General features: G+C 69.5%; 45 protein-coding genes and 1 pseudogene. 20 read left to right on the top strand and 26 right to left on the bottom strand.

All coding sequences use genetic code 11. The features are described 5' to 3' along the window. Positions 1-468 precede the first annotated feature (468 nt). Entirely contained in the window at positions 469-1,086 is a 618-nt protein-coding gene (locus tag ACFWV3_RS31155; protein WP_382416418.1) for a DUF2537 domain-containing protein, read from the top strand. Between the two features lie 16 nt (positions 1,087-1,102). Here ACFWV3_RS31155 and ACFWV3_RS31150 read toward each other — a convergent pair whose 3' ends face one another. Further along, positions 1,103-1,894: a TrmH family RNA methyltransferase gene (locus ACFWV3_RS31150; RefSeq protein WP_382416416.1), complete on the bottom strand. Its 792-nt coding sequence runs from the start codon at positions 1,892-1,894 to the stop codon at positions 1,103-1,105. A 208-nt stretch (positions 1,895-2,102) separates the two neighbouring features. Between ACFWV3_RS31150 and ACFWV3_RS31145 the strand changes: the two genes are divergently transcribed. After that, entirely contained in the window at positions 2,103-3,599 is a 1,497-nt protein-coding gene (locus ACFWV3_RS31145) for a glutamate--cysteine ligase (RefSeq protein WP_382416414.1), read from the top strand. A 4-nt stretch (positions 3,600-3,603) separates the two neighbouring features. Here ACFWV3_RS31145 and ACFWV3_RS31140 read toward each other — a convergent pair whose 3' ends face one another. From ACFWV3_RS31140 to ACFWV3_RS31130, 3 genes are read right to left on the bottom strand one after another with little or no spacing between them, the layout of a single operon-like run. Continuing rightward, positions 3,604-4,458, bottom strand: coding sequence for a hypothetical protein (locus ACFWV3_RS31140; protein WP_382416412.1), 855 nt, complete (start codon positions 4,456-4,458; stop codon positions 3,604-3,606). A 39-nt stretch (positions 4,459-4,497) separates the two neighbouring features. After that, positions 4,498-4,908, bottom strand: a complete 411-nt coding sequence (locus ACFWV3_RS31135; RefSeq protein WP_325521628.1) for a hypothetical protein — start codon at positions 4,906-4,908, stop codon at positions 4,498-4,500. After that, positions 4,905-6,533 (bottom strand): ABC-F family ATP-binding cassette domain-containing protein, encoded by a 1,629-nt coding sequence (locus ACFWV3_RS31130; RefSeq protein ID WP_382416435.1) that lies wholly within the window; start codon positions 6,531-6,533, stop codon positions 4,905-4,907. Before ACFWV3_RS31130 ends, ACFWV3_RS31135 begins: the two co-directional genes overlap by 4 nt. A gap of 110 nt (positions 6,534-6,643) precedes the next feature. Between ACFWV3_RS31130 and ACFWV3_RS31125 the strand changes: the two genes are divergently transcribed. Next, positions 6,644-7,264, top strand: a complete 621-nt coding sequence (locus ACFWV3_RS31125) for a superoxide dismutase (protein ID WP_382416410.1) — start codon at positions 6,644-6,646, stop codon at positions 7,262-7,264. Positions 7,265-7,387: 123 nt separating this feature from the next. Here ACFWV3_RS31125 and ACFWV3_RS31120 read toward each other — a convergent pair whose 3' ends face one another. After that, the gene (locus tag ACFWV3_RS31120; protein ID WP_382416433.1) at positions 7,388-8,149 is read right to left on the bottom strand and encodes an ABC transporter permease; all 762 of its coding nucleotides are present in this window, start codon (positions 8,147-8,149) and stop codon (positions 7,388-7,390) included. Between the two features lie 61 nt (positions 8,150-8,210). Between ACFWV3_RS31120 and ACFWV3_RS31115 the strand changes: the two genes are divergently transcribed. After that, on the top strand, positions 8,211-8,678 hold the full coding sequence (locus tag ACFWV3_RS31115; protein WP_382416408.1) for a hypothetical protein: 468 nt from the start codon (positions 8,211-8,213) through the stop codon (positions 8,676-8,678). A gap of 353 nt (positions 8,679-9,031) precedes the next feature. On the opposite strand, the gene ACFWV3_RS31110 is transcribed toward ACFWV3_RS31115, so the two are convergent. Continuing rightward, a complete protein-coding gene (locus ACFWV3_RS31110) occupies positions 9,032-9,298 on the bottom strand; it encodes a DUF2530 domain-containing protein (RefSeq protein WP_382416406.1) in 267 nt (88 codons plus the stop codon). A gap of 16 nt (positions 9,299-9,314) precedes the next feature. Between ACFWV3_RS31110 and ACFWV3_RS31105 the strand changes: the two genes are divergently transcribed. From ACFWV3_RS31105 to ACFWV3_RS31095, 3 genes are read left to right on the top strand one after another with little or no spacing between them, the layout of a single operon-like run. Then, on the top strand, positions 9,315-10,748 hold the full coding sequence (locus tag ACFWV3_RS31105; RefSeq protein WP_382416404.1) for an NCS2 family permease: 1,434 nt from the start codon (positions 9,315-9,317) through the stop codon (positions 10,746-10,748). Positions 10,749-10,788: 40 nt separating this feature from the next. Continuing rightward, complete coding sequence (locus tag ACFWV3_RS31100) at positions 10,789-11,214, top strand: MarR family winged helix-turn-helix transcriptional regulator (RefSeq protein WP_382416402.1); 426 nt, start codon at positions 10,789-10,791, stop codon at positions 11,212-11,214. Between the two features lie 58 nt (positions 11,215-11,272). Then, positions 11,273-12,535: an MFS transporter gene (locus ACFWV3_RS31095; RefSeq protein WP_382416400.1), complete on the top strand. Its 1,263-nt coding sequence runs from the start codon at positions 11,273-11,275 to the stop codon at positions 12,533-12,535. Positions 12,536-12,937: 402 nt separating this feature from the next. On the opposite strand, the gene ACFWV3_RS31090 is transcribed toward ACFWV3_RS31095, so the two are convergent. Next, positions 12,938-15,721 carry a sacsin N-terminal ATP-binding-like domain-containing protein gene (locus ACFWV3_RS31090; RefSeq protein WP_382416398.1) on the bottom strand — a complete coding sequence of 928 codons (2,784 nt, stop codon included), beginning with the start codon at positions 15,719-15,721 and terminating at the stop codon, positions 12,938-12,940. Beyond that, positions 15,718-16,446 carry a DUF3027 domain-containing protein gene (locus ACFWV3_RS31085; protein WP_382416396.1) on the bottom strand — a complete coding sequence of 243 codons (729 nt, stop codon included), beginning with the start codon at positions 16,444-16,446 and terminating at the stop codon, positions 15,718-15,720. The genes ACFWV3_RS31090 and ACFWV3_RS31085 overlap by 4 nt, the downstream gene beginning before the upstream one ends. 58 nt (positions 16,447-16,504) lie before the next feature. On the opposite strand from ACFWV3_RS31085, the gene ACFWV3_RS31080 reads away from it, so the two are divergent. The 3 genes from ACFWV3_RS31080 to ACFWV3_RS31070 are packed head-to-tail and all read left to right on the top strand — an operon-like array spanning position 16,505 to position 19,241. Continuing rightward, positions 16,505-17,257, top strand: coding sequence for a glutaminyl-peptide cyclotransferase (locus tag ACFWV3_RS31080; RefSeq protein WP_382416394.1), 753 nt, complete (start codon positions 16,505-16,507; stop codon positions 17,255-17,257). A 3-nt stretch (positions 17,258-17,260) separates the two neighbouring features. Next, on the top strand, positions 17,261-18,775 hold the full coding sequence (locus ACFWV3_RS31075; RefSeq protein ID WP_382416392.1) for an MFS transporter: 1,515 nt from the start codon (positions 17,261-17,263) through the stop codon (positions 18,773-18,775). A gap of 10 nt (positions 18,776-18,785) precedes the next feature. Beyond that, the gene (locus ACFWV3_RS31070; RefSeq protein WP_382416390.1) at positions 18,786-19,241 is read left to right on the top strand and encodes a DUF2771 family protein; all 456 of its coding nucleotides are present in this window, start codon (positions 18,786-18,788) and stop codon (positions 19,239-19,241) included. Between the two features lie 159 nt (positions 19,242-19,400). On the opposite strand, the gene ACFWV3_RS31065 is transcribed toward ACFWV3_RS31070, so the two are convergent. Both ACFWV3_RS31065 and ACFWV3_RS31060 read right to left on the bottom strand, forming a co-directional pair. Then, positions 19,401-19,985 (bottom strand): HD family hydrolase, encoded by a 585-nt coding sequence (locus tag ACFWV3_RS31065; RefSeq protein ID WP_382416388.1) that lies wholly within the window; start codon positions 19,983-19,985, stop codon positions 19,401-19,403. Positions 19,986-20,562: 577 nt separating this feature from the next. Continuing rightward, positions 20,563-20,952 (bottom strand): cold-shock protein, encoded by a 390-nt coding sequence (locus tag ACFWV3_RS31060; RefSeq protein WP_090055465.1) that lies wholly within the window; start codon positions 20,950-20,952, stop codon positions 20,563-20,565. Positions 20,953-21,086: 134 nt separating this feature from the next. On the opposite strand from ACFWV3_RS31060, the gene ACFWV3_RS31055 reads away from it, so the two are divergent. Continuing rightward, positions 21,087-21,290, top strand: a complete 204-nt coding sequence (locus tag ACFWV3_RS31055; RefSeq protein WP_382416385.1) for a hypothetical protein — start codon at positions 21,087-21,089, stop codon at positions 21,288-21,290. Here ACFWV3_RS31055 and ACFWV3_RS31050 read toward each other — a convergent pair. Further along, positions 21,262-21,879, bottom strand: coding sequence for an HAD family hydrolase (locus ACFWV3_RS31050; protein ID WP_382416383.1), 618 nt, complete (start codon positions 21,877-21,879; stop codon positions 21,262-21,264). The two genes, ACFWV3_RS31055 and ACFWV3_RS31050, sit on opposite strands and share 29 nt — an antisense overlap. Before the next feature lie 52 nt (positions 21,880-21,931). On the opposite strand from ACFWV3_RS31050, the gene ACFWV3_RS31045 reads away from it, so the two are divergent. Both ACFWV3_RS31045 and ACFWV3_RS31040 read left to right on the top strand, forming a co-directional pair. After that, entirely contained in the window at positions 21,932-22,474 is a 543-nt protein-coding gene (locus ACFWV3_RS31045; protein WP_382416381.1) for a TetR/AcrR family transcriptional regulator, read from the top strand. A 49-nt stretch (positions 22,475-22,523) separates the two neighbouring features. Further along, entirely contained in the window at positions 22,524-23,726 is a 1,203-nt protein-coding gene (locus ACFWV3_RS31040) for an Nramp family divalent metal transporter (protein WP_382416379.1), read from the top strand. Here ACFWV3_RS31040 and ACFWV3_RS31035 read toward each other — a convergent pair. Further along, on the bottom strand, positions 23,708-24,661 hold the full coding sequence (locus ACFWV3_RS31035; RefSeq protein WP_382416377.1) for a Gfo/Idh/MocA family protein: 954 nt from the start codon (positions 24,659-24,661) through the stop codon (positions 23,708-23,710). The genes ACFWV3_RS31040 and ACFWV3_RS31035 overlap by 19 nt on opposite strands. A gap of 22 nt (positions 24,662-24,683) precedes the next feature. Between ACFWV3_RS31035 and ACFWV3_RS31030 the strand changes: the two genes are divergently transcribed. Beyond that, a complete protein-coding gene (locus ACFWV3_RS31030; protein WP_382416375.1) occupies positions 24,684-25,058 on the top strand; it encodes a YccF domain-containing protein in 375 nt (124 codons plus the stop codon). A gap of 7 nt (positions 25,059-25,065) precedes the next feature. On the opposite strand, the gene ACFWV3_RS31025 is transcribed toward ACFWV3_RS31030, so the two are convergent. The 5 genes from ACFWV3_RS31025 to ACFWV3_RS31005 all read right to left on the bottom strand — a co-directional run bounded on the left by ACFWV3_RS31025 (position 25,066) and on the right by ACFWV3_RS31005 (position 29,242). Next, a complete protein-coding gene (locus tag ACFWV3_RS31025) occupies positions 25,066-25,452 on the bottom strand; it encodes a VOC family protein (RefSeq protein ID WP_382416373.1) in 387 nt (128 codons plus the stop codon). Positions 25,453-25,550: 98 nt separating this feature from the next. Next, entirely contained in the window at positions 25,551-27,146 is a 1,596-nt protein-coding gene (locus ACFWV3_RS31020) for an AMP-binding protein (protein WP_382416371.1), read from the bottom strand. Between the two features lie 14 nt (positions 27,147-27,160). After that, positions 27,161-27,946 (bottom strand): metallophosphoesterase family protein, encoded by a 786-nt coding sequence (locus ACFWV3_RS31015; RefSeq protein ID WP_382416431.1) that lies wholly within the window; start codon positions 27,944-27,946, stop codon positions 27,161-27,163. Between the two features lie 53 nt (positions 27,947-27,999). Further along, positions 28,000-28,791 carry an HAD-IIA family hydrolase gene (locus tag ACFWV3_RS31010; protein ID WP_382416369.1) on the bottom strand — a complete coding sequence of 264 codons (792 nt, stop codon included), beginning with the start codon at positions 28,789-28,791 and terminating at the stop codon, positions 28,000-28,002. A gap of 4 nt (positions 28,792-28,795) precedes the next feature. Further along, positions 28,796-29,242 (bottom strand): MarR family winged helix-turn-helix transcriptional regulator, encoded by a 447-nt coding sequence (locus ACFWV3_RS31005; protein WP_382416367.1) that lies wholly within the window; start codon positions 29,240-29,242, stop codon positions 28,796-28,798. A gap of 115 nt (positions 29,243-29,357) precedes the next feature. Between ACFWV3_RS31005 and moaA the strand changes: the two genes are divergently transcribed. Together moaA and ACFWV3_RS30995 are read left to right on the top strand one after the other, a co-directional pair. Next, on the top strand, positions 29,358-30,416 hold the full coding sequence (moaA, locus tag ACFWV3_RS31000; RefSeq protein WP_382416365.1) for a GTP 3',8-cyclase MoaA: 1,059 nt from the start codon (positions 29,358-29,360) through the stop codon (positions 30,414-30,416). Continuing rightward, positions 30,413-30,679, top strand: a complete 267-nt coding sequence (locus tag ACFWV3_RS30995; RefSeq protein WP_382416363.1) for a MoaD/ThiS family protein — start codon at positions 30,413-30,415, stop codon at positions 30,677-30,679. Before moaA ends, ACFWV3_RS30995 begins: the two co-directional genes overlap by 4 nt. Here ACFWV3_RS30995 and ACFWV3_RS30990 read toward each other — a convergent pair. After that, the gene (locus ACFWV3_RS30990; RefSeq protein ID WP_382416361.1) at positions 30,643-33,090 is read right to left on the bottom strand and encodes an ATP-binding protein; all 2,448 of its coding nucleotides are present in this window, start codon (positions 33,088-33,090) and stop codon (positions 30,643-30,645) included. The two genes, ACFWV3_RS30995 and ACFWV3_RS30990, sit on opposite strands and share 37 nt — an antisense overlap. 445 nt (positions 33,091-33,535) lie before the next feature. Here ACFWV3_RS30990 and ACFWV3_RS30985 point away from each other — a divergent pair, with 445 nt between their 5' ends. Then, positions 33,536-34,174, top strand: coding sequence for a transglycosylase family protein (locus tag ACFWV3_RS30985; protein ID WP_382416359.1), 639 nt, complete (start codon positions 33,536-33,538; stop codon positions 34,172-34,174). A 643-nt stretch (positions 34,175-34,817) separates the two neighbouring features. Here ACFWV3_RS30985 and ACFWV3_RS30980 read toward each other — a convergent pair. The 4 genes and pseudogenes from ACFWV3_RS30980 to ACFWV3_RS30965 all read right to left on the bottom strand — a co-directional run bounded on the left by ACFWV3_RS30980 (position 34,818) and on the right by ACFWV3_RS30965 (position 38,085). Then, positions 34,818-35,710, bottom strand: a pseudogene (locus ACFWV3_RS30980) (molybdenum cofactor biosynthesis protein MoaE). Then, positions 35,707-36,180: a cyclic pyranopterin monophosphate synthase MoaC gene (gene moaC / locus ACFWV3_RS30975; RefSeq protein WP_382416357.1), complete on the bottom strand. Its 474-nt coding sequence runs from the start codon at positions 36,178-36,180 to the stop codon at positions 35,707-35,709. Before moaC ends, ACFWV3_RS30980 begins: the two are co-directional and overlap by 4 nt. A gap of 211 nt (positions 36,181-36,391) precedes the next feature. Beyond that, a complete protein-coding gene (locus ACFWV3_RS30970; protein WP_382416355.1) occupies positions 36,392-37,774 on the bottom strand; it encodes an NAD-dependent malic enzyme in 1,383 nt (460 codons plus the stop codon). A gap of 125 nt (positions 37,775-37,899) precedes the next feature. Beyond that, positions 37,900-38,085: a hypothetical protein gene (locus ACFWV3_RS30965; RefSeq protein ID WP_382416353.1), complete on the bottom strand. Its 186-nt coding sequence runs from the start codon at positions 38,083-38,085 to the stop codon at positions 37,900-37,902. Positions 38,086-38,187: 102 nt separating this feature from the next. Between ACFWV3_RS30965 and ACFWV3_RS30960 the strand changes: the two genes are divergently transcribed. Further along, positions 38,188-40,437, top strand: coding sequence for a helicase-associated domain-containing protein (locus ACFWV3_RS30960; RefSeq protein WP_382416351.1), 2,250 nt, complete (start codon positions 38,188-38,190; stop codon positions 40,435-40,437). A gap of 121 nt (positions 40,438-40,558) precedes the next feature. After that, positions 40,559-41,479: a hypothetical protein gene (locus ACFWV3_RS30955; protein WP_382416349.1), complete on the top strand. Its 921-nt coding sequence runs from the start codon at positions 40,559-40,561 to the stop codon at positions 41,477-41,479. A 141-nt stretch (positions 41,480-41,620) separates the two neighbouring features. On the opposite strand, the gene ACFWV3_RS30950 is transcribed toward ACFWV3_RS30955, so the two are convergent. The 4 genes from ACFWV3_RS30950 to ACFWV3_RS30935 form a co-directional block, all read right to left on the bottom strand. Next, a complete protein-coding gene (locus tag ACFWV3_RS30950) occupies positions 41,621-42,226 on the bottom strand; it encodes an ATP/GTP-binding protein (protein ID WP_030470877.1) in 606 nt (201 codons plus the stop codon). Then, positions 42,207-42,791, bottom strand: coding sequence for a DUF742 domain-containing protein (locus ACFWV3_RS30945; RefSeq protein WP_382416347.1), 585 nt, complete (start codon positions 42,789-42,791; stop codon positions 42,207-42,209). The genes ACFWV3_RS30950 and ACFWV3_RS30945 overlap by 20 nt, the downstream gene beginning before the upstream one ends. Positions 42,792-43,006: 215 nt before the next feature. Beyond that, complete coding sequence (locus tag ACFWV3_RS30940; RefSeq protein WP_030470879.1) at positions 43,007-43,426, bottom strand: roadblock/LC7 domain-containing protein; 420 nt, start codon at positions 43,424-43,426, stop codon at positions 43,007-43,009. Beyond that, positions 43,423-46,761, bottom strand: a complete 3,339-nt coding sequence (locus ACFWV3_RS30935) for a nitrate- and nitrite sensing domain-containing protein (protein ID WP_382416346.1) — start codon at positions 46,759-46,761, stop codon at positions 43,423-43,425. Before ACFWV3_RS30935 ends, ACFWV3_RS30940 begins: the two co-directional genes overlap by 4 nt. Positions 46,762-47,243: 482 nt before the next feature. Here ACFWV3_RS30935 and ACFWV3_RS30930 point away from each other — a divergent pair, with 482 nt between their 5' ends. Further along, positions 47,244-48,221: an ABC transporter substrate-binding protein gene (locus tag ACFWV3_RS30930; protein WP_382416344.1), complete on the top strand. Its 978-nt coding sequence runs from the start codon at positions 47,244-47,246 to the stop codon at positions 48,219-48,221. Positions 48,222-48,299: the final 78 nt, after the last annotated feature.

Here is a 48,299-nt window from a genome sequence, read left to right as displayed (position 1 = left end):
TCCCCCCCCCTGGATTGGCTGGGGAAAAGGGTTGTTTTCACGCCTCTACACAGGGCTGGGAACAACTCGCTGATGGGAGGCTGGGGGTCGTTTTGGCGCCAATGGGGATCTGGCGCGAACGCGACCTCACGGGGGGTCCTTGGTAGTTCCAGCGTGGTCGCCATTGGTGGTTCCGTGACTGTTCCAGCGTGGTCGCCATTGCGGTCAGTTTCCTGTTCCAGCGTGGTCATGCACCTCGGACGAAGCGTTGGGGTTCATCGCCGCTGCGCGACGATCGCGATTGGGTTCACCGCTACCCATCGGCGCAAGGTCTGACTGCTCGCCTTCGGCATCGCTTGGGGCCTCGGCTTCGCCGTTGGCAGTGTGTCGCCTCGGCTTCGCCATTGGCGTGCCGCCTCCGAGCCGTTCTCGCGACCGTGCTCGGTCCGCTAGGTTCTTCGCGAGGCTCCGGAAGACCTAGGAGGGTTCGTGGAGTTGCGAGTTCGGGACGGCCGCGCCGTGCTCGCCGGGGAGGACGAGTCCGGTGAGCGCGAGGTCGACCCGCACAGCCTGCCGTTGGGTGCTGATCTTGCCGAGGCGTTGCACGAGTGGGCGAAGGTCGCGGATGCCGTCGTGCGCACCGAGACGCCTGCTGACGGGGTGGCCAACGCGTTGGTTGCCCGGCGGGGCAAGCAGCTTGCCGGGCGGATCGCTGCTGTCATGAACTCGCCGGTGCTCTACACCGATCCGGTGAGTGGGGAGCTGGTGAGTGTCGAGGCGCCTGACTCGCCTGCTGTGGCTGGGCCGGAGCCCGCCGAGTTGGTCGGTGAGGAGGAGGTTGCCGAGCCCACGCCTTGGGGGACTGGGCTCACGGTCAGCTTCATCACGGCTTCGATCGTCACGGTGACCGTGGTGTCGTTGTCGCTTGGGCTCGGGGAGACCAGTCGGTGGCTGGCTCTGGTCGCGAACGTGCTCGTGGTGGGTGGGCTGGCGCCGTCGGTGTGGCTCGGGCGCAAGGTGCCGGTGTGGCGGTGGGTCGCCTATGGCGTGGTGGCCGGGGTGTTGGTGGCCTGGCTCGCGTTGATCCTCACGTTGCTCCAGGCCTGACCCTGATCCGAAGGTTTCAGAGCAGGGCGTAGAAGGCCACGGCGCCTGCTGTTGCCACGTTGAGGGAGTCCACGCCGGACGACATGGGGATGCGCACGGCCAGGTCGGCGGCGTTGATGGCCTCGTCGGTGAGGCCGGGGCCTTCCGAGCCCAGCAGGACGGCTACTCGGTTGCCGCGCAAATTGGCATCTGCAAGATGCAGGGCGGTGGGGCGCGGGGTCAGTGCGGCAACTGTGAAACCCTTGTTGCGCAACAAGTTCAGCGCCGAAGGCCACGCATCCGTGGTAGCGAACGGCACGCGCAGGACGTGGCCCATCGAGACCCGCACGCTGCGCCGGTAGAGCGGGTCGCTGCAGCCAGGGCCCAGGATGACGCCGTCCACGCCCAGGGCAGCGGCGTTGCGGAAGATCGAGCCCAGGTTCTCGTGGTCGCCCACGCCCTCCAGGACGGCCAGGCGGGTGGAGCGGTCTGCCAGGTCGTCGAACGACACGGCCGGAGCTCGGTCGGCGGCGGCCAGTACACCCCGGTTCAAGTGGAACCCCACGACCGACGCCATAACCTCTGCTGACGTCACGTAAGCGGGAACGTCCAGGTCAGAAAGGTCCAGCGCCTCGATCCTCCGCCTCACCCCGAGCAGCCCGCGCACCGGGTACGGCGACGCCAGCAGACGTTCCACGACCACCACGCCCTCGGCGATCACGAGGCCGCGGCCGCCGGGGCGGTCGGGCCTGCGGTCGGCCGTCGAGAGGTCGCGGAAGTCGTCCAGCCGCGCGTCCGACGGGTCGTCGATCTCGATCACTTTCGCCACGCCGGAAGTTTCGCATCCGGGCCGGGGTGGAACAGGCGAGGTAGTCCGGAGGGCGGAACCTCACGCGCCCGACCAGCGGATGATCGCTGGTTGTTACCTCTGCGTGACAGAGAGCACCGTTTTGGGCGATGTAAACGAGGTTTCGCCTGTGTCACTTTTGGCGTTCCGCCTGCCCGCGCCCACCGGCGCCGAGCGAAGGGGTAGCGGCATGGGAAGTGAAGTGTCCAGCCGCACGTTCACCAGAGACGATCGCCAGCGTTATCGCGAGAAGATGCAGCGGAGTCTCGACGCATTGGCCACGATGTTGGCCGAAGACACGTTTTCCTTTCCCCGTCGGCAGATGGGACTCGAGATCGAGCTCAACCTCGTCGACGACGCGATGCGTCCGGCGATGACGAACTCGGAGGTGCTCGAGAAGATCGACGATCCCTCCTACACGCTGGAGCTGGGACAGCAGAACCTGGAGATCAACGTCCCGCCGCGCGAGCTGGCGGGAGGTGAGATGCTTGGCCTGGAAGAGGAACTGCGCCAGTCGCTCGACAACGCGGACTCGAAGGCCAACGACGTCGGCGCCAACCTCGCCATGATCGGCGTGCTGCCCACGTTGCGGGAGCGGCACTTCGACCGCAAATGGCTCTCCGAGAGCCCGCGGTACGCGCTCCTCAACGACACCATCTTCAAGGCCAGGGGCGAGGAGATGGTGCTGCGCATGGAGGGTCCGGCGATGCCGGGCAGAGGTCCGGAGAAGCTGCTGAGCTACGCGGAGTCGATTCTCCCTGAGGCGGCTTGCACCTCGGTGCAGCTGCACCTGCAGGTCGAGCCCACGAACTTCGCCTCGCACTGGAACGCCGCGCAGTGCCTGGCGGGCGTCCAGGTCGCGATCGCCGCGAACTCCGCTTTCCTGCTGGGGAAGGCGCTCTGGCACGAGACGCGCATCCCGTTGTTCGAGCAGGCCACCGACACCCGTCCGGACGAGCTGAAGAACCAGGGCGTCCGGCCGCGCGTGTGGTTCGGTGAACGCTGGATCACGTCGATCTTCGACCTGTTCGAGGAGAACGTGCGCTACTTCCCCAGCCTGCTGCCCGAAACCGACGACGAGGACCCGTTGGAGGTGCTCGAAGCCGGTGGCGCGCCTCGTCTTTCGGAGCTGCGGCTGCACAACGGCACGATCTGGCGCTGGAACCGGCCCGTCTACGACGTCGTCGACGGGGTGCCGCACCTGCGCGTCGAGAACCGCGTCCTGCCCGCCGGACCGACGGTGCTGGACACGATGGCCAACGCCGCGTTCTTCTACGGCGCCCAGCGCGCCCTCACCTCCCAGGAACGTCCACTGTGGACCCAGATGTCGTTCCAGGCGGCGGAGGAGAACCTCTACACCGGTGCGCGGCACGGGATGAACGCCCAGCTGTACTGGCCGGGCATCGGCTGGATCCCGCCGGACGAGCTGGTGCTGCGCCGGCTGCTGCCGATGGCGCACGACGGCCTGCGCGACTGCGGTGTCTCCGACGAGGCCCGCGAGCGCTACCTCGGCGTGATCGAGCAGCGGTGCCTCGCGCGGCGCACGGGATCGTCGTGGCAACGGGAAACCGTTGCACTGCTGGAGGAACGGGGTCTGTCGCGGGACGCGGCGCTCTCCGGGATGCTCAAGCGGTACATGGAGCTCATGCACGCGGGCGAACCCGTGCACACCTGGCACATCGGCTGACGTCTCAGCCACCGGCTCCCGCGAGGAACTCCTGCCAGACGGCCCTGGACAGGCCGGCGTCAACGGCGCCGCCGGCCTGGTCCACGAACACCGCGACCGAGAGCGCGGGGGTGTAGCTCACCGCCCACGGAGCCGCGTCCGGCACGCACGCGGTGCCGTTGCACCCGTTCTGCTCCTTGAGCCGCGCGGTGATCCGTTCCGCGACCGCCTTGTCCGTCGTGACCGCGACGACCTCGACCGCCTTGTACAGCACCGCCCCGTCGCGGGCGGTCACCGAGGTGACGAAGTGCGTCCTGCGCTCTTCTCCTCCGGAGGCCAGGCCCGCGAAGAGGCTGCTCAGCTCGAGCGGCTGCATCTTCGCCTGCACCGGGTTCGGCGAGGCCGCCTCCGCGAGTGGCCGCGCGACCACCGGTCCCAGGTCCTGGACCTCACCGCCCGCCAGGTCGTGGGTGCGGCTGAGGCTCAGGTACACGCGCACGCCGCCCGACGCCGGGTCGACCGCCGTCACGGCAGCTCCCCGTTGCAGCGGTGCGACCAGCCTGCCGACCACCGCGGCGGCCGCGGCCTGCGCCTTCACGTCGAGCGTCGTGCGCACCACGGCGCCGGTCCGCTCCAGCTGTTCGAGGGGCATCCCCGACTCACCGAGTTCCTTGACGACCCGGCGCACCTCGCTCGACGGCGGCCGGCCGTCCCAGCTGCCCCACATCCGCGAGCCGTCCGCGTACTCCAGGACGGCTTCCCTCGGCTGCTCCGGCGGCTGCGGCGCGGGCGGTGGAGGGCCGGGCCTCAGCCACACCACCGCGCCCACGAGCAGTGCGACCAGCACGAGCGCGCCGAAGTTCGGCAGAAATCGCCTCACAGCTCCCCCCAGAGCTACAAACTGTCCGAGGGAACCAATCTAGCGGCGGCGTCCAGACTTCAGCGGCGCCACGTCCGCGCCGTCGTGGGAGATACGGCACTCGTCCGGCGTCACGGCCTCGACGGCCAGCGTCAGCTCGCCCTTCACGCCCGTGTAGATCGACTCGCCGCGCGAGGCCAGTGACGCGTGCACGCGGTTCGAGTCGGTGAAGTCGCGTTCGTCCTTCACCCGCTTCTTGCCGGTCTCCTCCGGACGGGTGGCGCTGCGGAGGTTGACCTCCAGCCACGCCGCGACCTCGGCCGGCGAGGTCAGCACTTCCTCAGGGGTGCGTTCGAGGCGGACCTGCCGAGGAGAGGCGTGGTCGAGCGACGTGTGCTCCACATAGGCGTGCCAGTGGGTGTTGCGCAGTGACCAGGTCTGTTCGACCGGCCAGTCCTCCTCGGTGGTCATGACTCATATCTTCCACCCTTTACGCGAGGAAACGTGAGGAGGTCACCGACGTTGATCTCGTGATCCACCCGCACGGCCGATGCGAGCCTCCGATCGTGTGTGACCAGCAACAACGTGCCTTCGTAATTCTCCAACGCTTGTTCCAGTTGTTCGATCGCCGGCAGATCGAGATGATTCGTGGGTTCGTCCAGAACCAAACAAGTCGTGCCGCGCGCCTGGAGCAACGCCAATCCCGCGCGCGTCCGTTCGCCGGGGGACAGCTCGCGGGCCGGCCGCAGCACGGTGTCGGCGCCGAGCCGGAACTTCGCCAGCAACGTGCGCACCTCCACGTCCGGCAGCCCGGTCGCGCCGGCCACGATCCGCAACGCCGAGTCGTCGCTCGCGAACTCCGCCCGCAGCTGGTCGACCTCGCCGGCCACGACGCCCGGCCCGGTCGAGCGGTCGCCGGAGACGAGCGGGATCCGGCCCAGCAGCGCGCCGAGCAACGTCGACTTGCCGGAGCCGTTCGGGCCGCTGATCCGCCACCGCTCGCCCGCGCCGATCGTGAGGTCGACCGGCCCGAGGGTCACGTCACCGCGGCTGACCACGGCCTGGCGCAACGTGAACGCCACCGCGCTGCCACGCCCCGCCGACGGCAGGGTGAGCCGCAGCTGCCACGCCTCGCGCGGTTCCTCGACCTCCTCCAGCCGGGCGAGCTGACGGTCCACAACGGACGCCTTGGCGCTGAGGTTCTCGGCCGACTGGGCGCGGCCGGCTCGGACGTTCTTGTCCGGCTCCTCCCTGCGCGCCTTGGTGCTGTTCGCCCGGTGCACGCCCTGCCGCGACCACTCCTTGACCTGCCGGCTGCGCTGCGTCAACGAGTCGCGCTTGGCCGCGTACGCGTCGTACTCCTCCTGCGCGCGACGGCCGGCGTTCGCCCTCTCCTCGACGTAGGCGTCCCAGCCGCCGCCGAACACCGTGAGGTGGTGCGAGAACTCGTCGAGCTCGGCGATCGCGGTCGTGGTGCGCGCCAGGAACTCCCGGTCGTGGCTCACCAGCACGATCGCGCCAGGCCAGGCGGTGACGTGGGACTCCAGCAGGTCGAGGCCCGCGGTGTCGAGGTCGTTGGTCGGCTCGTCGAGCAGCAGCACGTCCGCGCGCGTCAGCAACACCGCCGCGAGCCGCAGCCGCGCCTGCTGCCCACCGGACAGCTCGTCGGACGCACGCCCGTCGAGCAGGTCCGCGGGCAGGCCGAGCCGGTCGCAGACGGCGTCCGCGCGGTCGTCGAAGTCACCGGCACCGATCGCGGTCCAGTGGTCGAACGCCTCCGGGTAGTCCTGCCCGCCGCCCTCGCCCAGCGCCTCCGCGGCCTCCTGCAGCCACCGCTCGGCCTCGGCCACGCCGGTGCGCCGCGCGAGGTGGTCCCGCAACGACTCCCCTGCGCGGTGGACGGTCTCCTGGGTCAGGTGCGCGACGGTTCCGGTGCGTGAGACAGCACCCGTCTCAGGTTGCAGCTCACCGGCGAGCAGCCGCAGCAGCGTGGACTTGCCGACGCCGTTGGGCGCGATCAGACCGACGCGGTCACCAGGCGAAACATCGAGATCAACCTCCGAGATCACGGTCCTCGGACCGAACGACAGCGACATGTTCCTGGCTGTCAGCACGGACACGTCTTCGAACTTACGTCCGTCCGCAACTGGTTTACTCGACCTTGTTGCTAGTAAGTTGCAAGAACCAAGAGAGTGCAGGAGACGTCATGGGCCAGTACGTGCTGCCGGATCTCGACTACGACTACGGCGACCTGGAGCCGGCGATCATCGGCGAGATCAACGAGCTGCACCACGGCAAGCACCACGCGGCCTACGTGAAGGGCGCGAACGACACGCTGGAGCAGATCGAGGAGGCGCGCGACAAGGAGTCGTTCGGCTCGATCGTCGGCCTGGAGACCACGCTGGCGTTCCACCTGGCCGGCCACGCGCTGCATCAGGTGTGGTGGAAGAACCTCTCCCCCAACGGCGGCGACAAGCCGGTCGGCGAGCTCGCGGCGGCCCTGGACGAGCACTTCGGCTCGTTCGACAAGTTCCGCGGCCAGCTCAACGCGGCCGCGTCGTCGATCCAGGGCTCCGGCTGGGGCATCCTCGCGTGGGAGCCGATCGGCGAGAAGCTGGTCACGCTGCAGCTCAAGGACCACCACTCGAACCTGTCGATCGCGGTCACGCCGCTGCTCGCGTTCGACATCTGGGAGCACGCGTACTACCTGCAGTACCGCAACCTGAAGGCCGACTACATCAGCGCGCTGTGGAACGTCGTCAACTGGGAGGACGTGTCCGCTCGCTTCGAGTCGGCCCGCGCCGGCCGCAACGGCCTGCAGCTCTGACTTCGGCCGTGGATGCTCCGACAAGCCTCCACCGCTGAACACGACGAGGCCCCCGCTCTGCCCAGAGCGGGGGCCTCGTCCGTTCCCGAACTGACTGCCGCTCCCACCACGAAGCGACGAGACTTAGGTTAGCCTAACTTCGCTATCTTGGGAAGTCCTCCTGATCAAACCCCTCGCGATCAGCTCCACGACGACCGCGACAGCCGCCGCTTCGACGGCCAGCAAGGCCAGGAGCACGACGATCTGGAGCGCACCCGCCTGCCAGACCGGCGCACCGCCGAGCAACATGCCGACGAAAGCACCCGGCAGGGTGACGAGCCCGACGGTCCGCGTCTGGTCGAGCGCCGGCACCAGTGCCTCCGCGGCCGGCTGCCGGATGACCAGGCAGACGGCATCGCGCTCGTGGAAGCCCAGCGCCCGCGCCGCCTCGTACTCACCGTGCCGCTCTTGGAAGGCGTCCAAGGCCCGGCGCGCGGACAGCGTCGTGGCGGTCATCGCGCCGCCGATCAGGATGCCGCCGACCGGGATCAGCGAGATGCCCTTGAGCGGGAGCAGGCCGATCGCGACGAGCAGCACGAGGGCGGGGACCGTGCCGATGAGGATCGGGGCCGCCACCCAGGCACCGCGTCGCGCTCCCGTGCGCTTGGCCGACGTCGCCGTGGCCACCGCGGCCATCAGGACCAGGAAGAGGCCGGTCAGGCCGAGGTGGCCCAGCACGAAGGTGATCACCGCGGAGACGGCCGCGAGCTGCAGCACGGCGCGGGTGGCGGCCGTGAAGAACGGCATGACCGCGGTGAGTCCGGTCAGGCGGACGATGGCGGCGGCCGCGGCCGTGAAGGTGAGGCAGACGATCAGCAGCCGGACCCAGTCGGTGGCGAGGACCATGGCCGTGATCACACCCGATAGTGCAATTGCCAACAATCCTGAATAAGTTCAGAATTGACGCGTGAGCATCACAAGTGAAGTGCAGTGGAGCGAGCTCGCTCGCGACCCGAAGAGCGTCGCCGCCATCGCTGATCAGCACGAAGTGCGCGTCAAGCGCCGCGACGGGGCCGACCTGATGCTCGTCAGGGCCGACCACCACGCCTACCGGCACAGTGGAGCGGTCACCGCCGCCCGCGCCATGAGGTCACTGTTCCGGCACGCGGGTCCCGACGCCGTGGCGGACGCGTTGCTCGACGAGTTCCCGTGGATCTCGGTGCTGCCGAAGTCCGACCGCACGCTGTTCGTCCAGGAGTTCGTCCAAGCCATCCAGGTGTCGGCGGAGCTCGGCCAGTGGTCGGTGCTCGCGCAGACGATGCACGAGTGGGCCAACACGGCGATCGTCCACGCGGACCCTGAACTTGCACGCGCGCTCAGCACTCCGATCACCGTCACGGATGGCCGGATCGTTCCCAACCCCATGGATGAGTGAACATTGCCAGCCAAACGCGGCGATCGCGCCGCTCCGCCGCATCGTCCTGATGGCTACGTGGTGCGCTTCGCCACGTCTGAAGGAGCCAAGGGCTGAGAAGAACTCTGCCGCAACGCCAAGTCGAACATGTGGGAAGCCTGGGTCGTGCTGACGGAACGCCCTACGTCTTCAGAAAACTTGAGCCGACAGCACCGACTCAAAGGCGAGTACGCGCGCAACGTTTTCGAGGGTGTCGAGTACGACCAATGGCAGTACGAGGTCACAGCAGGGGGACGCATCTGGTACATCGTCGAAGAAGAACGCAAGACCGTTTGGATCGCTCGAGCCGGCACAGGGCACCCGAAGCTGACCGACTAGGCGTCTTCGAGGCCCTGCTGGGCCGTCCGTGACCCTCGCCTCGCAGCTCGCCGTTGCCAGTAGAACACTCCGTACCCGATGATCCCGAGCAGGCCTCCGGACAGGGTCGTCCAGAGCAGCGTGCTGTTCGACCTGTCGAAGATCAGCACGGCCAGGAACCCGAGAAACCACAGCGCGGTGCCACCCAGCACGACCGGCACGGGGTCTGCCAGCCTGTGCGGCAGCGCCGGCGGGTGCGGTGGGGCGGAGTCGCGTTCGGACACATCGATAGGAGACCAGATGCTGGACGGGTTCTTCAAGATTTCCGAGCGCGGGTCGTCCGTGGCGCGGGAAGTGCGGGGCGGCGTCGTCACGTTCTTCACGATGGCCTACATCGTCGTGCTGAACCCGCTGATCATCGGCAGCTTCGCGCCGACGGGGCCGGGGGCGCATCCCGACGTGCTGGGCAACATCCTGCCCGTCGGCCAGGTCGCGGCGGTGACGGCGCTGGTTGCCGGTGTGATGACCATCCTCTTCGGACTGATCGCCAACTACCCGTTCGCGCTGGCCACGGGCCTCGGCATCAACTCGTTCGTCGCGGTGAGCGTGGCCGCGAAGGTGAGTTGGCCGGAGGCGATGGGTCTCATCCTGGTCAACGGCGTGGTCGTGCTGCTGCTCGTCCTCACGGGTGTGCGGACCGCCGTCTTCAACGCCGTGCCGAACGAGCTCAAAGCGGCCATCGCGGTCGGCATCGGTCTCTTCATCACGTTCATCGGCCTGGTCGACGCGGGCTTCGTGCGCCGCCTGCCGGACGCCGCCAACACCACGGTGCCGGTCGGCCTGGGCATCAACGGGTCGATCGCGAGCTGGCCGACCCTGGTCTTCGTCGTCGGGCTCGTGGTCACGGGCGTGCTGTTCGCGCGCAAGGTCAAGGGCGCGATCCTCATCGGCATCGTCTCCACGGCGATCTTCGCGATCGTCCTGGAAGCGATCGTCAAGGCCGGTCCGTCCGCGGGTGTCAACGCCAAGGGCTGGAACCTCGGCTACCCCGCGCTGCCCGACCAGGTCTTCGGCGTGCCGGACCTCAGCCTCCTCGGCGACGTCTCGTTCGGCGCCTGGACCCGGCTTCCCGCCCTGACCGCGGCCCTCATCGTCTTCACGCTGGTCTTGACCGACTTCTTCGACACCGTCGGCACGATGACCGGGCTCGGCAAGGAGGCCGGCCTGATCGACGAGGACGGCCAGCTGCCCAACGTCAGCAAGGCCCTGTTCGTCGACGGCCTGGGCGCCGTGGCCGGCGGTGCCGCCTCCAGCTCGTCGAACACCGTCTACATCGAGTCGGCGTCCGGCATCGCGGAGGGCGCGCGCACGGGCCTCGCCAACGTCGTGACGGGCGTCCTCTTCCTGCTGGCGATGTTCTTCACGCCGCTCTACGAGGTCGTGCCGATCGAGGCGGCCGCACCGGCGCTGGTGATCGTCGGCGCGTTGATGATGATGCAGATCCGCGAGATCGACTTCACCGACTTCACCATCGCGCTGCCCGCGTTCCTCACGATCGTCGTCATGCCGTTCACCTACTCGATCGCCAACGGCATCGGCGCCGGCTTCGTCAGCTACGTGTTGCTGCGGGCGCTGACCGGACGGGCCCGCGGAGTTCACCCGCTGATGTGGATCGTGGCGGGAGCTTTCGTCGTCTACTTCGCGTTGGGTCCGATCCAGAGCCTGCTGACCTGACCTTTCGGCAGGAAACTATTTCGTGAGGTATGCTAACTAGGTGGCGACCGATCAGCACGGACTGGCGAGCAGGCTGAGACTTGCCGTCGTCCGTCTCAACCGTCGCCTGCGGGCACAGCGCACCAACTCGTCGGTGTCGCTCACGCAGGTGTCCGCGCTGTCCACACTGCACAAGTGCGGACCGCTGACCCCGGGCGAGCTCGCGTCGAAGGAAGGCGTGCAACCGCCGTCCATGACGCGAGTCATCGCCGCCCTGGAGGAGTTCGGCTTCGCGACGCGCAGCCCGCACCCCACCGACGGTCGTCAAGCCATCGTCGAGCTGACCGACGAAGGCTTGTCGTACCTCGAAGACGAGATCACGGCCCGCGAAGCGTGGCTGGACAAGAGGCTGGCCGAGCTGGACCCGGAGGAACGGGAACTGCTCACGCGGGCCGCCGAAATCATCGACAGGATGGCGGGGCAGTAAGGACGTGTCGGGTTACGCGGGTGGTGGAGCAGACAGTCCGCCACCTCGTCGTACCGGAATGTTCGGATCGCTTCGCATCTACAACTACCGCCTTTACGCGTCCGGCCAGATCATCTCGCTGGTCGGCGTGTGGATGCAGCGCGTGGCCCAGGACTGGCTGGTCCTGGAGCTCTCGAACGGCTCCCCCGTAGCCCTCGGCTTCGCCGCCTCCCTCCAGTTCCTCCCCGTGCTGCTGCTCTCCATGTGGGGCGGCGTCCTCGCCGACCGCATGGACAAGCGCAAGCTCCTGCTCTGGCTGGAGTCCGCACTGGGAGTCTGCGCCCTGGCCCTGGGCATCCTCGACGTGACCGGCGTCGTCGAGCTCTGGCACGTCTACCTGCTTTGCCTGCTGCTGGGCGCTTTCTCAGCGGTGGAAACCCCGGTGCGCCAGTCGTTCGTCGTGGAGATGGTCGGCCGCGACCAGCTCACCAACGCCGTCGCCATCAACTCGATGATGTTCAACAGCGCCCGCATCGTCGGCCCGGCCATCGCCGGCGTGACGATCGTGGCCATCGGCACCGGCTGGGTCTTCCTGGCCAACGCCATCAGCTTCGTCGGCGTGGTGGGCGGCATCTGGCTGATGCGCACCTCTCAGCTACTGCGCTCGGACCCGGTCCCCCGCCAGAAGGGCCAGCTGCTGTCGGGCCTGAAGTACGTCCGCAGCCGCCCGGACCTGGTGACCGTCATGCTGCTGGTGTTCTTCATCGCCACGTTCGGCATGAACTTCTACATGACGCTGGCCATCATGGCCCGCAACGTCTTCGGCGGCGACGCGGACGCCTACGGCCTGCTCTCCACGCTCATAGCCGTCGGCACCCTGGCCGGCGCAACATGGGCAGCCAAACGCAAGACGCCGAAGCTCAGCGTGTTCATCGGCTCGGGCATCATCTTCGGCGCGCTGGAGATCGTCTCCGGCATGATGCCGACGATGCTCCTCACCGGCCTGATGATGATCCCGGTCGGCGTCGCCATGATGACCTTCAACACCACCGCCAACGCCACCGTCCAACTGGCCGTGGAACCGGAGATGCGCGGCAGGGTGATGGGCATCTACATGCTGGTGTTCCTGGGCGGCAACCCGGTGGGCGGCCCGCTGATGGGCTGGCTGGGCGAGATCAACGGCCGCGCCCCGATCATCATCGGCGGAGCGGTGTCGATGGTGGTGACGCTGACGGCGTGGGTCGTGCTGACGAGACGCGGCGTGATCGCGAAGCCGACCCTGCGCAGGGTCAGGCGGGAAACGCTGGCGGAAGCCGAGGAGACGGTGGACGCAGCAGCCTGACCAGCCACACCGCGAAGCCGAAGGCGAGCCGAGGCGAAGGCGAAGCCGAGCCGTTCAAAGCTTGAAACAGAAGGTTCCGGTGGGGTGGTCCCGTCACGAGCCGTGGCACAGCACTCGCTGCACCAGGTCAGGGGTGTCAACCCGGCACGCTTTTCGCCGGGTTGACACCCCTGACCTGGTGTGGCTCGCTCTTGCCTCGGCTTGGGACGGGACCATCCCACCCGAACCGCACCACGCACGCAGCAGCAAGCCGCCGAACGCAACAGGCGTGCCATCAACCCGCTAACGGCGCTGGCCGGTCTTTGATCAGTTGGCGGGGTCCGGGGCAGAGCCCCGCGCACGAAACAGGCACCCAAAAGCCCAACCGCAACCACCCACGAAGTCGCGACAGGGAAACCCAACTCACCCCAACAAAGTCGCAGCAGACGGATCGGTGATCAAAGCAGCAAACGCATGCCGATCCCCCCACCGCCCGACAACCCAAGCCAAAGCCCGGGCCAACCCCTCAGGGGTGTCCGCAGCATGCGGCACCCCATCAGCCATCCACCACTCAACCCGCTGCCCATCAACGAACAACGACTCGTGCACCACGACAACGCCGTCAGGCAACGAAACCTCGAGCAACTCACAAGCCATCCGAACAGCCGCAAGATCGCCCCAAGACACGACCTCACCAACATGATCCGGAGACCCGGAGAACTCCTCGGAAGCCAGCGCCAGATCCAACAGGTCAGCCAGCTCCTCAGACCCGTCAGCCAGCAGGACCCGAGAAGCAGGCACCACCCCGATCAACCAGGGGTGATCCAGCACCACGACGTCATCGGCAACGGAAACCGACCCGGACAGCACCCGAACCCGCTCCGGCGGCGCGAAGTCCCCCTCAGGCAGAGCCGCGTGAGCCCGCAACACCACGGCGTCCGCGATCACCCGGTCAGCGTCCCCGAGCCGGTCCAACACGAACTCGGCATCGTCGTCGTCCAGGATCTCCAACGACGACCGGACGCCAGCAGCCCGCAGCACGTGCTCAGGCAGCTCCAGGTCCGGCACCACGTCGAACAGCCCGTCCAGCAACGAGGCCTCGGCCAGCCGGTACTCGCGCGGCGCCTTGCCGGCCAGCAGCGCGTGCCGGGCGATCCACCACCCGGTGTACCCGTCGGGCTCGGAAACGGCCCGCCAGGTCACCGGATCAGCGGCCAGCAACCGCAACGCCGCAGGCCAGTCGACGACCAGATCCAGATCCCGGACGGCGACCACCCGACGGGGCTCGTCCGGTACGGACGACCACCACGCCGACTCGTCCGCCAGGTCGTGATCAGGTCCGGACGGCTCGTCGTCGACCACCAGCGAGAACCCGTCGACCACCCCGACGGCCACCAGCGCGGCGCGCGGGTAGGTCTCGGCGATCTCCTTGGACAGCAACGGGAACGCGTCGGCCTCGACCACGCCGACCAACGGCGAGTCTGGCAGCAGCAGTTCATCGGCCCGGTGCCATTCACCGGAGGCGTCCGGCAGGGCGAGAGCGCCCAGCCAGGGCTCCTCACCGACCCGGACAGCGGCCCGGTCCACCAGTCGCAGCACCGTCTCGACGAGGTCGAGCCCGTCGAGTCCCGCCTCGGCGTCCTCCACCGACCTGGCCACGTTCTCGCGCAGCGAGGGATCGGCCAGCAGCTCGGCGGCCCCGGCTTCGACGGCCCCGAGCCGCACCAGCAACGGGTGCACGGCGTCCGGGTGCACGACCCGCAGGCCCGGCAGCGGCTCGTCGGCGATCAGCGTCGTGCGCGGGCCGGTGACGGTCCGGCCGTCGGCGAGGGGCACCGGCAGCGACTGCAGGGCCTCACGGACGTCCGGGTCCACCTCGGCCAGCGGCGCGAAGGCGGCGTAGACGTCGTGCCACCACCCGGGATCGCCGGAGACCTCGGCGAGCGCGGCGACGACCTCGGCGGTCGACACCCGCGGGACTTCCAGCGCTGCCAACGCCTTGGCGTGCACCGGCGCGGACAGCTCGGCGTCCAGCAGGCCGGGCAGCGCGTCCTCGACGAGCTCGACGAGCTCCTCGGACCCGACGTCGAGCACCCGAGCACGGGCAGGAGCGATCCACTCGCCGGAAGCCAGCGGCAGCCACTCGGCGGACCGCAGCGACCGCAGCACCGCGGTGCGCAGTCGATCGTCCACTTCGGACAGCGGGAAGCCGGGCAGCGGCACCAGGGCGGTCCGCTCGACGGCGGGAACCCGCGCCACCAGGGCCGGATAGGCGGCCGCGGCGGCGTCCAGCACGGACCAGGCGGCCGGGCCGGGGAGGATGCGTCGGCGGGAGGGCTCGACCGGCACGGTGGCGATCAGCCGGGCCGGCAGCGACAGGCGCTCGTCGGTCGGGGTCGGCGCGTGCAGCACGTCCTCGCCCAGCTCCTCGTCGAGCGGGTAGGCCCACGAGACGGTCCACTGAGGACGGTGCTCGACGCCCTGGACCAGCTCGGCGGGCAGCTCGCCCACCGTGCGCTCGACCAGCCAGCGCGACGATCCGACGGTGACGACGCCGTCGGCGGTGACGAAGCGCTCGAACGACTGCGAGCCGACCTCGACGCGGCGCAGGCCGGGCAGCGCCAGCAGCAGGTCGGGGACCTCGTCGGCCAGGTCGGACAGCGACAGGTCGACCTTCAGCGGCAGCCGGACCTCGGTCGCGAACCCGGAGGGCACCTCCTCGTCGCAGGGCCAGACGAGCCGCAGCACCGGCACGTCGCCGCCGCGTTCGGACGCCAGCTCCGGCACCTCGGCGCGCGTGCGGGCGGCGGAGAACTCCACCCCGCCCGACTCCGAGATCACCCGTGGCGCGTCCGACACGGCCAGCACGGCCGCGAACCCGACGCCGAACTGCCCGACACCGGACTCCTTCGAGGACGCCCGCAGCGAGGCGAGCGCCGCGACGCCGGCGGAGGTCAGCGGGGCGCCCGTGTTGGCCGCGCGCAGCTCGCCGTCGACCAGGGTGATCCGCAGCACGCCGGGCTCGGCACCGGCCGCCTCGGCGGCGTCGGAGGCGTTCTGCGCGAGCTCGACCAGCAGCCGGTCCCGGTAGCCGCCGAGCCGCAGGTCCTCCTCGGCGTTCGCGTCCTCGCGGAAGCGAGTGGGCGAACCGCGCCAGGCGTCGAGGACCGAGGTGCGCAGGGCCTCGGTGCCGAACGGGTCGGTCACTCCGAGACGTCCAGCTGCGCGTCGTCGTAGACCAGGTCGGCGACGGGCACCATCGGGCTGATGTCCACCTCGACCTGCGAGTGCGCGCCGCAGCCGTACTCGACGTGCACGACGTGGCCGTCGGCGGGCGCGATCTCGTTCGCGCACACGCCGAACGCCGCGCCGAACGCGCCGGCGACGCGGGTGTAGAAGCCGCACGTGCCGCAGTGCGCGGGGGCGCTGCGGGCCATGTCGGAGCGGGGGCCGAAGTCGGAGGTCGCCCAGCGGTCCGCGGCGTCGAGGCGGCCCTCGCGGGACAGGACGCGGGTGCGGCCGAGGCCGATCTCCAACGCCACCTCCTCGACCGCCGGGTCGTCGGACTGCACGTAGGCCTCGACCAGGCGCGGGTCGTCCTCGCGGGGCGGCATCAGGTCGCCGACGCCGAGGTCGCCGGCGCGGACGCGTTCGCTCCACGGCACCCACTCGGGCGCGACGAGCGCGTCCTGACCGGGCAGCAGCACGACCTCGCTGACCGACACCGGGGTGCCCTCGCCCGCGTGGGCGACGGTCACGGCCCAGTTCCAGCCGCGGTAGCCCGCGTGCTCGGCCTCGAACAGGTGGGTGACGGAGTACTCGTCCTCGCCGTGCACCCCGACGTGAGCGCCGACGCGTTCCACGCCCGCCTCCTCCTGCGCTGCTGCGCGGGCGAGGTCAACGGCGTCGAGGAGCATCTCTGTCGCGGTCACGCGATGAATTGTGCCGCAGGACTTCGCCGGGACGAAAACTCGTGCCACCCTCGGTCGGGTGCGCTCACCCGTCTGGCTGGTCCTCGTCGCGGTCCTGGCCGCGTGTTCGACCCAGCAGGAAACAAAACCGCAGGTAGAAGTCCTGCAAAAGATCCCGCACGATGCAACCGCGTTCACTCAGGGGTTGGAACTCGTCGACGGCGTCCTCTACGAGGGCACCGGCCTCGAGGGCCAGTCGACGATGCGCGCGGTCGACCCGTCGAACGGAACCGTGCAGAAGAAGGTCGACCTGCCCCCCGACTTCTTCGGCGAGGGCATCACCGTCGTGGGCGACACCATCTGGCAGATCACCTGGCGCAACGGCGTGGCGATCGAACGGGACCGCAAGACCCTGAACGAGCTCCGCCGGGTCAGCTACCAGGGCGAGGGCTGGGGCATCTGCGACGACGGCAAGCGGCTGATCATGAGCGACGGCACCGCGAAGCTCACCTTCCGCGACCCCAAGACGTTCCAGGAGACCGGAAGCGTGCAGGTCACGCGCGGTGGGCAGCCCCTGACCGAGCTCAACGAGCTGGAGTGCGTCGGCGGCAAGGTCTGGTCGAACGTGTGGAAGACGGACGAGATCGTCCGCATCGACCCGGCCAGCGGTCAGGTGACGAGCACCTACGACCTCTCGTCGCTCAAGCCGTCGGGCGACGTGGACGTGCTCAACGGCATCGCCCACGTCCCCGGGACCGACGAGTTCCTGGTCACAGGCAAGAACTGGCCGACCGTCTTCCGAGTGAGGTTCAACGGGATGGGGCAGGATTGACGTGTGACGGGCGACCGCGGGTGGAGTGACGAACCGACTCCGAAGCGCTACCCGTGGCAGGACGACGAGTACCGGCCGCGGGAGCGTCGCGGAACGCCGTCCGAGCACGGTTTCCAAGCTCCTCCCCAACGCCCGCAGAACACGCGTCCGCTGCCGAACTCCGACCAGCAGACGACACCGACGCCGAAGCCGCCGCGCAAGCTCACGGTGACGCGCGTGGCGTGGTTCCGCAGCAAGCAGATCTCGCAGCAGGCGGTCGCGGCGTTCCGGCGCGCGGCCCGCGCCGACGGTGCCGGGAAGTCCGGCATGACGTCGGTCACCTACGCGGTGATGATGAACTACGCCGCCGACGCCGCGATGGCCGTGGCGCTGGCGAACACGCTGTTCTTCTCGGCCGCGTCCGCCGAGTCCAAGACCAAGGTCGCGCTCTACCTGCTCATCACGGTGGCGCCGTTCGCGTTGATCGCGCCGGTGATCGGCCCGCTGCTGGACAAGATCCAGCGCGGCCGGCGGCTCGCCCTCGCCGCGTCGTGCGTGCTGCGGGTCGTGCTGTCGGTCGTGATGGCGCTGAACTTCGACAACTGGCTGCTGTACCCGGCGGCGCTGGGCAGCATGGTGCTGTCCAAGTCGTTCACCGTGCTCAAGTCCGCGATCACCCCGCGCGTGCTGCCGCCGGAGATCACGCTGTCCAAGACCAACGCCCGCATGACCGTCTTCGGACTGGCGGCGGGCGGCGTGTTCGGTGCGCTGGCCGCGGGGTTCGCGAACATCTTCGGCTCGCCGGGCGCGTTGTGGTTCACCGCGGTGCTGTGCCTGGTGAACGCGTGGTTCTGCATGAAGATCCCGTCCTGGGTCGAGGTGACCGAGGGCGAGGTCCCGGCGACGCTGACGACCAAGCCCGCCAAGCAACGCGTCTCCCGGCACGTCACCGTCTCGTTGTGGGGCAACGGTTCCATCCGGATGCTGACGGGCTTCCTCACGCTGTTCGCCGCGTTCGTGGTCCGCGAGCAGACCGAGGGCGACGCGGTGCGGCAGCTGCTGCTGCTCGGCGTGATCGCGGGCGCGGCGGGCGTCGGCAGCTTCCTGGGCAACGCGATCGGGGCGCGCCAGCAGTTCGGCAAGCCCGACGAGGTGGTGCTGGCCTGCGTCGGCACGGCGCTGGCCGCGACGATCGTGGCCGCCGCACTGCCGGGCCTGGTCACCGCCGCGGTCGTCGGCCTGCTGGGCGCCACGGCGTCGTCGCTGGCGAAGATCAGCCTGGACGCGGTGATCCAGGACGACCTGCCGGAGGAGTCGCGCGCGTCGGCGTTCGGCCGTTCCGAGACGATCCTGCAGCTCGCGTGGGTCTTCGGCGGCGCGCTGGGCGTGCTGCTGCCCGCAACGTTCTGGGTCGGCTTCCTGGTGCTGGCCGTGCTGCTCGCCCTCGGCCTGGCGCAGACGTGGGTGTACCGCAACGGTTCGTCGTTGCACCTGCTCGTGGCCCGACTCGTCCGCAGGCCGGCTCCGGCCACCCCGTAGGCTGCCTGACGTGCGTCGACTTGCTGCTCTGACCGCCGCCAGCGCTCTCGTGCTGACGGGCTGCTCGCTGCCCCGCCACTACCCCGAGGTCACGTTCCACGCGAACGGCAAGACGATCCGGGTCGAGCCGGCGGTCTACTGCGACCTCGGCGGCGACAACTGCGCCGAGCAGACCAAGCCCGCGCAGCTGCGCGTCCCCGCGGGCAAGGTCGTGCAGATCTCGGTCGACGGCCAGCTCGCCGACGGCCTGTGGGAGGCCGTGTTCCTCTACCGCGACGCGGCGGGCCAGGAGCAGACCACGGGCACCGGCCTGCTGGGCAAGGGCGAGAACTTCACCTACACGCTCTCCCTGCCGAACAAGACCGACCAGCTGCTGGGCATCGAGATCCACGAGGCGGCCGCCGCGGTGCTCGAGACGGGCCAGCCGCTGCTGCGCGGCTTCTGGGCCGTCGAGGTCACCGGCTAGTGGTGTGGCTCGGAACGTTGCCGGGGGAATTCGCGGTCAGACGGGCGCATCGTGGTGCCGCCCCCACATCCTCGTACTGGTGGTACGGGGGTGTGGGGGCGGTGCCGCGAGGTGCCCTGCTGAGCGTGGATTACGTCGCCAACGTTCCGAGACGCGCCACTAGCGCCTCCCGAACGCCTCCCACCACTCACTCGGGGCGATCCTGAGCGCGCTGTCCATCAGCGCCTTGCCGGTGTCGGTGACGACCGAGGCCTGCATGGTCTGGACGAAGCGTTCCATCTTGGAGATTCCCGCGGCCTGGTACTCCCTGGCCTGCAGGAGCAGCTCGAGCTTGTCGGCGTCCCTCGAACACCGCGCCTCCGGCGTGTGGTCGATGTCCTTGGCCGCCTCGTGCTCGGCGACCAGCGCCTCGATGTGCGCGGCGAGCGGTGGCGGCAGGTGCCGGACCTGCTCCCTGGCAACGTCTTCCGGCGGCATCTTCACGTCGAGGTAGAGCTTGCCGACGTATGGGATGTCGCCGATGCGCGCCTCGGGCACGTCGTGGAAGAGGCCCAGTGTCGCGGCGCGGTCGGGGTTCGCGCCCTCCTGCACGGCGATCGCGTACGCCAGCACGCCGACCCGGAACGAGTGGGCGGCCACCGTCTCGGGGTGCTGCACCCCGGCGAAGAGCCATCCCGCCCTGGGCAGGCGCTTGAGCTGGCCGACCTCGTAGACGAACTCGACGATCCTGTCAGCGTCGGACATGGGGTCAGCTTGCCGGAGATCGACGGGGTTGGTGGCGTGTCGGTCGGGCGTGGGTGGCGTGTCGGTCGGGCGTGGGTGGCGGCTGGGGGTGCGTTGGGCATGGGTTGCCGGGCGCGCGTTGGGGGTTCTGGGGTGAGCGCACACATCGGCTGCACACCGCGCCTCACACACACGGCCGCCTCACGGGTTCTGCACGCGGGATGCCTCGCATGGCCGCCTCATGGGCGATTGCACGCGGACGCCTCACACGAAGAAGGCCTCTCAGGGGCGAGTCCGTGGGACGCGTCCTCACACACACGAACGCCCCTCGGGGCCGCGCGCGCCACCTCACACACGAACGCTCGCCAGGCCGTGCGCCACCTAACACACACGAACGCTCGTCAGGCCGTGCGCCGCCTCACACACACGGTCGCCCATGGGGCGTGCCGGATTGTCAGAATTTCTTGCCTGGCGTGGAATCGTCGTTCGGGCGCCGACACACGCTCACTGACCTCCGCGCGTCACCTCACACACACGAACGCCCCTCGGGCCGTGCGCGCCACATCCAACACACGCAGCCCAAAGGCGACAAAAACCTTTACGGGTCGAGGTCCCGAGCAACCGCCCGAACCACCTCGGCGATCAGCTTCATGTTCTTCTTGTCCGACGGGTACCGGCCGCGGCGCAGATCGGGCTGGACCTTGTTCTCCAGCAGCTTGATCATGTCCTCGATCAGGCCGTGCAGCTCCTCGGCGGGACGGCGGCGGGCCTCGGCGACGGACGGTGCGGGGTCGACCAGGCGCACGGACAGCGCCTGCGGTCCGCGGCGGCCCTCCGCCATGCCGAACTCGATGCGCTGGCCGGCCTTCAGACCGGTGACGCCAGGGGGCAGCGCGGACTTGCGGACGTAGACGTCCTCGCCACCGTCCTGGGTGACGAAGCCGAAGCCCTTCTCCGTGTCGTACCACTTGACCTTGCCGGTCGGCACCGCGCTCACCATTCCCTTGCGTCTGCACAACGAACGCGCCCGGGGCGTACCCAGGACGCGTCCCACCAGAGTAGCCAGAAGAGCAGGCGGAGGGCACCTCCGTTAGCGCGACCAGCGGGCTCTACCCTGGGGTCATGACCGCTCCGAAGCTGTTGCCGCTGGCCGTGGGCCTGTTCGCCGTGGGCGTGCTGGCGATCGTCGCGGTCTTCGTGCTGTTCGCCACCGGCCACAGCGATCTGCCCGTGTGGCTGAACGTCGCCGCCACCTACCTGCCGGCCGTCGGGCTGGGGCTCGGGATCGTCGCGGTGGTCAGGAACGCGCGGCGGAAGAAGTCCTGAGCCAGTCCGGGAACTCGCGCAGGTCCTCCAGCACGACGGCCGCGCCGGCCTCGACCAGTTCCGCGCGGGAGCAGGGGCCGGTGACGACGCCGACGCCCAGAGCGCCTGCCGCTGCCGCGCCGTGCATGTCGCCGACGTGGTCGCCGACGTAGATCGCGGCGCCGTGCAGTTTCAGCGACTCCGCCTTGCCCGTCGACCACAGCTCGCCGTACAGGTGGTCGACCTCCCAGCCGAGGGCTTCGAGGTGCAGCGCGGCGTTCTTGCGGTACTTGCCCGTCACGACCATGGTCTGGCCGCCGAGCTCGCGCACGCACTGCAACGCCATGGCGGCGCCGGGGAGTGCGACCGTCGCGGGGATCACGACGTCCGGGTAGAGGGCGCGGAAGAGCGTGATCATCTCCGGGATCTCGTCCTCGGGGACGCCCATGTCGCGGTAGGTCATGTCGAGGGGCGGGCCGAGGTTGGCCGCGAAGTGCTCGCCGTCGAGGTCGTGCCCGGTGCGCCTGCCGACCTCGGTCAGCACCGCGGCCATGCCGGGTCTGGGGTCGATCAGGGTCATGTCCAGGTCAAAGCCAACGGTGAACGGCACGGAACCCGACTCTACGTCTTTACAGGAAATATAATTGTGTAAAGCTAACTGAGTGAGCGACATCACTGAGCTCTTGGTGGAGGCGGCAGCCGACCTCCTCGCCGCTCGTGGGTTCCACGGGTTGCGGATGATCGAGGTCGCCAGCCGCGCAGGAGTCAGCAGACAGACCGTCTACAACGAGTTCGGCAACAAGGAGGGACTCGTGCAGGCCGTCGCGGCCCACAAGACGGAGGAGTACCTCTCCGGCATCGCGACACGGCTCAAGGAGGACCCCGACCCGTGGGAGGCGATGCGGTCGGCGTTCCGCTTCACCTTCGAGCAGACGGAGAAGGACCGGCTGGTGTCGGCCGTGCTGACCGGGCAGGACGCGGAGGACCTGCTGCCGTTCATCACGATCCGCGGCCACCCGATCCTGTTCCACGCGACCGAGGTGGTCGAGCGGCACCTCAGCGACCACTTCCCCGGCAGGCACCTGCGGCTCACCGCCGAGACGACGGTACGGCTCGCGCTGAGCCACCTGCTGATGCCGAGCGGCGACCTGGACGGTGCCATGGACGCCGTCGTCCGAGTCGCGAAAGCCACACTGGAGGCATGATCGCCCGCTTGTTGCCATAAGGTGGCAGCAAGGGTGGAGGTGTCCGAGGGTGGTCGCGGTCGGAACGCGCTTTCGAGCGGGTGCGGCGTTGCTCGGTCCGGCGTTCGTCGCCGCGATCGCGTACGTCGACCCCGGCAACGTGGCCACCAACACCGCGGCGGGCGCGACGTACGGGTACCTGCTGGTCTGGGTGCTCGTCGTCGCGAACGTCATGGCGGGGCTCGTGCAGTACCTGTCGGCGAAGCTCGGGCTGGTCACCGGGAAGTCGTTGCCGGAGGCCGTGCGCGACCACCTGCCCCGGCCGGTGCGGCTCGCGTACTGGGGACAGGCCGAGGTCGTCGCGATGGCGACCGACCTGGCCGAGGTGCTCGGCGGGGCGATCGCGCTGTCGATCCTGTTCGACCTGCCACTGCTGCTCGGTGGTGTGATCACCGGTGTCGTGTCGACGATCTTGTTGCTGGTGCAGGACAAACGCGGGCAGCGGCCGTTCGAGCGCGTGATCACCACGATGCTGCTCGTGATCGCCGTCGGGTTCGTGGCGGGGCTTTTCGTTGCGCCACCGTCGGTTCCGGCCGCGGTGGGAGGGCTCGTGCCGCGGTTCGACGGTGCGGACAGCGTGCTGCTGGCGGCGGGCATGCTCGGCGCGACCGTCATGCCGCACGCCGTCTACCTGCACTCGGCGCTGGCCCGCGACCGCCACGGCCGCGACCCGTCGGTGCTCGGCGCGACGAAGGTCGACGTCGTCGTCGCGATGGTGCTGGCGGGCGCCGTGAACCTGGCGATGCTGCTGCTCGCCGCGTCCTCGTTGCAGGGCAAGGAGAACGTCGACACGCTCGAAGGCGCGCACGCGGCGGTCTCGGCTCAGCTCGGCGGCGGGATCGCGCTGCTGTTCGCGCTCGGCCTGCTGGCTTCCGGCTTCGCGTCCACGGCGGTGGGCTGCTACGCCGGCGCGGTGGTGATGGACGGCCTGCTGCGGGTGCGGGTTCCGTTGCTGCTGCGGCGACTCGTCACGCTGGTCCCGGCACTGGTGGTCCTGGCGTTCGGGGTCGACCCGACGTTCGCGTTGGTGCTGTCGCAGGTCGTGCTGTCGTTCGGCATCCCGTTCGCGCTGGTGCCGTTGGTGTGGCTGACGGCGCGCCGGTCCGTGATGGGCTCGTTCACGAACCGGCGTCCGGTGACCGCCGCCGCTTGGGTCGTCGCCTTCGCGGTGGTGGTGCTGAACGTGGCGCTGATCTACCTGACGGTGTCGTAGGAGACGCCGAGCTGACCGAGGACCTCCTCCATGGTCCGCATGATCTCCACCGTCGCGGACCACGGCATGTCCGTGTGCTGGAGACCGCCCTGGCCGACCCAGATCTCGACCTCGTGGATCTGGTGGCGGTACCCCATGTCCTCGGTCGTGTGCTCGACCCCGTTGATGACCGCCCTCGTCGCGTTGTACATCTGGTCGGGGATCTGGATCGACCCCTCGGTGCCGATGATCTCCGCGCCGGACCCGAGGTCGGCGAGCAGCGAGCAGCTCAGCAACGCCTGCGCGCCGTTCTCGTAGCCGAGCAGGATCCCGGCGTCGGCGTCCACTTCGGACGGAGCGAGGCTGCCGTGCGCGGCGATGTGCGTGGGCGGCCCGAGAACCTGGTGCGCGAACGCGATCGGATACACGCCGAGGTCGAGCACCGACCCGCCACCCGTCTCCCGGTCCCACAACCGGTCACCCGTCCTGAAGGCGTGCCGGAAGCCGAAGTGCGCCCGAACGGTCCGCACCTCGCCGATCTCCCCGTCGCGCACGGCCTGGTGGACCTTGCGGATCAACGGGTTGAACCGCGTCCACATGGCCTCCATCAGGAACCTCTTGCGGACGGCGGCGCGCTCCACCATCTCCTCGGCCTGCGCGACCGAGAGCCCGATGGGCTTCTCGCACAGCACGTGCTTGCCTGCGTCGAGCGCGGCGAGCGTGACCTCGTGGTGCTGGGCGTGCGGGGTGGCCACGTAGACGATCTCGACGTCCTCGTCCCGCAGCAGCTCGCGGTAGTCGCCGTACGCGCGCTTGATGCCGAACCTGTCGGCAAACGCTTGCGCCTTCGTGACGTCACGCGACGACACCGCGAGCACCTCGACGTCGGGCACCTTGAGCATGTCGGCGGTCACGGTCTGCGCGATACCGCCGGTAGCGATCACACCCCACTTCATGAGATCAGCTTAGATTGGACGTATGCGCCTCCTCCTGAACGTGATCTGGCTGGTGCTCGCCGGGTTCTGGATGGCCGTCGGCTACGCGGTCGCCGGTCTGATCTGCTGCATCCTGATCATCACGATCCCGTGGGGCATCGCGTCGTTCCGCATCGCCAACTACGCGCTCTGGCCGTTCGGCCGCGAGGTCGTCGACAAGCCGGGCGCGGGCACCGGGTCGTTGCTCGGCAACGTGATCTGGATCATCGTCGCCGGGCTGTGGCTCGCGATCGGGCACGTCCTCACGGGCATCGCGTTGTGCGTGACGATCATCGGCATCCCGCTGGGCGTCGCCAACTTCAAGCTGGTGAAGGTCTCGCTGGTGCCGCTGGGCAAGGAGATCGTCGACCTGCCCTAGAACCGTCCTAGGGCTCGACCGGCTCGTGCAGGCAGAGGATGTTGCCCTCGGAGTCGGTGAACCACGCCGCGCTTTCGGTGCCCATGACCGCGATGTGGTTCACCGTCTTGAAGTCGGGCATGTCGTAGTCCTCGAAGCGCACGCCGCGGTCCTCGAGCTCGCGGATCTCGCCCTCGAGGTCGGGCACCTCGAAGCTCAGGACGGTGTGCCCGGTCTGCGCGCCCTTCTCCGCGGGCATCAGGCCGAGCGCGTCGCCCTGGCCCAGCGCGAAGATCCGCGTGCCGTCCGGGCCCGTGCTGAGCGGCTTCAGGCCGAGCATGTCCGCGTAGAAGCGGCCGGCGCGGTCGGGGTCCTCGACGGGCAGCATGGTGGTGGTCCTGGTGGCGGTGAGCATGAGCGCCTCCTAACACGAGAATCCACTGATGCTGCGCTCGTGAAAGCCCGCTCACCAGGGTCTTTGCGCCTCATCACCCCGTAGTCCCGCGACCACGCTCAGGCGTGCCGGACCCCGTCGTCGAGGCCGAGCAGCTCCACCGACGCCGCCCGCATCTCCACCTTGCGGATCTTGCCGGTGACCGTCATCGGGAACTCCTCGACGACGTGCACGTACCGCGGGATCTTGTAGTGGGCGAGCTTGCCGGAGCAGAACTCCCGCACGGCCTCCGCGGTCAACGGCGAGGCGCCCTCGCGCATCCGCACCCACGCCATCAACTCCTCGCCGTAGCGGGCGTCCGGTACGCCGATCACCTGCGCGTCGAGCACGTCCGGATGCGTGTAGAGAAACTCCTCGATCTCGCGCGGATAGATGTTCTCGCCGCCGCGGATCACCATGTCCTTGATGCGGCCGGTGATGTTCACGTAGTCGTCGTCACCCATCACCGCGAGGTCGCCGGTGTGCATCCAACCCGCGCGATCCACCGCCTCGGCCGTCTTCTCCGGCTCGTTCCAGTAGCCGAGCATGACCGAGTAGCCGCGGGTGCAGAGCTCACCCGGCTCGCCGCGCGGGACCGTGAGGCCGGTCTCCGGGTCGACGATCTTCACCTCGAGGTGCGGGCCGACGCGGCCGACCGTGCCGACGCGACGGTCGAGCGAGTCGTCGACGCGGGTCTGCGTCGACACCGGGGAGGTCTCGGTCATGCCGTAGCAGATCGAGACCTCGCTCATGCCCATCCGCTCGACGACCTGCTTCATCACCTCGACCGGGCACGGCGAGCCCGCCATGATGCCCGTGCGCAACGACGACAGGTCGTAGCCGTCGACCAGGTCGAGCATCGCGATGAACATCGTCGGCACGCCGTACAACGACGTGCAGCGCTCTTCCTGAACCGCCGCAAGGGTTTTCGCCGGGTCGAACGCCGGCGCTGGGATCACGATGCACGCGCCGTGACTGGTGGCCGCGAGGTTGCCCATGACCATGCCGAAGCAGTGGTAGAACGGCGGCACCACGCAGATGCGGTCCTCCTCGGTGTAGCTGATCAGCTCGCCGACGAAGTAGCCGTTGTTGAGGATGTTGTGGTGCGAGAGCGTCGCGCCCTTGGGGAAGCCCGTGGTGCCGGACGTGTACTGGATGTTGATCGGGTCGTCGCGGTCCAGCTCGACCTCGGGCAGCTCGTCGCCGGTCCACCGCGGGTCGTCGACGTAGACGACGTTCCTCAGCTCCGCGCAGCGCGGCCGGACCTCCTCGATCATGCCCGCGTAGTCCGAGGTCTTGAACGAGCGCGCGGACACCAGCGTGTGGATGCCGGCCTGGTTCAGCACGTACTCCAGCTCGTGCACGCGGTACGCCGGGTTGACGTTGACCAGGATCGCGCCGATCCGGGCCGTCGCGTACTGCACGAACACCCACTCCGCGCAGTTCGGCGCCCAGATCCCGACCCGGTCGCCCTTGCGCACGCCGAGCGAGTGCAGCCCTGCCGCGGCCCTGTCGACCTCCGCCGACAGCTCGGCGTAGGTCCACCGGCGGCCGGTGGCCTTGTCGACGAGCGCGTCGCGGTCGCCGAAGCGCGCGACGGTCGCCGCGAAGTTCGCGTGGATCGTGTCGCCTAGCAGCGGGGCGGCGGAGGTGCCCGAGGAGTAGCTGGCGGTCATCCCCCAGACGGTAGTCAGGCTCCGGCGTAAGGCAAGGGCACGACCAGGCACGGACCGCCGCTGTAGAGGCCCGCGTCGATCGCCAGGACCTTGTCGTCGGCGTAGACGAGGGGCCCGTCGATCTGGTCCGGCGGCACCCCGAGCTGGTCGGCGATGACGCTGTGGCCGTGCACGATCGTGGTGCCGCCGAGGGTCGCGAGCAGCTCGTCCGCGATTTCCGGGCCCTGCGGACCGCGGAACGCGTAGCGCGTCGTCATCTTGCGCCAGCACTCCCACCAGTCGACCAGGTCGTCGCCCTTGAGCACCTGGCCGACGGCCTCGTTGACCTCCTCGATCGAGGACCCCCATTCGAGGTAGGCCACCGTGTCGGAGTGCATCATCAGGTGGTCGTCGCGCAGCTTGAGCACCGGCCGCGTCGTCAGCCACTCGACGTGGGCGTCGGTCAGCCGGTCCTGGTCGCTGCGCAGCCCGCCGTTGAGCAGCCAGCTGCGCGCGAACGACCGCGGGCCGAGGCTGTCCGGCACCTGCTCGTCGCCGAACCGGTACATGCCGAGCAGCAGCACCTCGTGGTTGCCGATCAACGAGTTGGCCGAGCCGCCGGCCTCGGCGGCCTCCTCGCCGAGCCGCATGACCAAATCGATCACACCGACGCCGTCGGGGCCGCGGTCGACGAAGTCGCCGAGGAACCACAGCTCGGCCTCGCCGCCCGTCCAGTGCCCGTCCTCGTCGCACAGCTCGACGGCGTGCAGTGCTCTGGTCAGCTCAGCGAGATGTCCGTGCACGTCACCTACGACGTACATCGGGCGTCGATCCGTGTCCACCTCCGCGACGATAGGTGATAAGCCCTCTCGCGTCAGTGGTCAGTCCAGTCGCCGAACGGGTCCTGAGAGTGACCGACGAGCTCGGCGATCGACTTGAGCACCTTCGTCGGGCGGTACGGGTACATCTCGGCGTGCTCGGAGGTGAAGATCCCGGAGAGCACGAGGATGGTCGACAGACCCGCTTCCAGGCCCGACCGCACGTCGGTGTCCATCCGGTCGCCGATCATGAGAGCGTTCTCGGAGTGCGAGCCCAGCGCGCGCAGGGCCGACCTCATCATCAACGGGTTCGGCTTGCCGACGTAGTAGGGCTCACGGCCGGTGGCGCGCTCGATCAACGCCGCCACGGCGCCCGTCGCGGGCAGCGAGCCCTCGCGGGACGGACCGGTGGCGTCGGGGTTGGTCGCGATGAACTTCGCGCCCTCCTCGACCAGGCGGATGGCCTTGGTGATCGCGGTGAAGCTGTAGGTGCGGGTCTCGCCGAGCACCACGTAGTCCGGGTCGCGGTCGGTCAGCACGTAACCGATCTCGTGCAGCGCCGTCGTCAGGCCCGCCTCGCCGATCACGAACGCCGAGCCGTTCGGACGCTGCGAGTCGAGGAACTTCGCCGTGGCCAGGGCGGACGTCCAGATCGACGACTCGGGGATGTCCAGGCCGGTGCGCTGCAGGCGGGCCCGCAGGTCGCGTGGCGTGTAGATGGAGTTGTTCGTGAGCACGAGGAACGGCGTCTCGGACGCACGCAGCTCCGCGACGAACTCGTCCGCACCCGGGATCAGGTGCTCCTCGTGCACGAGGACGCCGTCCATGTCCATCAAGTAGTGCCACATGGGCCTAAGTATCGATCACGCGCTTGCGAAACGTCTCGGTCTGGAGCTTGAGATAACGCTCGATCACCCGCAGCTCGTCCTCGTCGAACTGGTCGAGCACCTCGATCATGCTCTGCCGCGCCACCTCGAAGGTCGCGCCGAACTTCTCCACGTCCCCCACCGTGACCTCGACCAACACCTTGCGGCGGTCGTGCGGGTCGCGGACACGGCGGACATAACCGGCGCGTTCCAGCCGGTCGATCACGCCCGTGACGGCGCCGGTCGAGAGGCCGGAGAGCTCGGCGATCCGGCCGGCGGTGACCGGTCCGTCCGCCCGCATGGCGAGATCGAGGCACTTCTCGTCGGTCGCGGACAGCCCCATCTGCGCGGCCACCCTCGCGTGGAACATGACGGTGAGCGCGCTCTGCTCCCGCATGTACCAGGTGAACCTCTCCAGGGCATCAGGTTCCATGCGGGACATCTTAGCCAGTAAGACAATTCCTCGTGACAGTGCTCCAAACGGGCGGAACGTGAGAAACCTCGTTCTTGGAGGCATCTACAAGGTGTTGTTCATTAAGCTAAACAAGGTGACAGCAGTGGAGTTGGGCATACCGGTCGTGCGTGGCACGCCTGACGCATCGTCACGTCCGGACACGCCACTGCTGGTCGACAAGTTCGGCCGGGTGGCGAAGGACCTGCGGGTCTCGCTCACCGACCGCTGCAACCTCCGGTGCACGTACTGCATGCCCGCCGAGGGCCTCGACTGGTTGCAGAAGGACGAGCTGCTCACCGACGCCGAGCTGGTCCGGCTGATGCGGATCGCCGTGGTCGACCTGGGCGTGACGGACATCCGCTTCACGGGCGGCGAGCCGTTGCTGCGCCGCGGCCTGGAGCAGGTGATCGCCGCGACGGCCGAGCTCGAACCCCGTCCGCGCATGTCGATGACGTCCAACGGCATCGGGCTGGCCCGCAGGGCGCAGTCGCTGAAGGACGCCGGGCTCAACCGGATCAACATCTCGCTCGACACCCTCGACCCCGCGAAGTTCGCGACGCTGACCAGGCGCGACCGCATCACCGACGTGCTGGACGGCCTCGACGCCGCCCGCGAGGCCGGACTGGAGCCCGTGAAGGTCAACTCCGTGCTGATGCGCGGGATGAACGAGGACGAGGCGGTCCCGCTGCTGCGGTTCTGCGTCGAGAACGGCTACCAGCTGCGGTTCATCGAGCAGATGCCGCTCGACGCGCAGCACGGCTGGACGCGCACGAACATGATCACGGCGGAGGAGATCCTCGCGGAGCTGTCGACGGCGTTCACGCTGACGCCGTCGGAGGTGCCCCGCGGCGGTGCTCCCGCCGAGCGCTGGCTGGTCGACGGCGGCCCCGCGGTCGTCGGCGTGATCGCGTCGGTGACCAGGCCGTTCTGCGCCGCCTGCGACCGCACGCGGCTCACCTCGGACGGCCAGATCCGCAACTGCCTGTTCAGCAACGGCGAGACCGACCTGCGCGCGCTGCTGCGCGACGGCTCCCCCGACGCCGCGATCGCCGACGCCTGGCGCGCCACGATGTGGGCCAAGGCTGCCGGTCACGGCATCAACGACGCGGGCTTCTCGCAGCCCGACCGACCCATGAGCGCCATCGGAGGATGACAGTGAGCACCGCCGTGCAGGTCCGCTACTTCGCGGGCGCCCGTGCCGCGGCCGGGGTGGCCGAGGAGGACCTGCTGCTCGACACCGCCGAGCCGACCGTGGCGCTCGTCGTGAGCACCATCGGCGAACGGCACGGTGACAAGCTCGGCAAGGTGCTCGCCGCGTCGAGCTTCCTGCTGGACGGCGTGGCGGTGCGCGACACCTCGCTGCGCGTGCCCGCCGGGTCTCAGCTGGACGTGCTGCCGCCGTTCGCGGGTGGCTGAGCCTCGAACTCGTCCTGCCAGAACCGGCACCCCGTCTCCTCGGCCAGGGTGAGCCCTGATCGCGTGGCCTCGTCGGCGGCGGTGTGGTCCCCCAGCGACCGGTGGACGCGGGCCAGCACGGCGAGCACCCGGACACCGCGGACTCGCATCTCGCCCTCACGGGCCCGTTCGCGGGCGCGCAGGGCGATCCTCAGCGCCTCGCGAGGCTCCCCCGCCGCGTGGTGGTCGGCGGCCAGGCCGGCCAGGGCGTTGACCTCACCGCGCAGGTAGCCGTTCTTGAGGCTGATGGCCAACGCCTCGTTGTGGGCGCTCATGGCCCTGTCCACGTCCCCCAGCGCGCGGTGGATCTCGCCGAGCGTGTCGTAGCCGTCGCACTCGTCCTTGGAGCTGCTGGCCTCCTGGGCGTGCCGCAACGACTGCAGGGCGAACTCGAGCGCCTCCTCGTGCCGGCCGCGGACGAACGCCAGGACGGCGTGCGAGTCGAGGCCGGGGATGCGGCGGACCAGTCCTGGCGGGGCGACCTCGCGGAGCTCGTCGGCCATGGCCAGGTACCGCTCGGCCAGGTCGTGGTCGCCGAGCAGCTGGCGCACCTCGACGATCGCGTTCAGCGCGAGGATGCGGCCGACGAGCAGGTCCTGCTCCTCCGCGATCTCCAGGGCCCTCGTGACGTGCGCGACCGACGCGGAGAGCGGACCGAGGTCGAGGTGGACGCCGCCGAGGTTGAACAGCACCGCCGGGTTGTCCGGTGACGTCTCGAGCGCCTCGGCCAGCAGCCGCGCGGCGGTGCGCAGCCGACCGAGCTCCCAGTTGACGATGCCGCTGTTGATCAGCAGTGACGTCATCACCCGCTCGTCGCGGTGGACGCGCAGGATCTCGAGGGCCTCGCCGTACTCGTCGACGGCGTCGGCGAGGTTGCCGGTGCTCCAGTGGGCGAGGCCGAGGCTGCCGTGCATGACGGCCAGCGGGACAGGGGCGTCCGCCTGCCTCGCCGCGGCGAGGCCGGCCCTGGCGGCGGCGAACCAGTCGACGTGGTGGGCCTGGAAGTGGAAGTGGCCGCGCAGCATGTCGGTGAGCAGCCAGGCGACCGGGTCGGGGCCCGCCTGCTGGACGGCGGCGACGATGTTGGCGCGTTCGGCGTCGAGCCACGCGACGGCCGCGGCCTCGGTGCCGAGGTCGTGCCTCGGCAGCGACTCGGAGAGCTCGGGCAGGTCGAGGCGGAAGAACTCGCGGTTGAGCGTCTGGGAGGCCGCCTCGGCGTTGAGGAGGTAGTAGTCGAAGAGCCGCTTGCGCGGGCTCCGGTCGTGCGTCAGCCGGACCGCGTACATGCGCAGCAGGTCGTGGAGGCTGTACCTGTCCTCGTCGTGCCGCACCAGGTTCGCGGTCACGAGCAGGCGCAGCGGTTCGCCGGCCGGTTCGCCGAGCAGCGCGGTGGCGGCCTCGGCGCCGAAGTCCTGGCCGGGGATGAGGCCCAGGAGCCGGAACAGCCGTTGCGCCTCACCGGGTTGCGCCTTGTACGACAGGTCGAACGCGGCGTTGACGGCCGCGTCGCCCTCGATCTCCAGCGCGTCCAGCCGGTCGTCGCCGCGCAGGTCGGCGAGGTAGTCGGTGATGTGGCCGGCGGCGACGTTCGCGGCCGCGATCCGCAGCGCCAGCGGCAGGTTCGCGCAGAGCCGCACCAGTTCCGCGCGGTCGTCCGGCGAGCCGCTGATCCGCATGCGCGCCAACAGCTCCTGCGCCTCGTCGTCCGCGAACACGGCCAGCCGGACCTGCTCGTGCTCTGCGAGGTCGGTCCGGCTGGTGACGACGACCCGGCACCGCTCGCCGGACGGCAGCAGCGGCCCGATCAGGTCGCCGGTGGCGTTGTCGATCACCACGAGCACGGCGCGGTCCGCCGTCATCCGCCGGAACAGCTCCGTCTGCGCGTCGAGGTCGACCGGCACCTCCTCGGCCCCGAGCGCGCGCAGGAACCGGTGCAGCGCCTGATGGGGCGTCATGGCGGAGGCGTTGTCGAAGGCGCGGAGGTTCACGTACAGCTGGCCGTCGGGGAACCGCTCGCTCAGCCGGTGCGCGACGTGCACGGCGAGCGAGGTCTTGCCGACGCCGGGCGGCCCGGTGATCGCGAGCACGGGCGCGGTGCTGCCCAGCGCCGCGGCGATCTCGCTCTCCCTGCCGACGAAGTCCGGCAGGTCGGCGGGCAGCTGGTGCGGGCCCGGCTTGCGCAGCACCAGCCGGTAGCCGCCGGGCTCGGTGATGACCTGCTCGGTGGCGCGCAGCCGTTGGACGAGGTTGCGCAACGCCTGCTTGGGGTTGGCCGGCCGGTCGTCACCCCAGACCGCCTCGACCAGTTCGTCGAACGCCACGGCCCTGCCCGGCCGGGAGGCGAGCGCCTGCCGCAGCGCGTCGAGTCTCATGTCTTCAGATCATGGCCAAACGACAGCCCTCCCGGAACAGGTTTCGAGTCGCTCCCGACCGCCTCCGACGCGCCCCCGATAGGCGCAACAAGCGTGAGCCACGACTCACTTTCCGTGATTGATCTCGGTCGATCTCAAGATGGAAACGAACCGATAACGGCACCTTTGAGCTGCTGTTTTGTCGGTTCCACACAACCCGCCGAAACGTTACAGTGACACGGGTCACAGTCGCAAACATTTGGCGAGCGCGGTTTCGGTTACGTACGGTCGCTCCTCGGCTGGCCCGAACCAGCCAGAAGCACGACCGGAGAGCCCAGCACCGAACCCAGTCCGACGGGCTCCCCGGAACACCCCCGAGCGAGAGAAACCGCCGGACTGGGACGCAGGGACGTACCGGGCCCCGAACCCGAGCCCCTGGCAGCAGGTGTGGTGGACCGAGAGGCACATGGCTTTCAACCGAGGCAAGCAGGGCAAGCACGGCTCCGCCGCTCGCACTATCGCCAAGGTCGCGGCTGTCGGCATCATCGCCGGCGCCCCTCTGGGCCTGGCCGTTGGCACCGCCAACGCCGCCCCTGGAATGGACTGGGACGCACTCGCGCAGTGCGAGGCCAGTGGCAACTGGGCCACCAACACCGGCAACGGCTTCTACGGTGGCCTGCAGTTCACGCAGCAGACCTGGAACGGCCACGGCGGTGTGGGCAACCCCGCCAACGCCTCCCGTGAGCAGCAGATCGCCGTCGCCGAGCGCGTGCTCGCGTCGCAGGGCCCCGGCGCCTGGCCGGCCTGCAGCGCGAAGCTGGGCGCCTACACGGGCAAGAAGACGACCCCGGCCCCCGCGCAGCAGCGCAAGGCCCCGGTCCAGCAGCGCACGGCCGCCGCGCCGGTGCAGCAGGCCCCGGTCGTGTCGCTCCCCGGCTCGACGTCGAACCCGAACGGGAACTACGAGATCAAGGCCGGCGACACGCTGTCGAAGATCGCGACCGAGAACAAGGTCGAGGGTGGCTACCAGGCCATCGTGGAGAAGAACAAGGGGTTCATCACGAACCCCGACCTGATCTTCCCCGGGCACAAGATCCAGATCTGATCTGGAGTTTTTGACGCGGTCCCTGGTTTGTGGGGCTGATGCTATGCGGCAGGGATCTCACCGTTACCCCCCGGCGGTGAGGTCCCTGTTTGCGTTGGGCTGGGGCCGTGCGGGTTTCGGCTTGATCGCCGTTGCGGTTCCAGCGTGGTCGCCTTTGGTGGTTCCGTGCCTGTTCCAGCGTGGGCATGCACCTCGGACGAAGCAGCTGGGTACATCGCCGCTGCGCGACGATTGCGATTGGGGCTTGACTTCGGGGCCCTTGCGAGGCGCTGGTTCGGCCGGAAAAGGCCGGATGCTCCGCACCCGGCCGATCCACTAGTGGTAGCACCTCGCACCCAAAGTCAAGCCCCAATCGCAAAACCACGAGTGGGTTCACCGCTACCCATCGGCGTCAGGTCTTTCCGGCTCGCCTTCGGCATCGCGGTCGCGAGTGCGTGGGGGGTTGTTACTGCTCGCCTTCGGCATCGCGTTTGTGGGCGTGCGGGGTGCGGGGTGCGGCTGAGTTTCGTTCGCCGGAGTGTCAGACCCTCTGAGTACGTTGGGTCGCGGGGGACCTGAAATCGAAGGGGACCCCTGCGCCAGCGTGCCCTGGCATGGCCGTCGGTCACGTTCCGGCGAGCCGCCGGTCAGGCGCGGACTGCGGTCAGGGGCAGTTGACCCACTCGTCCTTGCCGTCCGAGAACACCTGCCGCTTCCACACCGGCAGCCGCGCCTTGACCTCGTCCACCAGGTCGGAGCAGAGGGCGAAGGCCTCCCCGCGGTGTTCGGCTGCCACGGCGCAGGCGAGGGCCACGTCGCCGATCTTCAGCGGACCTACCCGGTGTGAGACGGCGATGCCGTGGACACCGGGGTACTTCGAGGCCAGGGTGTCGACCACCTCGGCCACCACGTCGGAGGCCGAGGGGTGGGAGTGGTACTCGAGCTCCAGCACGGAGCGGCCGCCGTCGTGGTCTCGCACCACGCCGGAGAAGGTGACCACCGCTCCTGCTCGGTCCGAGGCCACCAGGGCCGCGTGTTCCTCCACGGACAGCGGTTCCTCGGTCACGAGGGCTCGCAGCACCACGCTCACCTGTGGTCACCTCCGCGCAGTTGGTCGAGTGCATGGTCCACGACGGTGCCGAGGACTTCCAGGCCGTCGCGGACGCCGCCCGTCGAGCCCGGCAGGTTGACGATCAGGGTTCTGCCCGCGACGCCCGCGACGCCTCGCGACAGGACGGAGCCCGGGACGCGTGGCCAGCCGGACATGCGGATCACGTCGGCCAGGCCGGGGATCTCGTAGTCCAGGACGGCTCGGGTCATCTCCGGGGTGCGGTCGGTCGGGTTGATGCCGGTGCCGCCGGTCGTGATGACCAGGTCGGCGCCGGACGTCACCGCCGCGACCAGGGCCTCGCGGACCGGGTCGCCGTCGGGGACGACCGATGGCATCGGGGTCGAGAAGCCTCGCTCGACCAGCCACGCCAGGATGAGCTGGCCGCTGCGGTCCTCGTAGACGCCGGCAGCGGCTCGGTTCGAGGCGGTGATGACCGCTGCCTTCACGGGCGCACCCACAGTCCGGACTTGCCGCCTTCCTTGCGTTCCACGCGCACCGCGTCCAGGGAGGCGGCCGGGTCGACCGACTTCACCATGTCGTGCAGGGTCAGGCCCGCCACGGAGACGGCGGTCAGGGCTTCCATCTCCACGCCCGTGCGGTCGGTGGTGCGGACGGTGGCCGTGATCAGGACCGAGTCCTCGGCCAGGGCCAGGTCCACCACCACCGACGACAGGGCGATCGGGTGGCACAGCGGCACGAGCTCCCAGGTGCGCTTCGCCGCCATGATGCCGGCGATGCGGGACGTCGCCAGGGCGTCGCCCTTGGGCAGGCCGTCGGCGCCCAGCAGCGCGACCACCTCGGCTGTCGTGTGCAGGACACCGGTGGCCACGGCCGTGCGGGTCGTCTGCTCCTTGCCGGAGACGTCGACCATGCGGGCCGCGCCTTGGGAGTCCAGGTGGGTGAACTGCTTGGTCATACCGCGATCGTATGCCTGCCCGAGAACGACGGCCCGTGCCGAAATCCCTAGTGCGGTGACCACAATCCTCACCGGGTTGTGCGGGGCCCAGGTGGACGCCTCGCGGCACCTCCCCCACGCCCCCGTACCACCAGTACGAGGACGTGGGGGAGGCACCACGATGCGTCGCCCTGGACCGCGCACAACCCGGCAAGGGTTCGTGGTCACCGCACTAGGAGGTCGCGGCCTTCCGGACGGCCTCGGCCACGGCGGGCGCGACGGTGTTGTCGAAGACCGACGGGACGATGAACGACGCGTTGAGGCGGTCGCCGTCCACCACGTCGGCGATGGCCGCGGCGGCGGCCAGCAGCATCGCGTCGGTGATCGTCTTGGCGTGCGCGTCCAGCAGGCCGCGGAACACGCCGGGGAACGCCAGCACGTTGTTGATCTGGTTCGGGAAGTCCGAACGGCCCGTCGCCACGACGGCGGCGTGCTGCTGGGCCTCCATCGGGTCGATCTCCGGGTCCGGGTTCGCCAGCGCGAACACGATGGCGTCCTTGGCCATCGTCGCGACCTGCTCGGCGCCGAACAGGTTCGGGGCCGAGACGCCGATGAACACGTCCGAGCCGACCAGCGCGTCGTGCAGGCGGCCGGCCTGGTTGTCCTTGTTCGTGGACGCGGCGATCGACTTCAGGTTCGAGTCGAGGCCGGGGCGGTCGCGGTGCACGATGCCGTCGACGTCGACGGCGATGATGTCGCCCGGCGTCTGGGCCTGCAGCAGGCGGATGATCGCGGAACCGGCCGCGCCGACGCCGCAGACCGTGATGCGGCAGTCCTTGATGTCCTTGCCCACCACGCGAAGCGCGTTGCGCAGGGCCGCGACGACGACGATCGCCGTGCCGTGCTGGTCGTCGTGGAAGACCGGGATGTCGAGCTTCTCGCGCAGGCGGGCCTCGATCTCGAAGCAGCGCGGGGCGGAGATGTCCTCGAGGTTGATGCCGCCGTACACGGGGGCGATGAGCTCCACCGCGCGGATGATCTCCTCGGTGTCCTGGGTGTCCAGGCAGACCGGCCAGGCGTCGACGCCCGCGAACTTCTTGAACAGCGCGGCCTTGCCCTCCATCACCGGCAGGGCGGCGGCGGGGCCGAGGTTGCCCAGGCCCAGCACGGCCGAGCCGTCGGTGACGACGGCGACGGTGTTGCGCTTGATGGTCAGGCGGCGCGCGTCGTCCGGGTTCTTGGCGATCGCCTCGCAGACGCGGGCGACACCCGGCGTGTACGCGCGGGAGAGGTCGTCGCGGTTGCGGAGCGGGACCTTCGACGAGATCTCGATCTTGCCGCCGAGGTGCACGAGGAACGTGCGGTCCGACACCTTGCGGACGACGATGCCGGGCAACGTCTCCAGCGTGTCGGTGATGTCCTTGGCGTGGTTCGCGGAGAGCGCGTTGCACGTGAGGTCGATGACGACGCGGTCGTTGTGCGACTCCACGACGTCGAACGCCGTGATGACACCGCCCGCACGGCCGACGGCCGAGGTGAGGTCACCCGCGGCGCTCGCTGACGGCGGCGCCTCCAGACGAACGGTGATCGAGTAACCAGGGCCGGGGACCGGCATCGTCTTCCTCCCACGCAGTGCTGCTCAAGCGGGAAGTGAGCCTATCCCCGGGCCCATTGCGGTACGCACGCGACTCGGCAGTCTTAAGACCGCCCTGACAGTCCGATCAGGACTGCTCGCGCGGCTCAGGACTTGTTGATCTCGGTCACCGGGTGCGTGTAGCCGAGGTCCTCGACCGGCAGCGGGAACGTCACCGCGCCGAACGGGGAGAGCGCACCCTGGCTGTCGCTGGTCAGTTCGGTGACGGGGTGGCCGCCGTCGGGGCCCTCCGGCCAGTGCGGGTCGACCCGTCCAGGGCGTCCTTTCGCCACTTTCTCCTCCTCGGTGGTGCCGATGACGCGACAAGTGTGACAGACCTGGTTTCCCCACCTGGCGACGATGCGATGTCGTCCGGTCCATATACCGTGGTGAGAATGTCCGGCACCACTCTCGCCGACTGGCTGCGCGCCAGGGACGACGCCGCACTCATCGCGCTGCTGCGCGCGCGTCCTGACCTGGCAACGCCCCCACCTGCCGATATGTCCGTGCTCGCGACACGGGTCGGCACCAGGGCGTCGATCGCGCGCGCCTGCGAGGACCTCGACACGTTCACCCTCGCCGTGCTCGAGGGGCTGGTCGTCCAGGGTGCGGACACCGATCCCGTGGCGTTGACCACACTCGCCGGGGTGCTCGGGCCCGACGTGAAGCCCAAACCGCTCAAGCAGGCCGTCGCGAAGCTGCGGTCGCTGGCGCTCGCCTGGGGCGACGACGAGCTGTCGGTCCCGCCGGTCACCCGCGAGGCGTTCGGCACGTTCCCCGGCAACCTGGGCCGCGCGACCGGGCAGACCTACGACCTCGCCGGCATCAGCGAGGGCGAGCAGCGGGTCCTGCACAAGCTCGCCGCCGGACCGCCGATCGGCGAGACGAGGGACGCCTCCAGGGTCGTGCCGCTCGACAAGGCGGAGACCCCGGTGCAACGGCTGCTCGCCCGCGGCCTGCTGCTGCGGCGCGACCCCGGCACCGTCGAGCTGCCCAGGGAGATCGCGTTCGAGCTGCGCGGCACCCGGCCGCTCGGCCCGATCCAGGTGACCGAGCCGAAGCCGAAGACCACCTCGCTGCAGCCGGCGAGCATCGACGCGACGGGCGGCGGCGAGGCGCTGGAGCTCGTCCGGCACGTCGAGAACCTGCTCGCGAGCTGGTCGGCCGAACCGCCGCCGGTGCTGCGGACCGGCGGGCTGGGCGTCCGCGAGCTGCGCAAGGTCGCCAAGGACCTGAACGTCGACGAGCAGCGGGCCGCCCTGCTGATCGAGCTCGTCGTCGGCGCGGACCTCGTCGCCAACACCGAGGCCGCCGAGCCCGAGTGGGTGCCGACGACCAAGGCCGACGTGTGGATCGCCGCGACCGCCGAGGTCCGCTGGGCCACGATCGCGCACGCCTGGCTGGAGCTGCCGAGGCTGCCGGCGCTGGTCGGCCGCCGCGACGAGAAGGACCGGCTCTTCACCCCGCTCGCGGACGAGATCCGCCGCGCCCAGGCACCGCGCGACCGCCGGTGGGTCCTGGAGACGCTCGCCGCGTTCCCGGGGGGCACCGCGGTCGCGAGCCCGGCCGAGCTGGCCGCGCTGCTCGGCTGGCGGGCGCCGCGCCGGGGCGGCAGGCAGCGCGACGAGCTGGTGCGCTGGACGGTCGAGGAGGGCACCGCGGTCGGCGTGCTCGCACTCGGCGCGATCACCAGCGCCGGCCGCGTGCTGCTCGACGAGGGACCCGGCCACGCCGCCAAGACCCTCGCCGACGCGCTGCCGGACCCGCTCGACCACGTGCTGGTGCAGGCCGACCTCACCGTCGTCGCCCCCGGCAGGCTCGAACCGGACCTCGCGGACGAGATGGCGCTCGTCGCGGACGTCGAGTCGGCGGGCAGCGCCACGGTCTACCGGATCGGCGAGACCACCGTGCGGCGTGCGCTCGACGCCGGGCGCACCGCCGACGACCTGCACGAGCTCTTCAAGCTCCGCTCCCGCACGCCGGTGCCGCAGTCGTTGACGTACCTGATCGACGACGCCGCCCGGCGCCACGGCAGGCTGCGCGGCGGGGCCGCCGGCTCGTTCCTGCGCTGCGACGACCCGGTGCTGGTCAGCGAGGTCCTCGCGCACCCTGAGGCCGCCCGGCTGGAGCTCCGCCGGATCGCGCCGACGGTGCTGGTGAGCCCGCTGCCGCTGGCGGACGTGCTGGACGGCCTGCGGTCGGCCGGGTTCGCCCCCGCCGCGGAGGGTCCCGACGGCCAGGTGCTCGACCTGCGTCCCGGCGGGCGCAGGACCACCCCGAGGCAGCGGTCGGCGCGGAAACCGGCGTCACCGGCCGTGCCCGCCGACGAGCGGCTGGGTGAACTCGTCCGGCTGGTCCGAGCCGGTGATCGCGCCGCCGCGACACCACGGGGTGAACGCGTCGCCGTTCCCGGACATCTCGGCGCCGGTCCGTCAGCCACCTTGTCGCTGCTCCAGCAGGCCGCACGGGCCCGGCGCAGGGTCCTGGTCGGTTTCGTCGACTCCCACGGCACGGCGGCACAGCGGGTAATCGAGCCGCACGTCGTCGGTGGCGGAGTGCTGGAGGGGTACGACCACAGCTACGGAGAGGTGCTGAGGTTCCCACTCCATCGCATCACGTCCGCCGCGTTGGTGGACGAGGACTGACAGCCGGTCATCCCCCGGTCAGTGCCGCGTGATCACCCGTGCGTGGCCGTTGCCCGACCTAGCGTCGGTGGGCGTGGACGTTCCCGAAGGACGTCCGCACCGACCAAGGAGGTCCCGCACGATGGCCAGCTCCCGGTGGGCTTTGCGAGCCGCCGCCACCGTCACGGCACTGGCGTTCGCCTTGCCGTTCTCCTCGGGCACGGCGTCAGCCGACCCGATCCTCGTGCTCCTGCAGGACAACCAAGTCAACGCGAACGCGGGGGTGAGCGGCAACGTCGACCTGCTGGACGTCGCGGCCGGCGCCCACGTCGCCCTCGACACCGGACCCGGCATCACCGTGATGGACAACGGCGGCATCCAGCTCGCGCTGGGCCTCGCGGCCCAGGTCGACGCGGACGTGGACGCCGGGGTCGACCTCGGCACCGTCGTGGACGCCGACGTGGACGCCGTCGTGGACACCGACATCGACGCCGACGTGGACGCGATCGTCGACGCTGACGTGGACGCCGTCGTGGATGCCGACATCGATGCTGACGTCGACGCCGACGTGGCTGCCGGCGTGGACGTCGACACCGACATCGACACGGTGGTGGACGCGGCCGTGGACGCCGCGGCGGTAGTTGACACGGATGTCGCTGCCGACGTGAGCGCAACGGTTGACCTCGCGCCCACCACCGCCGTCGACCCGGCCGTGGCACCGCTCGTCGCCGCGCCGCCCGTCCCGGTGGTCGACGCCGACGTGGACGCCGTCGTCGACGCCGATGTGAACGCTGTCGTCGACGCTGACGTGGACGCCATCATCGACGCCGATGTGAACGCTGTCGTTGACGCCGTGGTCGATGCCGATGTGGACGTCGACGCCGGCATCGGTCTCGGCACCGTCGTCGGGCCGTCCGGCCACCACTGCCACCACCACGGCCTGCTCGACGGCCTGCTGGACATCGGCATCGGCGCGGGCGTCGGTGTCGGCGCGGGCGTGGACCTCGGTGATGGTGGCGTCGACCTCGGCGCCATCGTCGGCGTCGGCGTGGTCATCGGCTAGCAGCAGCACCCCACGGCGGAGGGAGAACTGCTTGGACGATCGGCGAACGAACTAGGTCAGACCGCAACGACGAGGCGAGCGCCGCACCCGGAGGTGGCGCTCGCCTCGTCGCACGTTCTGCAGTTGTCCCGCGAGAGGAGGTCAGCCCGCCCGGACCGACATCCACTGGCGCATGGCGTGCTCGACCAGCGTGATGAGCGTCTGCTTCGTCGACTGCCGGTTTCGCGCGTCACACGTCACGATCGGCACCGACTCGTCGATCGTCAGCGCCTCGCGCACGTCCTCCAGCCGGTGGTGGAGGAGCCCGTCGAAGCAGTTGACGCCCACGACGTACGGCAGCTGCCGGTCGTCGAAGAAGTCGATCGAGGCGAACGCGTCCGCGAGCCTGCGGGTGTCGACCAGGACGATGGCGCCGATGGCACCACGGACCAGGTCGTCCCACATGAACCAGAAGCGGTGCTGACCCGGTGTACCGAAGAGGTACAGGATCAGGTCGCTGTCGAGCGACACGCGGCCGAAGTCCATCGCGACGGTCGTGGTGACCTTGTTGGGCGTGGCGGAGAGGTCGTCCACCCCCGCGCTGGCCTCGGTCATCACCGCCTCGGTGGTCAACGGGACGATCTCGGACACCGAGCCGACGAACGTCGTCTTGCCCACACCGAAGCCACCCGCCACCACGATCTTGGCGGAGGTCGTCGGCTTCCGTGCGCCCTCGGCGCCCTGGGGACTAGAGCCTGCGAAGCCCACTGAGCACCCTCTCCAGGAATTCCATGGAAGGCCGGTCCCCCACGACCAGACCGCCCTGGTGAATCAAAACCAATCCCATGCTTGCCATGTCGCCGATCAACACCCGTACGACGCCTAGAGGCAAGCGCAGGAGTGCTGCGACCTCGGCCACCGACCGCGTGTCCACGCACAACCCGCAGATGGACCTGTGCTCGGGAAGCACCGCGGCATCCCGTTCGAGGCCCTTTTCGCTGGTCGAAATCAGCGCCTCGATAGCCAGGTCGTAGTCGGGTCGTGTGCGTCCACCGGTGCGTGTGTAAGGCCGCACCAGTGAACCCGAGTCCGCAGCTGCATTCTCCTCGGGGCGCACAACGGATTGTGCACCGGTGTTGTATGCCGGCTGCGCACCAGTGCTGTACACCGGCTGCGGCCCCGTGGTGTACGGCAGTTGTTCTGGTACCGCGTCCGGCATCTCGTGCTGGCCGAAGAGGTCCGCACCGGGTCCACCGAACAACCCGGTGCCGTACCCGTCTATGTCGAACCGGTTCGGCACGTCGTCGTACGGATACGACGACGAGTCGTCCACCTCACGCTGAGACATATCGCCTAGCCCTTGCCCTGTAACCCGCTCATCGTGGGGTGCGTCCTCGGCTTCCTCTGATTCTTGGGGTATCGCGTCAGGCTCGTCGAACTGGAACCCACCAGCGGCCCACTCCTGGTAGTTGAAGTTCCTACCGAGTCCACGGCCTCTAGCGCCAGGTCTCCCAGCCATTTGTTCTCACCCCTGAACCCAAGTGAGGTCTAGCGACGGACCACACCCTGAAGCTGCGCGCGCAGCTCAGGGGTGAGTTGTTGACCGACTCTCTCCACCAGAAGCGTCATCTCGTAAGCCACCAGGCCGATGTCACAGTTCGGTGCCGCCAGGACGGCAAGGCACGAGCCGTCACTGATGGACATGAGGAACAGGTAACCCCGCTCCATCTCGACAACGGTCTGGTTGACCCCGCCTGCCTCGAAGCAGCGGGCAGCACCCTGTGTGAGGCTGACCAGCCCTGACGCGACGGCGGAGAGCTGCTCTGCGCGGTCCCGGGGCAGCCCCTGGGACCCCGCGAGCAACAGCCCGTCCGCGGACACCACGACGGAATGTGCCACGCCGGGCACCCTCCGCACGAAGTCGGTGATAAGCCAACCAAAGCTGCCTGGCTGCGCTGCGGTCGTCACTCCTGCTCCTCGTTCTGCCGGCTCGACTGGTCACCAGCGTATGCCTCGATCAATGCGTGCCGGCCTCGCCGGACACCACTTTGCAGACTCGACATCCGTCCGCGCACCGCGTCGGCGGTGCGGGGCGGCAGCGGCGGGCGCTGCGCTGTCTGCGTCAGGGACTGCGGCTTGGGTGCTGCAGATCCTGGCACGAGCTGAGCCTTCGGTGTCCGTTTCGGCAATCCTGCCGTGGTCTTCGTCTCCGGCGTCTTGTTCAACAACGCCTGAGCCGCTTGCCATCCCTCATCGGCAGGCGATTGCCAAGCCGATTCGGAAACGGGCGCCGCTGCTGGAGTCTCCTCCAGAACGGGCTCCGGTTCCACAACTCGCTCCTGCTCGGCCGGTGCCACTTCTTCCTCGACCGCCTTCTGGACCTTCACGCGCGGCTGGCGCACGGGGAGGCCGGCTGCGGACGTGGTGGTGGGTGCCACCGCGGGGACAGGCTTGCGGGTACGGGTCGGGAGCTCGGGCTCCGGCCCGTCCGACAACGGAGGGGTCGACGGGGGCTCGTCGATGTACTCGACACCGCCCTTGTCGACGCTGCCCGGTCCGGACTCGACGTGCCCGTTGGACGCGGCCGTCTCGTCGTGCCCAGCGGCCGGACGGACCGGCTGGGCGGCGGATGCGGACGTCTCACTGCCCACCGCCTGGAACCACTGCGACAGGACGGCCTCGTAGATCGGGAGGCGCTCCGTCGGGGCGTCCAGGTCGTGCTCGACCTGCTTGCCCGACGTGCCGTTGCGGTGGCCCATGCCGATGTCGAGCCGGCCCTGGTCGACCGAGGCGCGCGAGACGCCGTTGGTCGAGGCCGGTTCGTCGTCGATCGGCGGGATGGGCACGAACTGCGTGGTCTCGTACCCGGGCTCGAAGGAGATCTCGCCCGGCTCCTCGTGCCGGTCCTCGTAGGCCGTGAAGAGGGTCGGCTCGCCGAACGAGCCTTCCGGCTCCACCGCCGCGAGCTGGTCACGACGCCACCGCTCGGACGGCGTCGAGTCCTCGATCGGCGGGTCGCTGTAGACGGGGATCGCCGTCGCGCCCGCACCGGTGTCGGTGATCGAGCTCGGCACGAAGTTGACCGGGATGCTCGGGCTCGACTCGTCGATCCTCGGCGTGAGGCCGGTCGAGCCGGTGGAACCGCCGAACGCGCCGGCGATGCCGCTGGCCCTGGTGGCCGTCGTGCCGATCTCGGTCGTGTGCTCGGCCGGCGTCTGCACCGGTGCCATCGAGGGCGACGACATGGTGGGCGACGACATGCCGAACGCGGAGGCCAGCGAGCCGGATCCGGTCGGCGGGGTCGAGACGGGGGCCTGACCGGGGATCGCGATGAGCGTCTCCGGCACGATCACCAGTGCCGTCGTGCCGCCCTCGATGTCCTCGTTGCCCCGCAGGCGGACCTTGATGTCGTGGCGCTTGGCGAGCCGCGCGACCACGTACAGGCCCATTCGGCGGGAGACGGCGACGTCGACGTCCGGCGGGTCCGCCAGGCGCTCGTTCGCGTCCAGGATCTCCTGGTCGCCCATGCCCACGCCGCGGTCCTGGATCTCGATCGCCAGCTCGCCCTTGCGGGTCTTGGCCGTGCGAACGGTGACCTTGGTGACCGGGTCGGAGAACGCCGTGGCGTTGTCCAGCAGCTCGGCGATGAGGTGCACGAGGTCGTTGACCGCGCGGCCCTGGACCGTGAGGTCCGGGGTCTGGCCGACCTGCACGCGGGCGTACTGCTCGACCTCGGAGACCGCGGCGCCGAGGACCTCGGCGGCCGGGACGGGACGGGTCAGGCGCCGCGAGAGGTCCGTGCCCGAGAGGACCAGGAGGTTCTCCGAGTTGCGGCGCATGCGGGTCGCGAGGTGGTCCAGCTCGAACAGCGAGGCCAGCTGGTCCGGGTCCTGCTCGTCCTGCTCCAGCCGGTCGATCAGGTTCAGCTGGCGCTCGACCAGGGCCTGAGAGCGGCGGGAGAGGTTGACGAACATCGCGTTGACGTTGTCGCGCAGGAGGGCCTGCTGGGCGGCCAGTCGCACCGCTTCACCGTGCACCGCGTCGAACGCGCGCGCCACCTGGCCGACCTCCTCCCGCGTGTGCACCGGCACCGGTTCGACGGCGGTCTTGGCCGCGTTCTCCGGGTTCGGGTCCGCGAGGATCCGCTCGACCGCGTCCGGAAGGCCGTGGTCGGCGACGTCGAGGGCGGTGCGGCGCAGCGTGCGCAGCGGGTTGAGGATCGAGCGGGCGACGAACAGCGCCATGAGCAACGCGAGCGCGAGGATCGCGAGCACGACGCCGGACTCGATGTACGCCCTGGTGCGGGTGTCGCTGGAGAGCTCGTCGGTCTTGTTCTGCAGCTGCTCGACCAGCAGGTTCTCGACGTCACGGGTCAGGTTGACCGTCAGCGTGGCGGCGATGTCCCACTTCTCGGACGTCAGCTGGCTGAAGTCCTTCTTGCCGCCGGCCTGCTGGTTGAGCGCCGACTCCTGCATGTCGTTCGCGGTGTCGACGATCAGGCCGGTGACGGTGTCGTCGTAGATCTTCGCCTGTTCCGGCGTCGCGGCCTTGCGGAAGTCGTTGCGGGCCGCGTCGAGCTCGGCGTCCGCCGCCTGCAGGGCGCGCGTCTGGGACGGCGTGAACGCCTTGCGCTGGAAGACGTCCAGGAGGATCGCCCGCTTGAGCGACTCCTGCTCCTTGATGCGCGCGATGGCGTTCGTGGTCAGGTGCAGTCGCACCAGTTCCGGGTCGTTGATCTCGGCGATCGTCGTCTCACCGAGGTTGATGAGCGTCTCGATGGACTCCGAGTAGGTGCGCTGGACGGCTTCCGCGGGGTACTGGGTGTCGCGCACCGAGTTGCGGAGGCTGTTCAGGCGGTCGAGCTGCTTGGCCGCGACCTGGAACCGCTCGACGGCGGTCGGGTTCAGGTCGGAGCTCAGCTCGGAGATCTTGGCGTTGAAGGCCTCGCTGGTGTCGTTCACGCGGCGCAGCTGGCGCTCGAGGACGACCCGGTCGACCTTCTTGTTCGACGCGACGTAGCTGACCGACAGGTCGCGCTCGCGCTGCAGCTGCTGCACGAGGTCGGCGACCGCTGTCTCGAGCTGGATCTGGTTCGCGAGGTTGTTGAACTCCGTCGCGGCCTGGAGGTCGCCGCGGACGCGCAGACCACCCAGGGCAAGGGCACAGACCGTCGGGATCAGCAGGACGGCGAGCAGCTTCGTGCGCAGCCGCCAGTTGCGCAGGCGCCATGGCGCGGATCGGGCAGGTCCTGAACCGGTTCCGGGTGCGATCTCGCGACTCACCGGGTCCGGTGTCACGTTCATCGTTCCGTCACCCAGCGCAGCCAGTCCGTCACCCGATTCGGGCCTTTCGGAGCGTGTGGTGTCACCCACGCCAAACTGGCTGGGACCTCTCTCACGTCGGGCCACTCTGGGCTTCCTCTTCCAGCAGCAGTGTCCCGGTCTCTCCCCAGGACCGAGCATGGACTCGTCAAACGGGCCGAATTGCAGCACAGAGGCGGTTCACCCGGTGAGGCGCCCCACCCCGTCTGAAGACACGTCGGTCGACAACAACCTGTGCCACCCGGCGGGGAGCGTAATGGTCACCCCCTGTCCGGGGGAAGTCTCCAGAAGCACTCACCGTATCGAGATGGGGTGTCGTTTCATACGTTCAGGTGGTTAACATCCCCGGTTGTCGGCACGCCCCACGTCCGTCCGAACGCCCAGTTCGGACAGCGGACCACCTGGTCTGTGGCGACACTCACTGATCAATTCGATGCTACTCAGGCCTACCGGCGAGAGGTGCCATGGCTACCCGAGCCAAAGCTCTGCGGCTTGCCGCAGTGCTCATCACGTGTGTTCTGACCGCGAGCTGCGGCCTGTTCGGAGGTTCGTCGAACGGCGGCAACGCGGACGTGGAGCGCAACATCCTGCGCATCGGCGTGCTGCCCGTCGTCGACGTGGCCCCGCTGCGCATCGCGCTGACCGAAAAGCTGTTCGAGAAGGCCGGACTGCAGGTCAACCTGGTCACTCAGCCCAGCGAGGCCGAAGCCATCAAGCAGCTGGACACCACGCTGGACATCACGTGGGCCACGCACGTCAGCCTCTTCCGGGCCGTCGCCGAGGGCACCGAGCTGCAGCTGCAGGGCGAGGCCTACCAGGCAGGCCCGAACTCGATGGCGCTGGTCACGGCCTCGAACTCGAGCTACGACGACGCCGGCAAGAACCCCAGCCCGACCATCGCCGTGAACAGCGAGACCGACATCGGCGCGCTGACGACGCGTGCCGTGCTGGACACCGCCGCGGTCGAGAAGCAGAAGATCAAGTTCAAGTCCATGCCGTTCGCGGACATGGAGAACGCGCTGACCTCCGGCACGGTGGACGCGGCGTTCATGATCGAGCCGTTCATCACGAAGGCGCAACGGAAGATCGGCGCGAAGATCCTCAGCGACACCGCGCGCGGCCCGACACTCGACTTCCCGATGTCCGGCTACGCGGCGTCGAAGAAGTTCGCCGACGCGAACCCGAAGACCCTCAGGGTGTTCCGGGACGTGCTCCGCGAGGCCCAGCAGCGCGCCCAGGGCAACAAGCTGGCCGTGCAGGACTCGCTGACCAGCTACGCCGACGTCGACCAGCCGACCGCCGCGCTCGTGTCCGTGGGCACGTTCCCGCTGTCGTTGAACCCGATCCGGCTCCAGCGGGTCGCCGACATGATGGACACCGAGGACGTGCTCTCGGGCCGCCTGGACGTGCAGCAGCTGCTGCCGCCGGGCACGACGAGCTAGCGACGCCGCTGCTCAGGGCATGCGGAAGTGGGGGGAGGGGGGCCCCCCCCCCCCCCCACTACCTCACGGGCTCACGCG

It is taken from the genome of Lentzea sp. NPDC059081 (genome assembly GCF_042738015.1).
GTDB lineage: Bacteria > Actinomycetota > Actinomycetes > Mycobacteriales > Pseudonocardiaceae > Lentzea.
Note: the sequence above shows the minus strand (reverse complement) of the source record. Positions and strands in the feature narration are given on the sequence as shown.

What these genes read in the sequence shown, in the direction of transcription:
- ACFWV3_RS31065 (WP_382416388.1), bottom strand. Translation starts at nt 19,985, where the DNA reads ATGTCCGACGCTGACAGGATCGTCGAGTTCGTCTACGAGGTCGGCCAG.
- ACFWV3_RS31025 (WP_382416373.1), bottom strand. Translation starts at nt 25,452, where the DNA reads ATGCTCACCGCCACCAGGACCACCACCATGCTGCCCGTCGAGGACCCC.
- ACFWV3_RS31135 (WP_325521628.1), bottom strand. Translation starts at nt 4,908, where the DNA reads ATGACCACCGAGGAGGACTGGCCGGTCGAACAGACCTGGTCACTGCGC.
- ACFWV3_RS30930 (WP_382416344.1), top strand. Translation starts at nt 47,244, where the DNA reads ATGGCTACCCGAGCCAAAGCTCTGCGGCTTGCCGCAGTGCTCATCACG.
- ACFWV3_RS30985 (WP_382416359.1), top strand. Translation starts at nt 33,536, where the DNA reads ATGGCTTTCAACCGAGGCAAGCAGGGCAAGCACGGCTCCGCCGCTCGC.
- ACFWV3_RS30960 (WP_382416351.1), top strand. Translation starts at nt 38,188, where the DNA reads ATGTCCGGCACCACTCTCGCCGACTGGCTGCGCGCCAGGGACGACGCC.
- ACFWV3_RS31145 (WP_382416414.1), top strand. Translation starts at nt 2,103, where the DNA reads ATGGGAAGTGAAGTGTCCAGCCGCACGTTCACCAGAGACGATCGCCAG.
- ACFWV3_RS31130 (WP_382416435.1), bottom strand. Translation starts at nt 6,533, where the DNA reads ATGTCGCTGTCGTTCGGTCCGAGGACCGTGATCTCGGAGGTTGATCTC.
- ACFWV3_RS30935 (WP_382416346.1), bottom strand. Translation starts at nt 46,761, where the DNA reads ATGAACGTGACACCGGACCCGGTGAGTCGCGAGATCGCACCCGGAACC.
- ACFWV3_RS31035 (WP_382416377.1), bottom strand. Translation starts at nt 24,661, where the DNA reads ATGAAGTGGGGTGTGATCGCTACCGGCGGTATCGCGCAGACCGTGACC.
- ACFWV3_RS31030 (WP_382416375.1), top strand. Translation starts at nt 24,684, where the DNA reads ATGCGCCTCCTCCTGAACGTGATCTGGCTGGTGCTCGCCGGGTTCTGG.
- ACFWV3_RS31055 (WP_382416385.1), top strand. Translation starts at nt 21,087, where the DNA reads ATGACCGCTCCGAAGCTGTTGCCGCTGGCCGTGGGCCTGTTCGCCGTG.
- moaC (WP_382416357.1), bottom strand. Translation starts at nt 36,180, where the DNA reads ATGACCAAGCAGTTCACCCACCTGGACTCCCAAGGCGCGGCCCGCATG.
- ACFWV3_RS31010 (WP_382416369.1), bottom strand. Translation starts at nt 28,791, where the DNA reads ATGTGGCACTACTTGATGGACATGGACGGCGTCCTCGTGCACGAGGAG.
- ACFWV3_RS31015 (WP_382416431.1), bottom strand. Translation starts at nt 27,946, where the DNA reads ATGTACGTCGTAGGTGACGTGCACGGACATCTCGCTGAGCTGACCAGA.
- ACFWV3_RS31020 (WP_382416371.1), bottom strand. Translation starts at nt 27,146, where the DNA reads ATGACCGCCAGCTACTCCTCGGGCACCTCCGCCGCCCCGCTGCTAGGC.
- ACFWV3_RS31120 (WP_382416433.1), bottom strand. Translation starts at nt 8,149, where the DNA reads ATGGTCCTCGCCACCGACTGGGTCCGGCTGCTGATCGTCTGCCTCACC.
- ACFWV3_RS31125 (WP_382416410.1), top strand. Translation starts at nt 6,644, where the DNA reads ATGGGCCAGTACGTGCTGCCGGATCTCGACTACGACTACGGCGACCTG.
- ACFWV3_RS30970 (WP_382416355.1), bottom strand. Translation starts at nt 37,774, where the DNA reads ATGCCGGTCCCCGGCCCTGGTTACTCGATCACCGTTCGTCTGGAGGCG.
- ACFWV3_RS30995 (WP_382416363.1), top strand. Translation starts at nt 30,413, where the DNA reads ATGACAGTGAGCACCGCCGTGCAGGTCCGCTACTTCGCGGGCGCCCGT.
- ACFWV3_RS31095 (WP_382416400.1), top strand. Translation starts at nt 11,273, where the DNA reads ATGTTCGGATCGCTTCGCATCTACAACTACCGCCTTTACGCGTCCGGC.
- ACFWV3_RS30955 (WP_382416349.1), top strand. Translation starts at nt 40,559, where the DNA reads ATGGCCAGCTCCCGGTGGGCTTTGCGAGCCGCCGCCACCGTCACGGCA.
- ACFWV3_RS31005 (WP_382416367.1), bottom strand. Translation starts at nt 29,242, where the DNA reads ATGGAACCTGATGCCCTGGAGAGGTTCACCTGGTACATGCGGGAGCAG.
- ACFWV3_RS30990 (WP_382416361.1), bottom strand. Translation starts at nt 33,090, where the DNA reads ATGAGACTCGACGCGCTGCGGCAGGCGCTCGCCTCCCGGCCGGGCAGG.
- ACFWV3_RS31105 (WP_382416404.1), top strand. Translation starts at nt 9,315, where the DNA reads ATGCTGGACGGGTTCTTCAAGATTTCCGAGCGCGGGTCGTCCGTGGCG.